52 protein-coding genes and 1 tRNA gene (1 of these 53 running past the window's edge) are annotated in these 56,712 nt (G+C 64.5%); 33 read left to right on the top strand and 20 right to left on the bottom strand.

The window, feature by feature from the left end; genetic code table 11:
• Window positions 1-18: 18 nt before the first annotated feature.
• Both AruPA_RS09690 and AruPA_RS09685 read right to left on the bottom strand, forming a co-directional pair.
• Window positions 19-1,305, bottom strand: a complete 1,287-nt coding sequence (locus tag AruPA_RS09690) for an AmpG family muropeptide MFS transporter (protein WP_265636466.1) — start codon at window positions 1,303-1,305, stop codon at window positions 19-21.
• Between the two features lie 57 nt (window positions 1,306-1,362).
• Window positions 1,363-1,989 carry a transglycosylase SLT domain-containing protein gene (locus AruPA_RS09685; protein ID WP_265636465.1) on the bottom strand — a complete coding sequence of 209 codons (627 nt, stop codon included), beginning with the start codon at window positions 1,987-1,989 and terminating at the stop codon, window positions 1,363-1,365.
• Window positions 1,990-2,143: 154 nt separating this feature from the next.
• On the opposite strand from AruPA_RS09685, the gene AruPA_RS09680 reads away from it, so the two are divergent.
• Complete coding sequence (locus AruPA_RS09680) at window positions 2,144-2,998, top strand: hypothetical protein (protein ID WP_265636464.1); 855 nt, start codon at window positions 2,144-2,146, stop codon at window positions 2,996-2,998.
• A gap of 144 nt (window positions 2,999-3,142) precedes the next feature.
• Window positions 3,143-4,972 (top strand): translational GTPase TypA, encoded by a 1,830-nt coding sequence (gene typA / locus AruPA_RS09675; protein ID WP_265636463.1) that lies wholly within the window; start codon window positions 3,143-3,145, stop codon window positions 4,970-4,972.
• Window positions 4,973-5,177: 205 nt separating this feature from the next.
• Here the strand turns inward: typA and AruPA_RS09670 are convergent, their stop codons facing one another.
• The 3 genes from AruPA_RS09670 to AruPA_RS09660 form a co-directional block, all read right to left on the bottom strand.
• Window positions 5,178-6,359: a mechanosensitive ion channel family protein gene (locus AruPA_RS09670; protein WP_265636462.1), complete on the bottom strand. Its 1,182-nt coding sequence runs from the start codon at window positions 6,357-6,359 to the stop codon at window positions 5,178-5,180.
• 146 nt (window positions 6,360-6,505) lie between these two features.
• On the bottom strand, window positions 6,506-7,267 hold the full coding sequence (locus AruPA_RS09665; protein WP_265636461.1) for an arginyltransferase: 762 nt from the start codon (window positions 7,265-7,267) through the stop codon (window positions 6,506-6,508).
• Between the two features lie 34 nt (window positions 7,268-7,301).
• Window positions 7,302-7,796: an RDD family protein gene (locus tag AruPA_RS09660; RefSeq protein WP_265636460.1), complete on the bottom strand. Its 495-nt coding sequence runs from the start codon at window positions 7,794-7,796 to the stop codon at window positions 7,302-7,304.
• A gap of 253 nt (window positions 7,797-8,049) precedes the next feature.
• Between AruPA_RS09660 and AruPA_RS09655 the strand changes: the two genes are divergently transcribed.
• From AruPA_RS09655 to AruPA_RS09640, 4 genes are all read left to right on the top strand, one after another.
• On the top strand, window positions 8,050-8,982 hold the full coding sequence (locus AruPA_RS09655) for a ribose-phosphate pyrophosphokinase (protein ID WP_265636459.1): 933 nt from the start codon (window positions 8,050-8,052) through the stop codon (window positions 8,980-8,982).
• Window positions 8,983-9,003: 21 nt separating this feature from the next.
• Window positions 9,004-9,621: a glutathione S-transferase family protein gene (locus AruPA_RS09650; RefSeq protein WP_265636458.1), complete on the top strand. Its 618-nt coding sequence runs from the start codon at window positions 9,004-9,006 to the stop codon at window positions 9,619-9,621.
• Window positions 9,621-10,175, top strand: coding sequence for a histidine phosphatase family protein (locus AruPA_RS09645; protein WP_265636457.1), 555 nt, complete (start codon window positions 9,621-9,623; stop codon window positions 10,173-10,175). Before AruPA_RS09650 ends, AruPA_RS09645 begins: the two co-directional genes overlap by 1 nt.
• A 111-nt stretch (window positions 10,176-10,286) precedes the next feature.
• Window positions 10,287-11,450, top strand: a complete 1,164-nt coding sequence (locus AruPA_RS09640) for an iron-containing alcohol dehydrogenase (protein ID WP_265636491.1) — start codon at window positions 10,287-10,289, stop codon at window positions 11,448-11,450.
• A 12-nt stretch (window positions 11,451-11,462) separates the two neighbouring features.
• Here AruPA_RS09640 and AruPA_RS09635 read toward each other — a convergent pair whose 3' ends face one another.
• From AruPA_RS09635 to secB, 7 genes are all read right to left on the bottom strand, one after another.
• A complete protein-coding gene (locus AruPA_RS09635) occupies window positions 11,463-11,723 on the bottom strand; it encodes a hypothetical protein (protein ID WP_265636456.1) in 261 nt (86 codons plus the stop codon).
• Complete coding sequence (locus tag AruPA_RS09630) at window positions 11,720-11,929, bottom strand: hypothetical protein (protein WP_029312296.1); 210 nt, start codon at window positions 11,927-11,929, stop codon at window positions 11,720-11,722. The genes AruPA_RS09635 and AruPA_RS09630 overlap by 4 nt, the downstream gene beginning before the upstream one ends.
• A gap of 75 nt (window positions 11,930-12,004) precedes the next feature.
• Entirely contained in the window at window positions 12,005-12,766 is a 762-nt protein-coding gene (locus tag AruPA_RS09625; protein ID WP_265636455.1) for an NAD(P)-dependent oxidoreductase, read from the bottom strand.
• Window positions 12,767-12,776: 10 nt separating this feature from the next.
• A complete protein-coding gene (locus AruPA_RS09620) occupies window positions 12,777-14,105 on the bottom strand; it encodes a TldD/PmbA family protein (protein ID WP_265636454.1) in 1,329 nt (442 codons plus the stop codon).
• Window positions 14,102-15,367: a pitrilysin family protein gene (locus tag AruPA_RS09615; protein WP_265636453.1), complete on the bottom strand. Its 1,266-nt coding sequence runs from the start codon at window positions 15,365-15,367 to the stop codon at window positions 14,102-14,104. Before AruPA_RS09615 ends, AruPA_RS09620 begins: the two co-directional genes overlap by 4 nt.
• The gene (thrC, locus tag AruPA_RS09610) at window positions 15,364-16,767 is read right to left on the bottom strand and encodes a threonine synthase (RefSeq protein ID WP_265636452.1); all 1,404 of its coding nucleotides are present in this window, start codon (window positions 16,765-16,767) and stop codon (window positions 15,364-15,366) included. The genes AruPA_RS09615 and thrC overlap by 4 nt, the downstream gene beginning before the upstream one ends.
• Before the next feature lie 231 nt (window positions 16,768-16,998).
• The gene (gene secB / locus AruPA_RS09605; RefSeq protein ID WP_265636451.1) at window positions 16,999-17,499 is read right to left on the bottom strand and encodes a protein-export chaperone SecB; all 501 of its coding nucleotides are present in this window, start codon (window positions 17,497-17,499) and stop codon (window positions 16,999-17,001) included.
• A 93-nt stretch (window positions 17,500-17,592) separates the two neighbouring features.
• Here secB and argC point away from each other — a divergent pair, with 93 nt between their 5' ends.
• The 3 genes from argC (at window position 17,593) to AruPA_RS09590 (ending at window position 20,651) form a co-directional block, all read left to right on the top strand.
• Window positions 17,593-18,543 (top strand): N-acetyl-gamma-glutamyl-phosphate reductase, encoded by a 951-nt coding sequence (argC, locus tag AruPA_RS09600; RefSeq protein WP_265636450.1) that lies wholly within the window; start codon window positions 17,593-17,595, stop codon window positions 18,541-18,543.
• A gap of 53 nt (window positions 18,544-18,596) precedes the next feature.
• Window positions 18,597-19,130: an RNA 2',3'-cyclic phosphodiesterase gene (thpR, locus tag AruPA_RS09595; protein ID WP_265636449.1), complete on the top strand. Its 534-nt coding sequence runs from the start codon at window positions 18,597-18,599 to the stop codon at window positions 19,128-19,130.
• Window positions 19,131-19,220: 90 nt separating this feature from the next.
• On the top strand, window positions 19,221-20,651 hold the full coding sequence (locus AruPA_RS09590) for an FMN-binding glutamate synthase family protein (protein WP_265636448.1): 1,431 nt from the start codon (window positions 19,221-19,223) through the stop codon (window positions 20,649-20,651).
• Window positions 20,652-20,742: 91 nt separating this feature from the next.
• Here AruPA_RS09590 and AruPA_RS09585 read toward each other — a convergent pair whose 3' ends face one another.
• Window positions 20,743-21,567 carry a slipin family protein gene (locus AruPA_RS09585; protein ID WP_265636447.1) on the bottom strand — a complete coding sequence of 275 codons (825 nt, stop codon included), beginning with the start codon at window positions 21,565-21,567 and terminating at the stop codon, window positions 20,743-20,745.
• A 95-nt stretch (window positions 21,568-21,662) separates the two neighbouring features.
• Window positions 21,663-21,736 (bottom strand) — tRNA-Cys (locus AruPA_RS09580).
• Window positions 21,737-21,896: 160 nt separating this feature from the next.
• On the opposite strand from AruPA_RS09580, the gene AruPA_RS09575 reads away from it, so the two are divergent.
• The 6 genes from AruPA_RS09575 (at window position 21,897) to AruPA_RS09550 (ending at window position 30,454) form a co-directional block, all read left to right on the top strand.
• Window positions 21,897-22,559 carry a protein-L-isoaspartate O-methyltransferase gene (locus tag AruPA_RS09575; RefSeq protein WP_265636446.1) on the top strand — a complete coding sequence of 221 codons (663 nt, stop codon included), beginning with the start codon at window positions 21,897-21,899 and terminating at the stop codon, window positions 22,557-22,559.
• A 103-nt stretch (window positions 22,560-22,662) separates the two neighbouring features.
• On the top strand, window positions 22,663-24,135 hold the full coding sequence (locus AruPA_RS09570; protein WP_265636445.1) for a TolC family outer membrane protein: 1,473 nt from the start codon (window positions 22,663-22,665) through the stop codon (window positions 24,133-24,135).
• 26 nt (window positions 24,136-24,161) lie between these two features.
• The gene (locus tag AruPA_RS09565; protein ID WP_265636444.1) at window positions 24,162-24,761 is read left to right on the top strand and encodes a DUF2497 domain-containing protein; all 600 of its coding nucleotides are present in this window, start codon (window positions 24,162-24,164) and stop codon (window positions 24,759-24,761) included.
• A 44-nt stretch (window positions 24,762-24,805) separates the two neighbouring features.
• A complete protein-coding gene (locus tag AruPA_RS09560; RefSeq protein ID WP_265636443.1) occupies window positions 24,806-27,481 on the top strand; it encodes a valine--tRNA ligase in 2,676 nt (891 codons plus the stop codon).
• A gap of 61 nt (window positions 27,482-27,542) precedes the next feature.
• Complete coding sequence (locus AruPA_RS09555) at window positions 27,543-29,375, top strand: AMP-binding protein (RefSeq protein ID WP_265636442.1); 1,833 nt, start codon at window positions 27,543-27,545, stop codon at window positions 29,373-29,375.
• 410 nt (window positions 29,376-29,785) lie between these two features.
• A complete protein-coding gene (locus AruPA_RS09550) occupies window positions 29,786-30,454 on the top strand; it encodes a glutathione S-transferase family protein (RefSeq protein WP_265636441.1) in 669 nt (222 codons plus the stop codon).
• A gap of 160 nt (window positions 30,455-30,614) precedes the next feature.
• Here AruPA_RS09550 and AruPA_RS09545 read toward each other — a convergent pair whose 3' ends face one another.
• From AruPA_RS09545 to AruPA_RS09535, 3 genes are read right to left on the bottom strand one after another with little or no spacing between them, the layout of a single operon-like run.
• The gene (locus AruPA_RS09545) at window positions 30,615-31,622 is read right to left on the bottom strand and encodes a substrate-binding domain-containing protein (RefSeq protein WP_265636440.1); all 1,008 of its coding nucleotides are present in this window, start codon (window positions 31,620-31,622) and stop codon (window positions 30,615-30,617) included.
• Window positions 31,623-31,651: 29 nt separating this feature from the next.
• The gene (locus AruPA_RS09540) at window positions 31,652-32,677 is read right to left on the bottom strand and encodes an ABC transporter permease (RefSeq protein WP_265636439.1); all 1,026 of its coding nucleotides are present in this window, start codon (window positions 32,675-32,677) and stop codon (window positions 31,652-31,654) included.
• On the bottom strand, window positions 32,674-33,468 hold the full coding sequence (locus AruPA_RS09535) for an ATP-binding cassette domain-containing protein (RefSeq protein WP_265636438.1): 795 nt from the start codon (window positions 33,466-33,468) through the stop codon (window positions 32,674-32,676). Before AruPA_RS09535 ends, AruPA_RS09540 begins: the two co-directional genes overlap by 4 nt.
• 280 nt (window positions 33,469-33,748) lie before the next feature.
• Between AruPA_RS09535 and AruPA_RS09530 the strand changes: the two genes are divergently transcribed.
• The 3 genes from AruPA_RS09530 to AruPA_RS09520 all read left to right on the top strand — a co-directional run bounded on the left by AruPA_RS09530 (window position 33,749) and on the right by AruPA_RS09520 (window position 36,616).
• Window positions 33,749-35,488 (top strand): c-type cytochrome, encoded by a 1,740-nt coding sequence (locus AruPA_RS09530; RefSeq protein ID WP_265636437.1) that lies wholly within the window; start codon window positions 33,749-33,751, stop codon window positions 35,486-35,488.
• 11 nt (window positions 35,489-35,499) lie between these two features.
• Window positions 35,500-35,796 (top strand): high-potential iron-sulfur protein, encoded by a 297-nt coding sequence (locus tag AruPA_RS09525; protein ID WP_265636436.1) that lies wholly within the window; start codon window positions 35,500-35,502, stop codon window positions 35,794-35,796.
• A 127-nt stretch (window positions 35,797-35,923) separates the two neighbouring features.
• Window positions 35,924-36,616: a YoaK family protein gene (locus tag AruPA_RS09520; RefSeq protein WP_322784395.1), complete on the top strand. Its 693-nt coding sequence runs from the start codon at window positions 35,924-35,926 to the stop codon at window positions 36,614-36,616.
• Window positions 36,617-36,646: 30 nt separating this feature from the next.
• Here AruPA_RS09520 and AruPA_RS09515 read toward each other — a convergent pair whose 3' ends face one another.
• Complete coding sequence (locus AruPA_RS09515) at window positions 36,647-37,513, bottom strand: NUDIX hydrolase family protein (RefSeq protein ID WP_265636434.1); 867 nt, start codon at window positions 37,511-37,513, stop codon at window positions 36,647-36,649.
• Between the two features lie 34 nt (window positions 37,514-37,547).
• On the opposite strand from AruPA_RS09515, the gene AruPA_RS09510 reads away from it, so the two are divergent.
• The 10 genes from AruPA_RS09510 (at window position 37,548) to AruPA_RS09465 (ending at window position 49,046) form a co-directional block, all read left to right on the top strand.
• On the top strand, window positions 37,548-39,410 hold the full coding sequence (locus AruPA_RS09510) for an ABC transporter ATP-binding protein/permease (RefSeq protein WP_265636433.1): 1,863 nt from the start codon (window positions 37,548-37,550) through the stop codon (window positions 39,408-39,410).
• An 86-nt stretch (window positions 39,411-39,496) separates the two neighbouring features.
• The gene (locus AruPA_RS09505; protein ID WP_265636490.1) at window positions 39,497-39,736 is read left to right on the top strand and encodes a hypothetical protein; all 240 of its coding nucleotides are present in this window, start codon (window positions 39,497-39,499) and stop codon (window positions 39,734-39,736) included.
• A gap of 229 nt (window positions 39,737-39,965) precedes the next feature.
• Window positions 39,966-41,075 carry a sugar ABC transporter substrate-binding protein gene (locus AruPA_RS09500; RefSeq protein WP_265636432.1) on the top strand — a complete coding sequence of 370 codons (1,110 nt, stop codon included), beginning with the start codon at window positions 39,966-39,968 and terminating at the stop codon, window positions 41,073-41,075.
• Window positions 41,076-41,139: 64 nt separating this feature from the next.
• Window positions 41,140-41,949 (top strand): ATP-binding cassette domain-containing protein, encoded by an 810-nt coding sequence (locus AruPA_RS09495; RefSeq protein ID WP_265636431.1) that lies wholly within the window; start codon window positions 41,140-41,142, stop codon window positions 41,947-41,949.
• Window positions 41,946-43,142, top strand: coding sequence for a sugar ABC transporter permease (locus AruPA_RS09490; protein WP_265636430.1), 1,197 nt, complete (start codon window positions 41,946-41,948; stop codon window positions 43,140-43,142). The genes AruPA_RS09495 and AruPA_RS09490 overlap by 4 nt, the downstream gene beginning before the upstream one ends.
• Window positions 43,143-43,366: 224 nt before the next feature.
• Window positions 43,367-45,676 carry a xanthine dehydrogenase family protein molybdopterin-binding subunit gene (locus tag AruPA_RS09485; RefSeq protein ID WP_265636429.1) on the top strand — a complete coding sequence of 770 codons (2,310 nt, stop codon included), beginning with the start codon at window positions 43,367-43,369 and terminating at the stop codon, window positions 45,674-45,676.
• Window positions 45,673-46,095: a DUF1489 family protein gene (locus AruPA_RS09480; RefSeq protein ID WP_265636428.1), complete on the top strand. Its 423-nt coding sequence runs from the start codon at window positions 45,673-45,675 to the stop codon at window positions 46,093-46,095. Before AruPA_RS09485 ends, AruPA_RS09480 begins: the two co-directional genes overlap by 4 nt.
• A gap of 10 nt (window positions 46,096-46,105) precedes the next feature.
• Entirely contained in the window at window positions 46,106-46,936 is an 831-nt protein-coding gene (locus AruPA_RS09475) for a S49 family peptidase (protein WP_265636427.1), read from the top strand.
• A 12-nt stretch (window positions 46,937-46,948) separates the two neighbouring features.
• A complete protein-coding gene (locus AruPA_RS09470) occupies window positions 46,949-47,416 on the top strand; it encodes an N-acetyltransferase (protein ID WP_265636426.1) in 468 nt (155 codons plus the stop codon).
• An 88-nt stretch (window positions 47,417-47,504) separates the two neighbouring features.
• Window positions 47,505-49,046: a protease pro-enzyme activation domain-containing protein gene (locus AruPA_RS09465; protein WP_265636425.1), complete on the top strand. Its 1,542-nt coding sequence runs from the start codon at window positions 47,505-47,507 to the stop codon at window positions 49,044-49,046.
• Window positions 49,047-49,097: 51 nt separating this feature from the next.
• On the opposite strand, the gene cydC is transcribed toward AruPA_RS09465, so the two are convergent.
• Window positions 49,098-50,735 (bottom strand): thiol reductant ABC exporter subunit CydC, encoded by a 1,638-nt coding sequence (cydC, locus tag AruPA_RS09460; protein WP_265636424.1) that lies wholly within the window; start codon window positions 50,733-50,735, stop codon window positions 49,098-49,100.
• On the bottom strand, window positions 50,735-52,420 hold the full coding sequence (cydD, locus tag AruPA_RS09455) for a thiol reductant ABC exporter subunit CydD (RefSeq protein WP_265636423.1): 1,686 nt from the start codon (window positions 52,418-52,420) through the stop codon (window positions 50,735-50,737). The genes cydC and cydD overlap by 1 nt, the downstream gene beginning before the upstream one ends.
• Window positions 52,421-52,676: 256 nt before the next feature.
• Between cydD and panC the strand changes: the two genes are divergently transcribed.
• From panC to AruPA_RS09430, 5 genes are all read left to right on the top strand, one after another.
• Window positions 52,677-53,513, top strand: a complete 837-nt coding sequence (panC, locus tag AruPA_RS09450) for a pantoate--beta-alanine ligase (RefSeq protein ID WP_265636422.1) — start codon at window positions 52,677-52,679, stop codon at window positions 53,511-53,513.
• A 134-nt stretch (window positions 53,514-53,647) separates the two neighbouring features.
• Complete coding sequence (locus AruPA_RS09445) at window positions 53,648-54,568, top strand: EAL domain-containing protein (RefSeq protein WP_265636421.1); 921 nt, start codon at window positions 53,648-53,650, stop codon at window positions 54,566-54,568.
• A 198-nt stretch (window positions 54,569-54,766) separates the two neighbouring features.
• Window positions 54,767-55,060, top strand: a complete 294-nt coding sequence (locus tag AruPA_RS09440; RefSeq protein ID WP_265636420.1) for a DUF3253 domain-containing protein — start codon at window positions 54,767-54,769, stop codon at window positions 55,058-55,060.
• Complete coding sequence (locus AruPA_RS09435; protein WP_265636419.1) at window positions 55,057-55,548, top strand: DUF1499 domain-containing protein; 492 nt, start codon at window positions 55,057-55,059, stop codon at window positions 55,546-55,548. Before AruPA_RS09440 ends, AruPA_RS09435 begins: the two co-directional genes overlap by 4 nt.
• Window positions 55,545-56,712, top strand: partial view of an ABC transporter ATP-binding protein/permease gene (locus tag AruPA_RS09430; protein ID WP_265636418.1) — the 5' portion only. Its footprint extends 611 nt past the window's final position; only the first 1,168 of its 1,779 coding nucleotides appear in the window; its start codon is at window positions 55,545-55,547; the stop codon falls past the right edge of the window. Before AruPA_RS09435 ends, AruPA_RS09430 begins: the two co-directional genes overlap by 4 nt.

Below are 56,712 nucleotides of genomic sequence, written 5' to 3'. Positions count from 1 at the left end.
GGGGGCGGTTTGAGGAATTCAGGGTGGTTGTGATCCGCTGCGCCGGGCGATCGGCGCAGGCTTGCGGCTCATGGTGTGGCCGGGCGGATAGTGGCGCAGAATCACCAGCAGCGCCAGGATCGCGGGCAGGGCTGAGACGATGGTGAATTCGTAGAATCTGATCCAGCCGAGCGCCTGGGCGAGCACGCCGGACAGGCCGCCGACCGTGCGCAGGGCGACGGCGGCGACCGAGGACAGCAGAGCGTATTGGGTTGCGGTGTAGTGCTTGTCGCACAGGCCGGAGAGATAGGTGATGAACGCGGCGTCCGAGATGCCTTGGGCGAAGGATTCCACCACGCTGACCGCCAGCAGGATGTGCGGCAGGTGCGGGTAGAGGCCGAGGACGGGGTACAGGCCGAGGGCGAGGGTCTGGAACAGCAGGGCGGCCATCAGCGCGGTGCCGACGCCGGCGCGGGCGACCAGCACGCCGCCGAGGGCGGTGCCGGCGAGCACCGCGACCAGGGCGGCCGGGCCGGTGGCGAGGGCGATGATCGCGCGGTTGAAGCCGAGATGGGTGTAATAGGGGGCGAGCATCACGCCGGCGAGGGCTTCGCCGAGGTAGAACAGCACGACGAAGGCGAGGATGACGGCGGCGCCGCGGCGCGACCAGAATTCGGCGAGCGGGGCGATGACGGCATCGCGGAAGCGCGCCGCGATCGACCCGGTATCGACGGTTTCGGGGGGGGGTGGTTCGGGGCAGAGCAGGGTGGTGGCGGCGCCGATCAGTTGCAGGGGGACCAGCAGCAGGATGGCGGCGTGCCAGCCGAGCGTGACCGACAGGGCGATGACGCCGGAGCCTGAGATCAGCATCGCGCCGCGATAGCCCCAGACATAGCCGGCGGTGGCGGCCCCCTGCAGGGTGAGCGGGAAGAACTCGATCCGCCAGGCATCGATCATGATGTCCTGGCTGGCCGAGAGGAAGGCGACGAGGCCGCCGAGGATCAGGGTGAGGGCGAGGTGGTGCGCCGGATGGGTGAGCGCGAGGCCGCCAATGGTGGCGGCGAGGCAGAGCTGGATCGGCAGGAGCCAGCCGCGCCGGCGGCCCAGCGTGCGGAACGGCGGCGGCGGGCGGATCTGGTCGAGCGCGGGGGCCCAGAGGAATTTCAATGAATAGGCGATGCCGAGATTGGTGGTGAAGCCGATCGCCGCGAGCGGCAGATGCGCGCGCGCGAGCCAGAGCCGCAGCGTGAAGCCGGACAGCGCCAGAGGCAGGCCGGAGGAGAAGCCGAGGGCGGTGATCAGGGCGATGGGCAGGATGCGCTTCATGCCGCCATTTGCCAGGGTGGGCCGTTGCCGCGTCAAGCACGCGATGGCCGCAGGGGGTTATGGCGTGATGATGAGCGGCAGGTGGCCGTGGGGTGGCGCGAGGTGGATGACGTGGCCGCCGGGGTGTGGTGCGCGCGGTGCGGCGGCTGTCGCGGCGATGCCGTGCCAGGCGGCGCTGACCAGGGCCGCGTAGGGCAGGCCGCGGGCCGGGGTGGCCGAGTGATAGGCGGCGGTCGCGGCGCGCCATGAGCCGAGGTTGGCGTGCAGGCGGGCGAGGAATGCGGCGGCGTAGGCGGCGTTGGCGGCGGGTGTGAAGGCCGTCGCGAGGTTGGGGAAGGCATCGGGGTGGTCTTCGAGGTCGATCTGGAAACAACCGACGTCGATCGATTTCGCGCCGCCGGCCTCAGCGATGCGGACGAAGTCAGCGGCATCGGCGGCGGTGGCGAACCAATGACCCTGGCCATCGGCATCGACCGTGTCGGGCCAGGCGGCTTTGGCGCCGCCCGGCCCGGTGCGGCGGCCGGATTCGACCACGCCGATCGCGGCGAGCAGGCCGGGCGGCAGGTTGTACCGGCTGGAGGCGATGGCCGCGGCGACGCGGCATCCGCCACCGGCGTGGGCGGTGCCGCCGGCGAGGAGGATCAGACCCAGGATCGCAACGGCGCGGCGGAGGGCCGTGGTCATTTCTGACTCCGGTTTAATCGCGCGGTCAATTCTGCGCGGTTGTTCAGCGGCGACATTATCCCCACATCGTTACGGCACACTTAACCGTCGGGGTCTGATCTCGACATAAAACAGCCGTCACGCACGCCGACGTGATCGCAGGAAGGATGTTACGATGCGTACAATTCTTATGGCAGGTTCCGCACTGATGCTTATGAGTGGCATTGCGCTCGCGCAGAACGCTCCGGCCAGCACGACCGGCGGGCAGCCGGCCTCCGCAGGGATGAACTCGACCGGGGTGACCGGCAAGGAATCCGGTACGTCGTCGGGTAACATGGCCGCGACCTCGGGTGGCATGGCGGCGCCGGATGCGGCCGGGACCGCGAAATCGACCACCGGCATGCAGACGATGCCGAAGCAGCGCCGCAGCACGATGTCCAAAGCGATGGGCCATAACACGATGGGCCATTCGACCGGCATGATGCATCACAGCGCGATGATGGATCACGGCATGGCGGGCGGCGGCATGATGCCGGAGAACGGCTCGGCCGGGCAGTATATGCATATGGCCCAGCAGGCGGTGATGTCGCACAACAAGATGCGCGCGAACGATGCGTTGGGTCGCGCCGAGACCGACCTGCTGACCAATTCCTATGTGCAGGGTTCGGTCAATGGCCCGATCAGCACGCCGGCGATCTCGGCGATCCGCGACGCGCGCAAGGACGTGCGCGATGGTGATTACCATGGCGCATCGATGATGATCCACAAGGCGATGATGGACATGCACGGTGGCATGACGAACAAGGGCGACATGGGCTCGACGATGGGTGCGGCGGGTTCGATGTCGAACACCGGCATGAGCAACGGTTCGATGAATGACGGGTCGATGAACAATGGTGCCATGAGCCATGGCGCAATGGGCAATGGGGCGATGGGCAGCAATGCGCAGACAGGCCCCGGCAGCGTGCAGGGCAAGAAGGACAGCACCATGCACAATCAGATGACCCATTCGACCAATTCATCGATGTAACGACACCTGCGGCTGAAAACCGGCGGAAAGGGGCGGCGATGAGCCGTCCCTTTTTTGCATATGCGAAGATCGCTCGTCCGATATGCTCGCTTTTGCGGTGCAAAACGTGTAGGAGGAGCCCGTTGAACCCCGAAAGACGATAATATGACCCAGAATATGCTGCGCAATGTCGCCATCATCGCGCACGTCGACCATGGCAAAACCACGCTGGTGGACCAGTTGTTGAAGCAGTCCGGCTCGTTCGGCGCGCATCAGCATGTCGCCGAGCGCGCGCTCGACCGGAACGATCTCGAGCGGGAGCGCGGCATCACCATTTTGGCGAAATGCACCGCCGTGCAGTGGGGTGATGTGCGGTTGAACATCGTCGACACGCCGGGTCACGCGGATTTCGGTGGTGAGGTCGAGCGGATTCTGAACATGGTCGATGGCGTGGTCGTGCTGGTCGATGCCGCCGAGGGCGTGCTGCCGCAGACCAAATTCGTGGTCGGCAAGGCGCTGGCGCGCGGGTTGAAGCCGATCGTGGTGGTCAACAAGATCGACCGGCCGGATGCGCGTGCCGATGAGGTTCATAACGAGGTGTTCGACCTGTTCGCCGCACTCGGCGCGAATGACGAGCAGCTGGATTTTCCGATGCTGTACGCCTCGGGGCGGCAGGGTTGGGCGACGGTGGATCTGGATGGGCCGCGCGAGTCGCTCAAGCCGCTGTTTGATCTGATCGTGAGCCATGTGCCGGCGCCGAACCTGCCGGAGGATGCGCCGTTCGCGATGGTCGTGACGATTCTGGAGAGCGATAATTTCCTGGGTCGCGTGCTGACCGGGCGCGTCGAGCAAGGGCGCGCGACCGTCAATATGCCGGTGCGGGTGATCAGTTTCGATGGCCGCAGCGTGGAAACCGGGCGGCTGACCAAGCTGCTGGCGTTCCGCGGGCTCGAGCGGGTGCCGGTGGATGAGGTTTCGGCCGGCGACATCATCGCGGTGGCCGGGCTCAAGGAAGCGACCGTGCCGGATACGATCGGGGGGATGGAAATCACCGCGGCGCTGCCGGCGACGCCGATCGATCCGCCGACGCTGTCGATGACGTTCCGCATCAACGATGGTCCGCTGGCCGGGCGCGAAGGCAAGAAAGTGACATCGCGCCAGATTCGCGAGCGGCTGTTTCGCGAGGCGGAAGGCAATGTCGCGATCAAGGTGACGGATTCCAACGAGACCGAGGCGTTCGAGGTTGCCGGGCGCGGCGAATTGCAGTTGGGCGTGCTGATCGAGCAGATGCGCCGCGAAGGGTTCGAACTCACCATCGGTCGTCCCCGCGTGCTGACGCGCGAGAATGAGGCGGGCGAGCGCGAGGAGCCGATGGAGGAAGTGCTGATCGATGTCGATGAGCCCTATGCGGGCGTCGTGGTCGAGAAGATGTCGCGCCGCAAGGGCGAGTTGCAGGACATCCGCCCCTCCGGCGGTGGCAAGCAGCGGCTGACGTTTCGGATTCCGAGCCGGGGTTTGATCGGGTATCATGGCGAGTTCCTGACCGATACGCGCGGCTCGGGCGTGATGAACCGCCATTTCGTCGGCTATGGTCCGTGGAAGGGCACGCTGGAAGGACGGCGCAACGGTGCGCTGATTTCCAATTCCGATGGCGAGAGCGTGCAATATTCGTTGTTCGCGCTCCAGGATCGCGGGACCTTGTTCATCGGCGCCGGCGAGAAGGTGTATCTGGGGATGATCCTGGGCGAGCATTCGCGCGAGAACGACCTTGATATCAACCCGATCCGTGAGAAGAAGCTGACCAACATCCGCGCCGCCGGCAAGGACGAGGCGCTGCTGCTGATCCCGCCGCGCCGCCTCAATCTCGAACAGGCGATCGCGTATATCGAGGACGACGAGCTGGTCGAGGTGACGCCGAGCGCGATCCGGCTGCGCAAGCGGCATCTGGACCCGCATTCGCGCAAGAAGGCCGATCGGGCGTTCGACGCGGCCTGATCGGCTCCGGTGCGGCCAGCGTCGGCCGCACCTGTCCGACCGCGCGGCGCCTGTTCAAATGTCCCCGCCCGGACGTTGCACGCCCTTTCTGATATCAGAACGATATATACAGGTCAGCGGTCCTCCCCTGTATTCATCCGTAAAGACGCAAATAAATAAAAGTTTTTTGCTTCTTTTTTTCAAAAAAGAAGCCCCTCCTTGTCTTTCACGCATCCTGATGCGCCCGTTCGGTAACCGGATCGTGGATCGCATCGGGCATCGGCTGGCCTTCGAGTTCGAGGCGTTGTTTCGGCAGGGCGCCGGGGTAGGTGGCTTGCAGGTAGTCGATCATTTTTTCGCGGACGTAGCAGCGCAGGTCCCAGGCTTCGCCGGAGTTGCGGGCCGAGACCAGGGCGCGCAGTTCGATGGTGGTGGCGAGGGCGTGGGTAACCTGCAGGACGACGACCTTGCCGCTCCAGAGCGGCGTGGAGTGGACGATTTCGTCGAGTTTCTTGCGCAGCGCATCGACCGGGACGGTGTAGTCGACATTCCAGTGAACGGTGCCGATCAGTTCGGAGGAATCGCGCGTCCAGTTCTGGAAGGGCTGTTCGAGCAGCCAGGCGAGCGGCACGATCATGCGTTGCCAGTTCCAGATGCGGACGACGACGTAGGTGCTGGTGATTTCCTCGATCCAGCCCCATTGGCCGTTGATGACGACGGCGTCTTCGACGCGGAGCGGCTGGGTGATGGCGATCTGGATGCCGGCGATCAGGTTGGAGAGCACCGGCCGTGCGGCGAGGCCGACGACGAGGCCGGCGGCGCCGGCCGAGGCGAGCAGCGACACGCCGTATTGGCGGACGGCGGGAAACACCATCAGGGCGGTGGCGATGGTGATCATGAGGATGAGGACGTGGCTGGCGCGGCGCAGCACCTGCCATTGGGTGACGTGCTTGCGCGCCATGACATCCGCCTGGATGTTGTCCGGGCGGAGCGACAGTTTATGAACGGTGAAGGTATCGACCGCGATCATCAGGCTCCAGCCGAGCAGGACGATGAAGGCGGCGCTGAGGACGTGCAGCACCCGCGACAGGGTGGACGCCGCCATCGGCGCTTCGGGCAGGACGGTGCCGAGCAGCACGACCGCGAGCACCAGGAACAGGATGCGTCTGGTGCGTTTGACCAGAATGGCGAGGACCGGCCGCCGCTTGAGCAGCCGTTCGGGCACGGCGTGGACCAGGATGAAGTGGATGACGCCGGCCAGCAGCAGGGCGGCGGCGATCAGGATGAGCGTGATCAGCGCATGCGGCAGGCCGTGCATGGCGCTGGTCGCGTTGATCGCGGCGTGCGAGATCGGGTTGGACGGGGCGTGGGTCTGGGGTGGGGCGGCGGTTGTCGCGGTCTGGGCCATGAAGCCTCCTCTGGCGTGGGCCGCATCGATCATGGTGCGGTGCAGCACATTCGGTTGCTGGTTGCCAGTTAGAACCCGGCGGCGCGGATGCAAGGCTTATCGCGCGGCCGGCGGAGATCGGCGCGGTGGAACCGGCGGCGTGACGATCAAGCCGACGTGATCGGGGTGCGTTCGATGGCGGTGTGCTGCGGGTCGAACATGGTTTCACGGTCGACCCAGGCGCCGCCGGCGAGCACCTGGGTGCGGCGGAACCTGGCCTTATAAGCCATTTTCGGGCTTTCGGGGACCCAATAGCCGAGATAGACATAGGGCAGGCCGAGCTCGCGGGCGCGCTCGACCAGCCAGAGGATGGACTGGGTGCCGAGCGAGCGGCGGGCGAGGTCGGGCGCGAAGAAAGAGTAGACCGCGGAGAGACCATCGCCCAGGCGGTCGGTCAGGCAGGCGCCGATCAGCCGGTCTGACGCGTCGCGGTATTCGACCAGCCAGGTTTCGATCGGCGTGTCTTCGACCATGGCGCGGTAGTCGTAGAAGCTCATCGAGGCCATGTCGCCCTCGCCGTGGCGGGCATGCTGGTAGCGCTGGAACAGCAGGAATTGCTCGGAGGTGGCGCGCGGGGGCATTTCGTAGGCGCGAATCCCGGTGTTGAGGGCGGCGATGCGGCGCTGGGTGCGGCTGGGGGTGAATTCGGCGACGACGATGCGGATGGGGATGCACGAGCGGCAGCCGTGGCAGACCGGGGCGTAGGCGATGTTGTGGCTGCGGCGAAAGCCGCCGCGCGAGAGGCGGTCATGCAACGCTTCCGCGCCGGTGCCGCCCAGCTCGGTGACGACCTTGCGTTCGGTGCGGCCGGGCAGATAGGGGCAGGGCAGCGGTGCCGTGGCGTAGAAGAATTGCGGCGAGCGGGACATGGGCGGGCCTGGTTTCATGCGGTGCGGGGTTGACTCACGCGGCGGGGGCCCGGTTGAGGGCGGCGGCGTGGACCAGGGTGAGGCCGGACAGCAGATCGTGCAGGGCGCGGTGGCGGCGGGTGATCAGCACCAGGAGAAACGGGATCATGCTGAGGGCGAAGCACAGGTAGAGCAGGACGGTCCAGGTGATGGCCTGCGCAAGGCTGGGCCGTGCAGGCATGGGCAGACCCAGTGTGTCGTCCTGGCGCAGGGTGAGGCCGAGCAGGCGCTGGCCGGGGGTGGCGGCGGTGCGGGTGCGCAGCCAGGCGACGTAATAGAGGGCGGGCATCAGCGGCATCAGGTGAAACAGCAGGAAACCCAGGTCGAGGGTGAGGATGCCGAGCACGGTGATCACCCAGACGAGCATGGCGCCAAAGATGGCGATCAGGATGAGGTCGATGACGAAGGCGATGATCCGGCGTGGCCAGACATCGCGGGTGAGCCATGCATCGAGCATGAGGTCCGGGCGGAGCGACAGGCTTTGACTCATGGCGGAGAGAGTATGGTCCGGTCCGGGAGAACGCAATGGCGAATTACAGGGCTCGGGCGATGGTTGTGCCGGCACGGCGCCGGGGATTGGGGTGCTCCGGGCAGAGTTTTGTGCAGGAAAGAGACAATTCGCTTTTTTGGGTCTCGACCGGCGCGGCGGCCGCGCAATGGACAGCCCGCCAAGCGATTGCTAAACGCCCGGTCTCGCCCCGTATCGAGCGCGAGCGCGCGCAGCAGCCCCTGGAACCTCCTTGATGAAGATTGTCGCCTGCAATTCGAATCCGCCGCTCGCCGAGGCGGTGGCCGCCGCGCTCGATCTGCCGCTGGCGAAGGCGCTGATCCGCCGGTTTGCCGATATGGAGATCCATGTCGAGATTCTCGAGAACGTCCGCGGTGAGGATGTGTTCGTGATCCAGTCGACCGCGTTTCCGGCCAATGACAATCTGATGGAATTGCTGATCACGCTCGATGCGCTGCGGCGCAGCTCGGCGCGGCGGATCACCGCGGTCATTCCGTACTTCGGCTATGCGCGGCAGGACCGGCGGACCAGCCCGCGCACGCCGATTTCGGCGAAGCTGGTGGCGAACCTGATTACCGAGGCGGGGGCGAACCGGGTGCTCACGATCGATCTGCATGCGGGGCAGATTCAGGGGTTTTTCGATATTCCGGTGGATAATCTGTATGGCGCGCCGCTGTTCGCGCGGGACATCAAGGAGCGGTTCGCCGGGCGCGACATCATGATGGTCTCGCCGGATGTGGGCGGTGTGGCGCGCGCGCGGGCGATTGCGAGCCGGTTGAACTGCGACCTTGCGATTATCGACAAGCGCCGCGAGCGGGCGGGTGTTTCCGAGGTTATGAACGTGATCGGCGATGTCGAGGGGCGCAACTGCATCCTGATCGATGATATCGTCGATTCCGGCGGCACGTTCTGTAATGCGGCCGAAGCGTTGCTGTTGCATGGCGCGACCTCGGCCTCGGCCTATGTGACGCATGGGGTGCTTTCGGGGCGGGCGCTCGATCGGATCGAGGCGAGTCCGATCGAGACGCTGACGATTACCGACAGTATCCGGCTTGACACATCGCGCGCCTGCCCGGCGAATTTGCGGGTGTTGAGCATCGCGCCGCTGCTGGCGACCGCGATGCGGAATATTTCCGAGGAGACCTCGGTCAGTTCACTGTTCGACTGAAAGTGCGGGAGGGAGATCGTGATGAAGCTTTATTACGCGCCGGGCGCGTGTTCGCTGGGCATTCATGTCATTCTCGAGGAGATCGGCGTGCCGCATACCGGGCAGCTGGTCAATCTGCGCGAGGGGATGCAGTATCAGCCGGCGTTCAAGGCGGTCAATCCGAAGTCGAAAGTGCCGGTGCTGGAGCTGGATGATGGCACCGCCCTGACCGAGTGGATCGCGATTGCCGGGTATCTGGCGGCGATGTTTCCCGAAGCGGGGCTGGAGCCGGCGGATCGGCTCGAGCGGGCGCGGGCGATGTCCTATATCAGCTATATCAACGGGACCATGCATACGCAGGGGTTTACGCGGATCTTCCGCCCCGAGCGATTCAGCCCGAACCCCGAGGAGAAAGAGGCGGTACGGGCCGAGGGAAGGCGGATTTTCAGCGAGGGGTTCGATCTGATGGAGCAGGCGCTCGGTGAGCGGGAATGGCTGCTGGGCTCGTATTCGATTGCCGATGCGGCGCTGTTCTATGTGTCGTTCTGGGCGGAAGGGCGTAACACGGTGCCGCTGCCGCCGGGGATTGCGGCGCATTACGCGCGGATGAAGGCGCGGCCGGCGGTGGTGCGGGCGATGACGCAGGAAGGCCTGATCTGATGGCGCTGCCGCGCGTGGCGTTCTGGTTTCTGCGCCATGGGCAGACCGATTACAATGCGCGCGGGGTCTCGCAGGGGGCGGTCGATATTCCGTTGAACGAGACCGGCCTTGCGCAGGCGCATCGCGCGGCGCCGCTGCTGGCCGGGCGCGGCATCACCGCGATCGTGGCATCGCCTATGCAGCGCGCGCGGGTGACGGCCGAAATTGTCAACGAAACGTTGAAGCTGCCGCTCAGCCTGGAGGCGGATTTGCGCGAGGTGGTGTTCGGCGGGATGGAAGGCCAGCCGTTGCATCCGTGGTTCGCGCACTGGCTGGATGGCACGGCGACTCCCGCGGGGGCGGAAAGTTTTGCCGATATCACGGTGCGGGCGGGGCTGGTGCTGGGGCGTGTGCTGAGCGCTACACCGGGGCCGTTGCTGATCGTATCGCATGGCGCGTTTTTCCGGGCCGTGCGGGGGTTGATGGGGCTGGCGTTGGACGTGCCGACCACGAATGCGACGCCGATTTTGTGCGAGCCGGTGGGGCAGGGCTGGCGGGCGACGGCGCTGGCGTGAGGGCGCTGCTGGGGGTGAGAAACCGGTGAATTGTGTATGGAATGCGCGCTGTTCATTGATTATTAACCCTTTCGCGTCATTATGCTTGGCAGGAAACCAGGACGGCCGATGATGGACATGAGTTTTTTTGCGCCGCGCTATATGGATATCGGTGCGGGTGCTGCGTCGCGGATTGCGGTGATGCTGGGCCGGCTGGGGTTGAACCGGCCGTTGATCGTGACCGATCCGATGATGGTGAAGCTTGGGCTGATCGCCCGGGTGACCGAACCGCTCGATCGGGCGGGGATGGTTTATACCGTGTTCAGCGAGACCGTGCCGGAGCCGGTGGACCGGGTGATCGAGGCGGGCGTGCGGTTTGCGGCGGACCTGGATATCGACTGCATCGTGGCCTTCGGTGGCGGATCGCCGATCGATACCGCCAAGGCGATCAATATTCTGCTCGCCGCACCCGAGGGCACAAGGATGCGGACGTTCAAGGTGCCGGTGGTGGCCGATACGGCGGCGTTGCCCCTGATCGCGGTGCCGACCACGGCGGGAACGGGTTCGGAGGCGACGCGGTTCACCGTGATCACCGATACCGAAACGGATGAGAAAATGCTGATCGGCGGGTTGGGGGCGCTGCCGCTCGCGGCCATTGTCGATTTCGAATTGTCGATGAGCGTGCCGGCGCGGACTACGGCGGATACCGGCATCGATGCGTTCACCCATGCGCTGGAGGCATTCGTGTCGCGCCGGGCCAATCCGGTTTCGGATAGTTATGCGCGGGCTGCCCTGGGATTGATCGGGGCGAATCTACGTGCGGTGTATCATGAGCCGGACAACGTTGCCGCGCGCGAGGCGATGATGCTGGGGGCGACGCTGGCGGGGTTGGCGTTCTCCAATGCCTCGGTGGCGCTCGTGCATGGCATGTCGCGGCCGATCGGCGCGCATTTTCATGTACCGCACGGGCTGTCCAACGCGATGCTGCTGCCGGCGGTGACGCGGTATTCGCTGCATGCGGCGCTGCCGCGCTATGCCGAGGCGGCGCGGATCGCGGGGTTTGCGGAGCCCGAGGATGCGGACCAGCTGGCGGGCGCCAAGCTGGTCGATGAACTGGATACGATCAATTTCGACCTTGGCGTGCCGACGCCGGAAGCCTTCGGGATCAGGCGGGACGATTGGTATGGCCGGCGCGCGGTGATGGCGGATCAGGCGTTGGCGTCGGGCAGCCCGGCGAATAATCCCGCGGTGCCGGATGCCGCGGCGATCATCGGGTTGTACGAGGCGATTTACTGACGCCTGGCCGGTTCAGCGGCGGAGCAGATAGCCGATGACGCCGCCGGCGATGGCGCTGATGATCGATTGCGCCCAACGCTTGTCGGACGCTGTGGTGGTTGCGGCGAGCAGGACATCCAGCGAATAGGCGACCACGATGACCAGGAGGATGATCGCCAGGGTGAAGACGATCAGATCCTTGACGAGACGGACCCGGCGTTCGCCATCGGTTTCCTTGCGCCCGATCGTTGCCTGAACATCGGGTGGTAGATTGTTGAGATCGATCAGGCTCAAAGGCCGATGATTTCGGTCTTGATCTCCCGGGTTGCCGGATCGAACAGGCCGACATGCAGACCGCGATCGCGCTGCGCTTCGACCGCGGCGATGTACATCGCCAGTGCCTTGCGGATCAGTGAGGATTTGGTTTCGGGGTCGGTCGCCACGGCATCGACCCGGCGGTTCAGTTCATCCGATAAGACGAGATTGAAACGTGCGGACATGGTGGGCTCCTTGGGGATGATGCGTCATATATGCGTCTTTAATGCGCATTGGGCAAGATGAATCGGGGCTTCGTTTCATCGGGCGGCGGCGAAGGCACCGCCCTGGTGGTCCCAGCCTGCGTCCGGCGCAGCGGCGATTTCGGCCGCGAAATCTTCGGCGTTCTGGATCGGGCGGTAGCCGAGTTCGGCGGCTTCGGCGTTGTCCCACCAGCTGCGGGTGTTGGCCGAGACGCCCCACACCGGGCGGTAATCGCTGATCGGCGCGGTGAGGCTCTGCATCACCAGATGTTCGAGGTCTTCGTGGCCGAGCCAGGTGGACAGGTGGCGCGTTTCGGTCGGCCGGGGCAGGGCGCTGCCGATGCGCAATGCAACGCCTTCGATGCCGTATTTGTCCCAATAGAGCCGGCCCATACCCTCACCCCAGAGTTTCGACAGGCCGTACAACCCATCCGGCCGGTAAGGGTCGGACAGGCCGAGCCGGTGGCCGACCTTGTACATGCCGATGGTGTGGTTGGAACTGGCGAACACGATGCGCTGCAGGGCGTGCCGGCGCGCGCCGTCATACAGCGCATGCAGGGCGACCAGATTGTTCTCGATGATCTCGGGCAGCGGCCGTTCGACGCTGGTGCCGGCGAGATGCAGGACCGCGGTAGCCCCATGCAGGGCCCGATCGACGACGGCGGGGTCGCGCAGGTCGCCGATCACGGTGGTTTCGCGCGGATCGAGCGGCGTGATCGGCGCGATATCCACCGCGCGGAGCGGGATGCCGCGTGCCAGCAGCCGGGGGCGGAGGACGAGGCCGAGCTGGCCGCCGGCGCCGGTCAGGACGAGGGACATGGGCGCCCGGTCAGCCGCCCGCCATGGTCATGCCTTCGACGCGCAGGGTCGGCGCATCGGTGCCGCGCTTGAATTCGAGGTCGTTGGCGGGGGTGAGGTGCATGAACATCTCCCGCAGATTGCCGGCGATGGTGATCTCGGCGACCGGTTCGGCGATCTTTCCGTCGCGGATCATGAAGCCGGCAGCGCCGCGCGAATAATCGCCGGTGATGCCGTTCACGCCCATGCCGATGAGTTCGATGACATAAAGGCCGAGCTTGATGTCGGATATCAGGGCCTCGGCGGACAGCGTGCCGGGCTCGATGTAGAGGTTGCTGGCGGCCGGGCTGGGCGGGCCGGAGGTGCCGCGCGCGGCGTGGCCGGTGGTTTTCAGGCCAAGCTGAGCGGCGCTGCGGGAATCGAGCAGCCAGGTGGTGAGGATGCCGTCCTCGATCAGGGCGCGGCGCTCGACGCGCTGGCCTTCACCGTCGAACGCGCGCGAGCGCATACCGCGGACGCGTTTGGGATCGTCGATGATTGAAATGCCGGGTGCGAAGACCGGCTTGCCCATCGCATCCTTGAGGAAACTGGTGCCGCGCGCGATGCCGGAGCCGTTGATGGCGCCGGTGAAATGGCCGAGCAGGCTGCCGGCGACGCGGGGATGATAGACCACCGGCAGCTTTGCGGTGACCGGCCGGCCGGGGTTGAGGCGGCTGACGGCGCGTTCGGCGGCGGCGCGCCCCAGCGCCGCGGGGTCCGACAGGTCAGAGCCGTGGACCGCGGACGAGGATTCGTAATCGCGCTGCATGCCGATGCCTTCACCCGCGATCGGCGAGACCGAGACGCCGTGGCCGGAGCGGCTGTAGGCGCCGGCAAAGCCGCGCGAGGTGGCGAGGGCGATGTGGCTGCGTGACCAGGAGGCGCCGGCGCCTTCGGAATTGGTGATGCCGGGGAAGGCGAGGGCGGCTTCCTCGGCGGCGGCGGCGCGGGCCATCAGCGTGTCGACCGTGGGTTCCACGGCGTCGTCCATGTCGAGCGCCGCGGCGTCTTCGGGGGGTGGGGCGTCGGGGATGTCGGCGAACTGGTCTTCGGGGACGACCTTGGCCATGGCCACGGCCTGTTCGGCCAGGCGGTCGAAACCGGCGGGATCGACCGCGCCGGATGAGACGATCGCGCTGCGCTTGCCAACGAACACGCGCAGTCCGATGTTGTTGGTCTCGGCGCGCTCGATCTCCTCGATCTTGCCCATGCGGCGGCCGACCGAGACCGAGGTGCCGGAGGCGAGCAGGGCATCGGCCTGATCAGCGCCGGCGCGCCTGGCGGCGGCGAGCAGGGCGCTCAGATGATCGAGCGCGTTCATGCTGCCAGCCTTTCCAGGATTTTCGGCATCTGCGGCACGCGGCCGATCGGGCCGATGGCGGCGAGGGTGGGTTTGGCGCGGAAGATTCGTGTGGCGACGCGGGTGATGTCGGCCGCGGTGACGCCGTCGATCCTGGCGATGGTTTCGGCGATCGGCACGACGCGGCCGAACACCTGCCACTGCCGGGCGAGTTGTTCGCAGCGGCTGCCGGTGGATTCGAGCGACATCAGCATGCCGGCCTTGACCTGCGCGCGGGCGCGGCGAAGCTCGGCTTCGGTGATGTTGTCCTGCACCTTGGCGAGTTCGCCGAGCGTGACCGGCACGAGCTCGGCCGCTTCGGCCTCGCCGGTGCCGGCGTAGATGCCGAACAGCCCGGCATCGTTGTTGGGCAGGGCGAAGGAGTAGATCGAATACACGAGGCCGCGCTTTTCACGGATTTCCTGGAACAGGCGCGAGGACATCCCGCCGCCGAGCAGGGTGGAGAGCAGCATGGCGGCGTGGAAATCGGGGTCGCTGTAGCCGACCGCGGGAAAGCCGAGCACGATATGCGCCTGATCGAGATCGCGGACTTCGCGGTACTCGCCGCCGCCATAGATGCCGGGGATCGGCGGGGTCTGGGTCGCGTTCGGCAGGTCGGCGAAATGCTCGCTGACCAGATCGACCACGCGCTGGTGATCGAGCTTGCCGGAGGCCGAGACAACGATGTTTTTGGGCGTGTAGTGGGCGCGCATGTAGCGCTGGAGCACATCTGGCGAGAGGGATTTGATGATGCTCTCGGTGCCCAGCGTGGGCCAGCCCATCGGCTGACCGGGGTAGGCGGCCTGTTGGAAATGGTCGAACACGATGTCGTCCGGCGTGTCGTTCGCCTGGCCGATTTCCTGCAGGATGACGCCGCGCTCGCGCTCGAATTCGCCGGCATCGAAGGTGGAATGGCAGAGGATGTCGCCGATGATGTCGATGCCGAGCGGCAGGTCGTCCTTCAGCATCTTGACGTAATAGGCGGTCTGCTCGCGCGAGGTGTAGGCGTTGATGTGGCCGCCGACATCCTCGACCGCTTCGGCGATTTCCACCGCGTTCCGCTTTTCGGTGCCCTTGAAGGCCATGTGCTCGAGAAAATGCGAGACACCGTTTTCAGGCGCGGTTTCGTGACGCGTGCCGACGGCGGCATAGGCGCCGAACGAGACCGTTTCCACCCGCTCCATCCGTTCGGTGATGATGGTGAGGCCGGAATCGAGATGGGTGATCTGAACACCGTCGGTCATGCATTGTTCCTGTGCGCGAAATTGCGAACCAGCGCTTGCACCTCGGCGAGGCGCTTGCTGGAGCGCTGAAAGACTTCATGACGATGATATAGGTCTTTCAGGGGTTCGGGGAGAGAGGGGCGGATGCCGATTGCGCGTTCCATCGCATCGGGGAATTTGGCGGGATGGGCGGTGGCGGCGGCGATGACCGGGATGCCGATCGGGCCGCAGGCGCGGGCGGCGGCGATGCCGATGGCGGTGTGCGGTTCGGCGATATAGCCGTAATCGCGCTTGATCCGGCGGATTTCCGCCAATGTTGCCGCATCGTCGAGCGAAAAGCCGGTGAATTCGCGGCGGACCGCGCGCCACACAGGCTCGGGCACGGTCATGCGGCCGGTGGTGCGGAAATCGGCCATGGTGTGTGCGGTTGCGCCGGCGTCGCGGTGCAGGAATTCGAACAATAGACGCTCGAAATTGGAGCTGACCTGGATATCCATCGAGGGCGAGAGGGTTTCGACCACGCCGGCCGTGCTCATGTCGTTGCCGGACAGGAAACGGGCCAGAATGTCGTTCGCGTTGCTGCCGACGATGAAGCGCGCGATCGGCACGCCCATCCGCTGCGCGGCCCAGGCGGCCAGGACATTGCCGAAATTGCCGGTCGGCACCGAAACCGCGACCGCGCGGTCCGGCGCGCCGAGGGCGAGGGCGGCGGCGACGAAATAGGGGATCTGCCCGGCGATGCGCGCCCAGTTGATCGAGTTCACCGCGGACAGCCGCATGTCGGTGCGGAACGGCGCATCGGCGAACATCGCCTTCACGAGATCCTGGCAATCGTCGAAATTGCCGCCGACCGCGATGTTCAGCACGTTGGGTGCGCGCACCGTCGTCATCTGGCGGCGCTGCACCTCGGACGTGCGGCCCTCGGGGTGCAAAATGGCGATGTCGACCCGCGAGCGGTCGCGGCACGCCTCGATCGCGGCGGAGCCGGTGTCCCCCGATGTCGCGCCCACGATCATCACCCGCTCGTCGCGCGCTTCCAGCACATGATCGAACAGGCGGCCGGCCACCTGCAAGGCCAGATCCTTGAACGCGAGCGTCGGGCCGTGGAACAGTTCGAGGGCGAACAGGCCGGGCTCCAACTGCACCAGCGGAACTACCGCTGCACGGTCGAACCCGCGATAGGCCGCCCGGCACATGCCCTGCAGATCATCGACCGAAACCGCGCCGCCACACACGAACGGCGCCATGACGCGTGCCGCGAGCTCCGCATACGGCAGGCCGCGCATCGCGCGCAGCTCGGCAGGCGAAAAGACCGGCCATTCATCGGGCACGAACAACCCGCCATCCTCGGCCAGGCCTGCGAGTAACACCCCGTCGAACGTCCGGGCCGGGGCCACCCCACGCGTCGAAATGTAACGCATCACTCGGTCCTTAATGCATGGTCGGTTAGCAAGGCCAGGGGCTCTGCCCCTGGACCCCGTTAAAGGCGGAGCCTTTAAAATCCATTAGTTTTAGGCAAGGGGAGGGCGACCCAGGCCAGATCGACTGAACCACCGAGGCAGCGCCCTCCCCTTGCCTAAAACTAGCGGGTTCTAAGGGCTAAGCCCTTAGCGGGGGTCCAGGGGGCAGAGCCCCCTGGCCTTCTTAACCGCTCAGGCATTCGCAACGGGTGCAGCGTCCATCTGTTCGCGGCGGGATTGCCAGAGGCCGACGAAATCGACCGGGCCGAGCATGACGGGGGGGAAGCCGCCGTCGCGCGTGACATCGGCGAGGATGTTGCGGGCGAAGGGGAACAGCAGGCGCGGGCATTCGACCAGGAGGACAGGTTCGACCTGGTTATCGGGGATGCCGGTAAGGGTGAAGATGCCGGAGTAGGACAGCTCGGCGATGAAGACTGTCATGTCCTTGCCGGGTTCGGCGCCGTTGGCGGATTCGGCGGGGGCGGGGATGGTGGCTTCCGCGCGGGTGGCGAGGGTGACTTCGTAGACGTTCTGGTCATCCTGGATGCGGCGGACCTGGACATCGAGGTTGATGTTCACCGAAGGGGGTTGGCGCAGGATGGTATAGATCGCCGGTGCGTTGGGGACTTCGAAGCTGAGGTCCTTGGTGTACTGGATATTGAGGGTGAGCGGCGGGGTCTGCGTTTCGGACATTGCGATCGGCTCCATCTGGACATATGCGATTCGGTTGGGCGCCCGCCTAGCACGGTGTTGATTTTGGTGCCAGCATGGGGGTGGAGAAAAGCCATGAGCAAGCGTGTTTTCATCGACGGCGAGGCCGGGACCACGGGGTTGCAGATTGTCGAGCGGCTGCGGCGCCTTGATGGCGTGGTGGTGCAGAGTCTGGATTTGCGCGCGCGCAAGGACAATGCGGCGCGCCGGGCGATGATGGCATCGGTCGATCTGGTGGTGTTGTGCCTGCCCGATGAGGCGGCGCGCGAGGCGGCGGACATGTTCGAGGGGCTGGGCAGCGCGGCGCCGCGGTTGCTGGATGCGAGTTCGGCGCATCGGGTTGCCCATGGGTGGGTATACGGGTTTGCCGAGCTGGTGCCGGGGCAGGCGGCCGCGATTGCGCAGGCGGCGCGGGTTTCGAATCCGGGGTGTTATGCGACCGGGGCGGTGGCGTTGTTGCGTCCGCTGGTCGATGCGGGGCTGGTGCCGGCGGATTATCCGCTGACGATCAATGCGGTGTCGGGGTATTCGGGTGGCGGCAAGGCGCTGATTGCGGACCATGAGCGCGATGGCGGGCCGGCGTTCGGGCTTTATGGTTTGTCGTTGAATCACAAGCATATCCCGGAAATCGAGCGCCATGGCGGTCTGACGCGGCGGCCGATTTTTGTGCCCTCGGTCGGGCATTTTCGCCAGGGGATGCTGGTTTCGGTGCCGCTGCATCTGGATGCGCTGCCGGGCCGCCCGACCGCGCGCGAGATCGGGTGTGCGCTGGTGGCGCATTATGAGGGGGAAGGGCAGGTGCGGGTGCGGATGACGCCGGCCGAGCAGCGGCTGGATGCCGCATGTGTGGCGGGATCGGACCTGATGGAGTTGTTCGTGTTCGAGAACGAGGCCGCGAGCCAGGCGGTGCTGGTGGCGCGGCTGGATAATCTGGGCAAGGGCGCGGCGGGGGCGGCGGTACAGAATATCGGGCTGATGTTGGGGCTTGGGGTGTCGGGCCGTGTGGCGGAGCGCGTGCCGGCCTGAGCTTGACCGGCGCGGTTGCCTCGGCAACATTCGGGGCGACTGGAGGGCAAATCATGCGTTTGTTCGTCGCCCTTGATCTGCCGTGGGAGGTCAAGCAGACCCTGGCGGGGTTTGCGTTCAACCTGCCGGGGGCGCGCTGGGTGCCGGCGCAGAACATGCATCTGACGCTGCGGTTCATCGGCGAGGCCAGGCGGCTGGAGGCCGAGGAGATCGATCATGCGCTGGCGGCGATCCGCGGGCGGGGATTTTCGCTGGTGCTGACCGGGGCAGGCTGGTTCGAGAAGGCAGGACGGGTTTCAGCGTTGTGGGTGGGGGTCGAGCGCAACGAGGCGCTGCTGCATCTGCAGGCGAAGATCGAGACCGCGCTGCGGCGCATCGGGCTGGTGGCGGAACGGCGCCGGTATACGCCGCATGTGACGCTGGCCCGGATGGACATGCCGATCGGGCCGCGATTTGCCGAATTCGTGCAAAGCCGGAATTTGTATCGCTCGCCACCGATCGCGGTGGAGCATATCACGCTGTTCAGTTCGCATCTGGGCGATGTGCATCCTGAATATACCGCGGAGGTCGAGTATTCGCTTGGTTAAGCGGTAAACTTCAGAGAATGTTAAGACTTTCGGCGTATCGGTGCGTTGTATCGCGTTCAAGCCGGTTGTCCTGAAAGTTCACTGATTTCAATGATGCTTGTTTTGCTGGTCGGTTTTGCGGGTCTGGCTGCCGTTGCGGCGATTTATATTCATGACCGGCGGCAGACGACGCATACGATTTTGCGAAATTTTCCGGTGATCGGCCATTTCCGGTATTTTGCCGAAACCTGGGGCGAGTATATGCGCCAGTATCAATATCTGCCGGACTGGGCGGAGCGGCCGTTCAACCGGCTCGAGCGGTCCTGGGTGTACCGCTCGGCCAAGGGCGTTTCGAACCTGGTGAATTTCGGCAGCGAGACGGTGCCGAGCTTTATTTTCCGCAACGCGCCGTTTCCCGTGCTCGATGAGGAAAAGCGGCACTATGGCGGCAAGCTGATCGGGGTTACGGCGGGTCCGGGCGCGTGCCGGACGCCGTTTCTGGCGCGGCATTTTTTCAACATCAGCGGCATGAGTTACGGCGCACTGAGCCATGCGGCGGTGCTGGCGCTGTCGAAAGGCGCGCGGTTGGGCGGTATCTGGATGAGTACGGGTGAGGGCGGGCTGTCGGATTATCATCTCGCCGGCGGGGGTGATCTGATCATGCAGATCGGCACGGCGAAGTATGGGGTGCGTGATGGTGCGGGGGAACTGTCCGATGAGCGGCTGCGGGCGATCGCTGCGCATGAGCAGGTGCGGATGTTCGAGGTCAAGCTGGCGCAGGGGGCCAAGCCGGGCAAGGGCGGGATTTTGCCGGCGGGCAAGGTGACGGCGGAGATTGCGGCGATCAGGGGCATTCCGGAGGGTGAGGCGAGCATCAGCCCGAACCGGCATCGTGACATCGGCAATATTGCCGAGCTCGGTGCGTTCGTTGCGCGGGTGCGCGCGGTGACGGGCAAGCCGGTCGGGGTGAAATTCGTGGTGGGCGATGGCGCGTTCGTCGACGAGTGGTTTGCCGACTGCGTGGCGCATCCGGAGCACTGCCCGGATTTCGTGCAGGTCGATGGCGGGGAGGGTGGTACCGGGGCGGCGCCGGCGCCGCTGGCCGATTATGTGGGTCTGCCGATCACCCAGGCGCTGCCGCTGGTGGCGGCGGTGCGGGCGCGGCACGGGTTAAGCGAGCGGGTGCGGATTGTTGCATCGGGGAAGTTGGTCACGCCGGACAAGGTGGCCTGGGCTTTGTGCATGGGCGCCGATTTCGTGAGTTCGGCGCGCGGGTTCATGTTCAGTCTTGGGTGTATTCAGGCGATGAAATGTGGCTCGGGGCGATGCCCGACCGGGGTGACGGCGGTGGACCCGAAGCTGATCGCAGGGCTCGATCCGGCGGACAAGGCGGTGCGGGTGGCGAATTATGCGCGCCAGATCATCGAAGAGGTCGAGATGATCGCGCATTCCTGTGGTCTGACCGATGCGGCCTGTTTCGCGCCGCGGCATGTGACGGAGATCGAGCGCGGCGTCGGCGGTTTTCGTGCCCCAGCGACGTAGTCGCGATGACTTGATCCCGATCGGTTCCAAGTCGACTGCCAGTTCAAAAAATGGTCTTTGGTTGTTTTTTACAAAAAACTACGGCTTGAATTCAACTTTCTGTCGTCTTGATCACGCCGCTCATCGCATTGGCCAGGTCGGTCGGGATCAGGATCGTGGTGCCCTTATTTTTATTCATCTCGTAGATCAGGTTCATCTGCCGGATTTTCAGCGCGGCAGGGTTGGCGGCGTAGATGTCGCCGGCGCGGACGATTTGTTCGGCGATGGCGACTTCGGAGCTGGCCAGGGTGACGCGGGCCTGTTTTTCCTTTTCGGCCTGGGCGTTGCGGCTCATCGCGTCGTTCAGCTCGGCGGGGATGCGGACGTCGCGGATCTGCACGCCGATGCCGCCGATGCCCCAGTCCTGCGATTTATCGGCGATGACGGTGCGGATGCGCTGGTCCATCTGTTCGCGGTTGCCGAGGATTTCGGCGAGCGACATGCCGCTGATGGTCTCGCGCAGCGAGGTTTGCGCGACCTGGCTGATCATGGCGCGGTAGTCGAGCAGTTCGGTCGCGACGCGTTTCACGTCCTCGACCTTCCAGAACAGGATGGAGTCGACCGCGACGGAGACGCCATCGAGTGTTAGCGTGTTTTCCGCGCTGATGACGGTGCTTTGTTTGCGGGTATCGACGGCGACGTAGATGGTCTCGATCACCGGAATGATGAAGAAGGCGCCGGGGCCGCGGATGCCGGCGAAACGGCCGAGGCGCAGGACGACGGCGCGTTCCCATTCATTTGCCATGCGCAGTGACAGGGCGACGCCGGCGCCGATCAGGACAAGGACGACGCCGGGGACGAACAGGCGCAGCACGCCCGCGGCGAGGGCGCCGATGACGATGAGAATGATGGCGATGACGGCGGCGGATCGGTTCATTGCATGCGCCTGTCGGTGATTGGCGGCCCGGGGTGCGGGCGGCACGGCCTTGATGAATTATTCTTAAGAAATTTTTCGTCAATGGCATCGTGCGTTGGAGGTCCGGGCCGGAATCGAACCGGCATACGCGGATTTGCAGTCCGCTACATCACCACTCTGCCACCGGACCGGGCACGATCTGAGCTGGCTTATCGGGCCATCGGCGGCCAGCGGTCAAGACCGGTCGCGCGGAAGGCGGGTCGCGCGGGGCAGGAATGTTTTGCGAGAACGCGGACTCGCTTTATAGATAGAGACGCTCCCGCGTAGAGGCTTCCGGCTGAAGGACCCCGATGAAGGAAAAAGACCGCGATTTCCGCACCGCTCGTGCCTTGATGGTGGATTGTCAGGTCCGGCCGAACAACATCGTCGACGATCGGATCGTGACCGCGATGCGCACGCTACGCCGCGAACGGTTTGTGCCGCCCGCCCTGGTGGGACGCGCGTATAGCGACGCGGAATTGCCGCTGGGCGAGGGGCGGACCATGCCGTCGCCGTTGACCATCGGCCGGCTTGCGAGCTTTGCGGCGGTGCGGCCGGGTGAGCGGGTTCTGGTGATCGGCGCGAACACGGGCTACGGCGCGGCGGTGCTGGCGGCCTGCGGCGGGGCGGTGGTGGCGCTGGAATCGCGCGCGGATCTGCGCGCGATCGCGACGGCGGCACTCGCGACCGAGGCGCCCGAGGTACGCGTAGTGGCGGGGCGGTTGAGCGACGGGGCGCCGCAGCACGCCGCGTTCGATGTGATCGTGATCGAGGGGGCAATCGATGCGCTGCCGGTCGGGCTCGCCAGTCAGTTGACCCCCAAGGGCCGGGTGATCGCCATCGTGCGCCAGCGCGGCGTTGGCCGGATCGTGCGGGCGGAGGTCAGCGGCCGGGATTTTGTGCAGATCGTGCTGGCGGATTGCCAGGCTGGTGCGCTGCCGGGGTTCAGCCCCGAACCGGCATTTGCGTTTTGATGGAACGACCGACCAGATGCGGCCCTCGTGGCCGGCGTTTTCCGAGACTTGCATAAGGATGACCATGCGCCGTCGAATTACGACCCTTTGCGCGATTGTACCCATGAGCGTTCTGGCTTTGCAGCCGGTGGCGCGGGCGGCGCCGGACGGGCGGCCGGCGACGCTGACGCAGGCGCTGTCGGAAGCCTATGCTGATAATCCAACCTTGCAGGAGCAGCGGGCGAATCTGCGTGCGACGGACGAGACGGTGCCGGCGGCGCTGGCGGGCTGGCGCCCGACCGTTGAATTGCAAGGTACCGCGGGGCGGATCACCGGGGTCGAGACCGAGCAGTTGCCGGGCACCAATCCGCTGACCGGTGCGCCGACTCTCAGCCATTTGCGTCTGCCGCAGTCACGCAACGAGGAAATCGGCCAGCTGACCGTGACCGAGCAATTGTTCAGCGGCGGTGCGACGGTTGCGAAGACCCATGAGGCGAAGAACAACGTGTATGCCGCGCGGGCCCAACTGCTGTCGACCGAGCAGAGCGTGTTCACCAAAGTGGTGAACGCCTATGTCACGGTGATCACGGACCGTCAGCTGCTCGCGCTCGATATCAATAACCGCAGCGTGCTGGCGCAGCAATTGAAGGCGGTCAACGACCAGTTCAGCGTTGGCGAGATCACCGAGACCTCCGTGGCGCAGGCGAAGGCCTCGTTGGCCGGCGCGCAGGAGCAGGTCGAGGTGGCACGCGGCAATCTGAATATTGCCAATGAGACGTTCCGCCAGTTGGTTGGGGCGTATCCGGCCGCCGAACTGGTGCCGCCGCAGCCGTTGGCTCTGCCGGTAAAAGGTAAGGCCGATCTGGTACGCCAGGCGATGATCAATAATCCGGATGTGGTGGCGGCGCTGTTCACGCAGAGTGCCGATGTCGATGCGGTGGATGTTGCGATCGCGGCGCTCGCGCCGCAGCTTTCGGTGTCCGCTTCGGCGTTCAGCGAGCATAACCCGCTGGGGCCGAACAGTTCCTCGCGCGGCGGGCAGGTGCTCGCGAACCTGACGGTGCCGCTGTATCAGGGCGGATCGGAATATGCCGCGATCCGGCAGGCGCGGGACAAGGTGCAGTACGGCATCGCCGGCGTTGTGGATGCGCGGCGGACGGCGGTGCAATCGGCGACGCAGGCCTGGGAGGGGTTGATCGCCTCGAAGGCCGCGGTGCGCAGCACGCAGGAACAGATCAAATCCGACGCCATCGCGCTCGACGGCACCGAGCGGCAGGAAATCGTGGGCACGCGGGATACGCTCGATGTGTTGAATGCGCAACAATTACTGTTCAATGCGCAGACCACGCAGATCCAGAACATCGCCAACGTCGTCAACGAATCCTATGCGATTGCCGCGGCGATCGGGCGCCTGACCGCGACCGATCTGGCATTGCCGGTGCAGCATTACGATGATCTGAAATATTATGACCAGGTCAAGAATGCCTTGTTCGGCAATGGCAATGAGGCTTATGAACAGGCGGGCATCAGCCCCGACGGCACGCTGCTGCGCACGCCGGCGCCGGTGGCGCCGAAGCTGATCATGTCACCGAAATAGGCAAAACCAGTCAGGGGGATAAGGTCATGAGCATCTCGAACGAGCCGATCGGCGGGGAACCTTCGATGGATGAAATCCTGTCCTCGATCCGGCGGGTGTTGAAGGATGCCGAGACGGTGACGGTGCCGCCGGAGCATCAGGGCGACGCGGCGCCGCCCGATGCCGACTCGGTGATGGTGCTCGATTCCTCGATGATGGTGAGCGAGCCTTCGAACGGCGCCGCACGGGCGGCGCGGAGTGACACACCGGTGCATGAGGCGATCGCCCTGTCGCCCACGCTGTCGAGCGCGACGCCGGCCGGCACGGCGGCGACCGATGTTCCGTTCGAGCCGAACCGCGCGCGGGCGGCGGAGGCCACCGCGGCGGGTTCGGTCGAAGGGCCGCAGCCAATTTTGGGAGCACAGGCGGCCGAGGCGGCGGCAAGCCATATCGGCGCGCTGATGCGGAGTGTTGCGGCTGATCGGGGCCTGGCGGTGAGCCGGGGCGGCATCAGCATCGAGGATATCGTGCGCGAGGAGATGCGGCCGATGCTGAAATCCTGGCTCGATGCGCATCTGCCCAATCTGGTCGAGCGGGTGGTGCGCGCCGAGATCGAGCGGCTGGTCGGGCGGCCTGACGGTTTTTAGGCGCTCACCTTTGCGGGCGCGAGCGTTTCGCGCATAATCGGGCGATGCTGGACAAGAACTTCGACGCCGCCGCGTTCGAGACGCGGCTTTACGAGACCTGGGAACGCGCGGGCGCGTTTGCGGCCGACCCGGCGCGCAATGCCAGACCCTTCACCATCATGATCCCGCCGCCCAACGTGACCGGGCGGTTGCACGTGGGTCATGCGCTGACCATGACGCTGCAGGACGTGTTGATCCGGTTTCAGCGGATGAACGGGCGCGATGCGCTGTGGCAGCCCGGCACCGACCATGCCGGGATCGCGACCCAGTTGATGGTCGAGCGCGACTTGCAGGGTGAGGGCACGACCCGCAAGGAGATCGGGCGTGAGGCGTTTCTCGAGCGGGTCTGGCGGTGGAAAGAGGAGCAGGGTGGCGCGATCACGAGACAGTTGCGCCGGCTGGGTGCCTCGCCCGACTGGTCGCGCGAGCGCTTCACGATGGATGAGGGGCTGTCACGCGCGGTACGGACGATTTTCGTCCGCCTGTTCAACGACGGGCTGATCTACCGGGCGAAACGGCTGGTGAACTGGGACCCGGCGTTCGGTTCGGCGATATCCGACCTCGAAGTCGAGATGCGTGAGGTGAAGGGGTATTTGTGGCATCTGCGCTATCCGATCGAGGGGAGCGACGACGTGATCATCGTCGCGACGACCCGGCCGGAGACGATGCTGGGCGATACGGCGGTGGCGGTGCATCCGGGCGATGAGCGCTACGCGGCGCTGGTGGGGCGGACGGTGATCCAGCCGATCACCGGGCGGCGGATTCCGATCATCGCCGATGAATATTCCGACCCGGAAAAAGGCACCGGGGCGGTGAAGATCACGCCGGCGCATGATTTCAACGATTTCGCGGTGGGGCAGCGGCATGGGTTGGCGACGCCCTCGATCTTCGATCAGGCGGCGCGGGTGACGCTGGCGGAGGTGCGCGGCGATGCCGCACCGCAGGACCGGGAGTTTTTCGAGAGCCTGGAGGGGCTCGATCGGTTCGCGGCGCGGCTCGAGATCGTAGCACATCTCGATGCGATCGGCGCTTTGGAAAAGACCGAGCCGCATACCCATACCGTGCCGCAGGCGGAGCGGGGCGATACCATCATCGAGCCGTTGCTGACCGAGCAATGGTTCTGCAACGCCGAGGTATTGGCGAAGCCGGCGATTGCCGCGGTGGAGGACGGGCGCATCGCGTTCGTGCCCAAGCAGTGGGAGAACACGTATTTCGCCTGGATGCGGAATATCCAGCCCTGGTGCATTTCGCGGCAATTGTGGTGGGGGCACCGGATTCCGGCGTGGTATGGGCCGGAGGGGATGATTTTCGTGGCCGAATCCGAGGCGGAGGCCCGACGGGATGCCGAGGAGCATTTCGGCCATCCGGTCGATCTGCGCCAGGACGAGGATGTGCTGGATACCTGGTTCAGCTCGGCGCTATGGCCGTTTTCGACCCTGGGCTGGCCGGAGAATACGGCTGAGCTCGCGAAATACTATCCCGGGGACGTGCTGGTCACGGGGTTCGACATCATTTTCTTCTGGGTGGCCCGGATGGTGATGATGGGGCTGTACGTGATGGGCGACGTGCCGTTCCGCACCGTGATGATGAACGGGCTGGTACGCGACGAGCGCGGCCAGAAGATGAGCAAGACCAAGGGCAATGTGGTCGACCCGCTTACGTTGATCGAGGATTTCGGGGCGGATGCGCTGCGCTATACCGTGAGTGCGCAGAGCGGGGCGGGGCGCTCGATCAAGCTGGGGCCGACCATGGTGGCGGCGAACCGGAGTTTCATTACCAAGATCTGGAATGCGGCGCGGTTCTGCGAAATGAACGCGTGCCGGCCCGATGCCGCGTTTCAGCCGGCGTCGGCGCGGCTTGCGCTGTCGCGCTGGATTCTGGATGCGGCGAACCGGGCGGTGAGCGAGGCGACGGCGGCGCTGCAGGCGTATCGGGTCGCGGATTACGCGCTGATTTGTTACCGGTTCACCTGGGGCGATTTCTGCGACTGGTTTCTGGAGCTCGCCAAGCCGGGCCTCGCCGGTGATGATGCGGATGCGGTGGAGCGCCGCGCGGTGGCGGCACATGTGCTGGGGGTGCTGCTGCGGTTGCTGCATCCGATGATCCCGTTCGTGACCGAAGCGTTGTGGGATGAGTTGGGCTATGGCGCGGCGGGGTCGTTGATCCGCGCGCCGTGGCCCGAGCGTGAGCTGGTGAGCGAAGCGCCAGCGGCGCGGGACGAGGTTTCATGGGTGATCGCCGCGATTTCGGAAATCCGGGCGGTGCGCAGCGAGATGAACGTGCCGGCGGCGACGCGGATTCCGATCCTGATCCGGGATGCGTCGGCGGAGACCTTGGCGCGGGCCGGGCGGTGGCGTGAGGAGATCGCGCGGCTGGCCAGGATTTCCAGCCTGGAGGCGTTAGAGGGCGAGATGCCGCAGGGGGCGGCGCAGGCGATCCTGGCCGAGGCGACGCTGATTTTGCCGCTGGCGGACATCATCGATCTGGCGGCTGAGCGGAAACGCCTGGCGGCGACGCGGGCGAAGACGGCGAGCGATGCCGAGAAGATCGCGCGTAAGCTGGAGAATCAGGAGTTCGTGAGCAAGGCGCCGGAGGATATCATCGTGGAAAACCGCGACCGTCTGGACGCGGCGCATGCGGAGTTGGCGAGGTTGGACGCGGCATTGTCGAGAATCGGCTGAAAGTTTTTTGCTACTTTTTTTCAAAAAGTAGGCCTTCCTTAACCGTCCGAGAGCAAAATCAATGAGCGAGTTGTATTGGGCCGAAGCCGCCAAGGCGATCGACTGGATCGAGCCGTATGAGCAGGTGTTCGACGCCGCGCAGGGTCCGTTCGGGCGCTGGTTTGTCGGCGGGGTGCTGAATACGGCGGCGAATTGCCTGGATCGGCATGTCGAGGCCGGGGCGGGTGAGCGGGTCGCGCTGATCTGGGACAGCGCGATGGAAGGAAAGGTTGTGCATTACACCTATCGGGTGCTGCGCGACCGGGTGGCAAAGCTGGCGGGGGCGATGGCGGCACGCGGTGTCGTCAAAGGCGATCGCGTGGTGATCTATATGCCGATGGTGCCGGAAGCGGCGATCGCGATGCTCGCCTGCGCGCGGCTGGGGGCGGTGCATTCGGTCGTGTTCGGCGGGTTTGCCGCACCGGAACTGGCCGCACGGATCGATGCGGCGACACCGAAGCTGGTGATTGCCGCTTCTTGCGGGTTGGAACCGGGGCGGGTGGTTGCCTACAAGCCGATTCTGGATGCGGCTTTGGATATCGCCACGCACCGGCCGGACACCTGCCTGATTTTTCAGCGGGATGCCGCGCCCGCCATGATGGTGGCGGGGCGGGACGAGGATTTCAGCGCGGCGGAGGCGGCGGGGATGCCGCACGAGCCGGTGCCGGTGGCGGCGACCGATCCGCTGTATGTGCTTTATACATCGGGCACGACGGGCAAGCCCAAGGGGATCGTGCGGGATAACGGCGGGCATGCGGTCGCGCTGGTCAACTCGGTCCCGTTGATTTTTGATGTCCGGCCTGGCGAGGTCATGTGGACGGCCTCGGATGTGGGATGGGTGGTGGGGCATACGTATATCGTCTATGCGCCGCTGCTCGCGGGGGTCACGTCGGTCATGTATGAGGGCAAACCGGTCGGCACGCCGGATGCCGGGGCATTCTGGCGGGTTTGCGCGCAGCATCGGGTCAAGACCCTGTTCACCGCGCCGACCGCGCTGCGGGCGATCAAGCAGCAGGACCCGGATGGTGCATTGATCGCGGCTTATGATCTTTCGGCGCTCGAGGCGTTGTTTCTGGCCGGCGAGCGCTGCGATCCGCCGACGGCGCATTGGATCGCGGCGCTGCTTGACAGGCCGGTGATCGATAATTGGTGGCAGACCGAGACCGGCTGGCCGATCTCGGCGCGGTTCCGCCAGACCGGGTTGACCCCGTTCAAGGCGGGGTCGGGCGGGCGGGCGTGCCCGGGGTATGAGGTGCAGGCGCTGGACCCGGACGGCGCATTGATGCCGGCGGGCGAGGTGGGGGCGCTGGCGATCCGGCTGCCGTTGCCGCCCGGCTGCGCGCCGACGCTATGGAACGACGATGACGGATACCGGCGCGCGTATCTCGAGGCCTATCCGGGCTGGTATCGGACCGGGGATGCCGGGGCGGTGGACGCGGATGGTGATATCTGGGTGATGGGGCGGACCGATGACATCATCAATGTCGCGGGGCACCGTTTGTCGACCGGGGCGATGGAGGAAGTGTTGGCGGCGCACCCCGATGTCGCGGAATGCGCGGTGATCGGGCGGCACGACGCCGTGAAGGGCGAAATTCCATTCGGTCTGGTGGTGCTGAAGGCCGGCGTGACACGGGACGAGGCGGTGATTGCGGCGGAGCTGGTGGCGCTGGTGCGCGAGCGGATTGGACCGGTGGCGGCGTTTCGGCACGCGGTGGTGGTGCAAAGGTTGCCCAAGACGCGATCGGGCAAAATTTTGCGGGCGACGATGCGGCAGATGGCGAATGGGCAGACGCCGGTGGTGCCACCGACGATCGAAGACGCCAGCGTGTTGGAGTCGCTTGCCGGAAAGTTCTGAGGGTGAAAAATCACTGCCATTTGTGTCAAAACGGAGCGGCGTGGCGCCATCGCACGGAGGGGCGCCGGACCGGCGGCGGGTGGATACCAAACCTGTCGTGGCTGCCGCCCTACAGCTATAGCCTCAAACTCATCGAGCCACTCTTCGCCGAGTTCGAACGCAGGCTCCGGCAGGCCGTAGAGCGCATCAAGATGGCGATCTGGTAACGCTTGGGCTCGGTTCCGGAGCATTATGCTTCCAGCCTGACGTGATCAGGCTTCGGCTGCCCACCTGCTGCTGCGCGCGGCGCCGCGCGCCGTAATGAGCGGTACCATATACCAAGCAAAATATAATTTATTTCACGTACCTGCAGTGGGCCGGGGCGACGGTGGTCGCTTGCGTCCGGGTTTTGCGGTGCGGTATGGCGGGTCATGCGTATTTTATATCATTTGCCGCTGTCGCCCTATGCCCGCAAGGTCAGGCTGGTGCTTGCCGAAAAACGTCTGCCGTTCGAATTGCGGGTCGAAAAGACCTGGGAGCGGCGGCCTGAATATCTGGCGCTCAACCCGGCCGGCACGGTGCCGACGCTGACCGAAGACAACGGGCTGGTGATCCCGCATTCCAACACGATCTGCGAATATCTTGACGAGGCGTATCCCGATATCTCGCTGGTCGGGCGGACGCTGGGTGAGCGGGTCGAAATCCGCGCGGTGACCGCCTGGTTCGATGAGCGGTTTGCCGCCGAGGTGTCACGCAATCTGTTGTACGAAAAGACGATGAAACCAGTGGCGAAGCGGGGTGCCCCTGATGCCGCGCGCCTGCGCGAGGGATATGCGGCACTGCGCGGGCATCTCAGCTATATCGGCCATCTGGCGGAGACGCGGAAATACCTGGCCGGGGCCAATCTGTCGCTGGCCGATTTTGCCGCCGCCGCGCATCTGTCCGCGCTCGATTTCATCGGCGATGTCGATTGGGCGGGGGCGCCGGCGGCGAAGGAATGGTACGCGCGGATCAAATCCCGCCCCTCGTTTCGCGCGCTGCTGGCTGATCGGGTGTCGGGGTTCAACCCGCCGCCGCATTATGCCGATCTGGATTTCTGAGGGGGACGTGAAGAAGGCTTCTTTTTTGTAAAAAAGAAGCAAAAAACTTTTTGACTCTGGGGCAAGGGCGGCTTCATCGGCACAGGCCCAGATCAATAAAGTTTTTTTTGCTTCTTTTTTGTTCACAAAAAAGAAGACCTTTCTCTTTCCTTGTCTATGCTCAGTAAATCCCCTTCTTGATCAACGGCAGCATCTTCTCGACCATCGCGCCGTTGTCGGTCCCGGCTGCGGTATTGGTATTCATGCCTTCGAGGCCGAATTTCTTGGTCAGCACGCACTGCATGACGGGTAGGAAACCCTGCAGGTATAGTTGCTGGTTGAGGGTGACGGTGATGTAGTTGCTCTTGAGCCCTGCGATGGTCGCGGGGGCAAGGTCGATGCCGCCGACCGTGATCTGGCCGGGTTTCTTGCCGGCTTCCTTCAGCGCCTGCGGGATGAACGAGGTCACCAGGCCTTGTTGCGTGCCGATTGCCTTGATGTTGGGATGGCGCTCGATGAAGGCGACCATGATCGGCACCGCGAGGGCGGGATCGGCGTTGACCTTATCGGAGATATTCAGCTCATATACTTTCAGTCCCGCCTTTTTGAGCCCATGCGCGAGGCCTTTGTCGGACAATCCGCGAATGCCTTCGGCGAATACGCCGTATTCGAGCGCAACATCGCCCTTTTTCAGATTGCCCGCCTTGATCATGGCCGCGGCGGTGGTCTCGCCGCCCTTGAACAGATAGGTGCCGGCATAGCCGAAGCCATTGGCGCGATAGAGGTCTTCGAGTTTGGGCAGCGGCACGTTACCGGCGGTGACCACGATGCCTTGCTTCTCGGCCTGGGCGACCAGCGGCATGAACGGCTTGTTGCCGGGATGGCCCATGATTTCGATGCAGTCCGGCTTGGCGGCGAGCGCCTGGCGGAACTGGGTGATCATGGTTTCGGGTTGCCAGTTGGAATATTGCTCGATCAGCTTGATGCCGAGTGCCTTGGCGGCATCCTTGGCGCCGATTTCGCGCGGCAGGGTGGACCCATCGCCCGGGCTGCCGCCCATCTGGAAATACATGGTCAGGCCGGCGCCGAGCTTGTCGCTGCTCGGGGCCGCGATCGCGGCGGTGGTCGCCAAGGCCAGCAGGGCGGAGACGGCAATGCCGCCGGTGAGGCCAGATTTCAGTCGTTTCATGGATGATTTCTCCCTATCGTGTTGATTTGTCAGGTTTTGGAAAACAGGCGGCGCTGCAACTGGCGGATCCGGGCCGGATCGTCGATGCCGATATGCAGCACCACCGCCGAGACGAAGACGAGGCCGACGATGACCTCGACCCAGAAGCCGGCAACGCCGGTTGCGACGATGCCGGCATCGAGCATGCCGATGATCAGGGCGCCGAAAAAACTGCCGACCACGGTTGCGGTGCCGCCGAACACCGACGTGCCGCCGATGAACACGGCGGCGAGGGCCGAGAGCAGCATGCCCTGACCCTGGGTTGGAAAATAGCTGAGGTTTTCCAACGTCAGCAGCACGGCCGCGAAGCCGCCGAGCGCGCCCATCAGCGTGAACAGCTTGATCCGCTCGCGTAGCGTGTTGATGCCGACGACGCGGGCGACCTCACGGCTATCGCCGATGAACAGGAGGTGTTCGCCGAAGCGATGGCGGTTGAGGATGAACCACACCACCACGGCGACGCCGAGCGCCCAGAAGGCCTCGCTCGGAATGCCGAGCACGGTGCCGGACAATATGCCGTTGATCGCGGTGCCGGCCAGGCGCTCCAATGTGTAGGACATGCCGCCGGACAGGACGGTTGCGATGCCGGACCAGAAGAACGAGGTGCCGATGGTAATGATGATCGAGGGAATCCCGATCACCGCGATCAGGAACCCGTTCACCACACCGATCAACGCGCCGCCGGCGATTGCGGCGAGCAGGCCGAGCCACGGTGCGTCATAGGTGCGGGTGACATAGGCGAACAAAAATCCCGAAAGCGCGATGACCGCGGGAAACGACAGGTCGATCTCGCCGGCGGCGATCACCAGCGTGAGGCCGAGCGAGAGGATCATCATCGGCGGGATGGTGACCAGGAAGGAATTGTAGATGGGCCAGTGGAGGAACACGGTCGGCGCGAAACCGACGAACAGGCCGATCAGCACAAAGAACACGATGATGATCGGCAGGCCTTCGAGCTTGACGGCCGTGCGCGGGTTGAGGGCGGGGGCGGGATGTTTCAGGGGTGTGTCGCTCATGCGGCGGCGCCGATCTTGGTTTTTTGCAGGTCGATCAGGAACAGGGTGAGGTCGGCGAGGCTCATGTCGGCCGGCCGGATATTTGCGACGATCCGGCCGCGATCGAGCACCACCAGCCGGTCGGCCAGCGCGTGCACATGGGCGAGATTATGCTCGATATAGATCGCGGCACGGCCGGAGGCTTTGATCCGGCGCACGAAATCGAGCACTTTCTGCACTTCCTTGATCGCAAGCGCGGTGGTGGGTTCGTCGAGGATGATCAGGTCGGCGTCGAAATGCATGGCCCGGCCGATCGCGATGCCCTGGCGCTCGCCGCCGGAGAGCTTGGCCACGGTGGAATCGGCATCGATCCCGACGCCGCGAAAGCCGAGTTGGCGTTGCAGGATTTCATTGGCGATGCGGCGCTGTTCGCGCACCTTGATGAAGCCGAACCGGTTGGTGATCTGACGGCCCACGAAGAAATTGCGCCAGAGCGGCTGTTTCTCGCCGAGCGATTTTTCCTGATAGACGGTTTCGAACCGCAGATCGTGCGCGCGCCGGACGGAGAAATTGGCCCAGTCCACCGGTTGATCGCGGATGAACAGACGGCCCGACGTCGGCGGGATGACGCCGGTGAGGGTTTTGATCAGCGTGGATTTGCCGGCCCCGTTGTCGCCGATCAGGCCGACGATTTCGTTGCGCCCGATCGCCAGATCGATGTCGGACAGGGCACGTACCTTGCCGAATGCGACCGAGAGTTTATCGGCACGGACGATATGCTCATAGGCGCGGCTTGACGTGGTTTCCGCCATTGTTTCCCCCGGAATGCACTGTGTCGACGTTCGATGTCGCGAATTTTTGTTTTTTATCGAGTGAAGACATCCGTAAGTCAATCGGTATTTGGTGGATCTGGGAGCGGGTTCTGTATTGTGGAAGAAAATTGGCGGTGCGCGTCATCACGTTATCGGCATGAGCATACGCCCGGGAAAGTATCGTTGGGGATGACGGTTGAAATCTGTGACCTGCCCCTCCTTTTTAATAGGTCTGGAGAGGTGGCCAATGTCGGTAAAGCGTAACAAAACGTTCAGATCTTTGCATGGAATTCTGCTGGCGGGCGTCGCGTCGGTCGCGCTCGTGCTTGGGGGCTTTGCGGTCGCGGGCCTGGTGCACGATGCGCATGCCGATGCGAAGGTAGCCGCGTCCAAGGGCGTAACCACCTGGCCTGACGCCGATACGACGGTTGCCGCCAAGCCAAAGGCCGGCAATGAGGGATGGGACATTCCCCAGCCGGTCACGATGCCGAGCGACCCGAAACAGGCGGCGTTGGTCAAGAAAGGTATGTTCCTCACCGTCGCGGGGGATTGCCTGCCCTGTCACAGCGTGGCCGGCGAACCTGCGTTGGCGGGTGGGCGCGCGGTCGGTACGCCGTTCGGCACGGTATTTTCGACCAATCTGACGTCGAGCAAGCGCTACGGCATCGGCGGCATGACTGACAAGCAGTTTTACGCAGCGGTGCACGACGGGATAGAGCCGGGCAGTTCGTTGGTGATCTTTCCGAAATACGAATACCCGGTGATGCCCTACACCGCCTATTCGAAGCTGACCTACTCCGACGTGATGGCGATCAAGGCGTATCTGGACAGCCTCGCGCCGGTGCGGATCAAGAACCGGCCGGACACGATGTTTTTCCCGACCGATCTACGCGCGGGCATGCTGGCGTGGCGCTTGCTGTTCTTTCATCCGCATCCGGTTCGCTATCAGGCGGGATGGAGCCAAAGTGTGCGGCATGGGGCTTATCTCGTGCAGGCGCTGGCACATTGTAATGCGTGCCACACGCCGCGGAATATCGCGATGGCATCGATCCATGCGCGGTATCTCGCGGGCGGGCATATCATTGATCAGGCCTGGTATGCGCCCAACATCACCAACTCCAAGCGCGATGGGCTAGGGTCTTGGAGCGACAATGCGGTTTTCACCTATCTGTACGATGATGGCGACATGAAGCAGGGCGCGCCGTTCGGCAAGATGAAATCGGTGGTCGATGACAGTCTGAGCCGGCTGCCGAAGGCGGACGTACAGGATATCGTGGCCTATCTGCGGACGGTGAAGCCGTTGAAGAGTCATTTCCCGTCCGTGGCCGAGACGTCGGTTTCCGTGGCGGCGGGCAAGACGTTGTATGACGATGAGTGCGCGCGTTGCCACATGAAGAACGGCGAGGGTGCCAGCGACAATATCCCGAACCTTGCGCATAATCAGGCGGTGTGGAACGGCAAGCCGATCGACCTGATCGGCATGATGCTGGGCGGGTTCGAGCCTTGGCACAAAAACCAGACCGCAATGCCGATGTTCGGCGCCACGCTGAGCGATGGGCAGATCGCCGATATCGCCGATTACGTTCGCACCGCCTGGGGCAATCGCGGCAAGCCGGATGCGACGGCGAATACCGTTGCGTCCCTGCGCCCGCAGGCGACGATCGAGGTTGATCTGAATACCGGCAGCACCCGTGCGAGCCTGAGCAAGGGGGGCAAGACCCGTACGTTCGACGATATTTCGGGGCGAGTTTGGGTGAATGGCAACCGCACCGATTGCCGGATGAAGGCGGATTTTTCGAACCAGTACGGCAAGAATCCGGTGTTGCTGGGCGGGGCCTGCGCCTCGCAGGGCAACGAGTTCATCGGGCGCGCGACGATCGACGGCAAGGTGACGCCGGTCCTGCTGGGGGTTCGTCAGGTGATCGAGAATGGCCATGTGGTCGGGCTCGATCTGAGCGGGGATCTCGGCGGTGGGCGGATGCTCGATGAACGTATCGCGCTCAAGACGACGAATTACTGAGGGAGATGATGATGACCAATCCGATCAAGCGGCGCACCATCATCAGCCTTGGCAGCATGGCAGCGGTTTGCGGCGGTGTTGCGACCGCGCGGGCGGCGGCCCGGCCGAGTGCGGCGCAATTGCAGACGATGGTGCCGAGTGTCTCGAAGGCTGCGGTCGGTTATCGCGATATTCCGTGGCACGGCGAGGTTTGTGGCGCATGCGTCTGGTTCAAACCGCCTGATGCCGGGAGCACGGTCAGCCACTGTCATCTGGTTGCCGGCCCGATCAGCGCGGGCGGATGGTGTCAGGCGTGGATGAAACACTAGCCAACGGGCGCCTGGTTCCGCCTGCCGGTTCGACAGGGTTTGCAGCAGCCGCCGTGCTGGCAGACGAATGACGGGCGGCCACCGCTTTGACGCCGCGCCCTTCGCTCCGGTCTGACGGTTGGCGACAATGAGCGCCGGTCGACCTGATGTTCGAGCCGGCGCGGCGGTTACGCTTATGTGTCTGACGTCAGGGGCAACGGACGTGCTCTCGTATCTGACCCTGGGACATGTTTTTACCTCGTCGATGACCGGTGTTACGGCCCTTTTGATCATCGCCCTGGCGGAGGCGAAACGTCCGACCGCGGTGCGCGCGGGCATCTCGATCGCGAGTTATCTGGCGGGTGGCGCGCTGGCGGCGCTGGTGCGGCCCCCGAAACATGCGCCCGACAGCGCGCGGCGCAGCGTGCGCCGCCTGCTGAGTGTCGAGGCGGTATTGCTTGCAACGTATTGTCTCATCGCGGCGAACGCCCCGCAGGGGGCGATGGGCGGTCTGCGCGATGTCCTGATCGTTCTGTCGGCGATGACCATGGGAATCCAGTCGGTCGCCGCGCGCCAGACCCATGAACGGGGAATTACCACCGTAGTGCTCAACACCACGATGACCGGCATCGTGGTCGCATTGACCGAACGCTGTTCGGGTCGGCGAACCCAGCCGCTTTCGGCCCATTTCGGCCTGAAACTCCTGGCGATCATGGGTTATGCCACGGGCGCGCTGGTGGTGGCGGGGACGTTGATGAACCACTGGTTCGCCGCCGATCTGGTACCGCTTGCCGCCACATGTGCGGCGCTTTCGCTCTATCTGCGTCCGTCCTGGGCGTGAGGTTGCCAAGCGGGCGGGGTCTTGGCCCCTTCAATTCGCCGCCAGCGCCCGGCGCAGCGCGCCGGTAGCATCGCCGATCACCCCGTGGCGCAGCAGAAAATCGATCAATACCAGATTGACGTTGAACTTCACGGCATCGCCGGTAGTCATGATTGCCGGCAAGGCGGTGGCCGGCATCAATAGGAACGCCTCGACCTCACCGTCGGCGGCGTGGGGCGTGAAATCGTCGGGCAGTTCGAGATCGTAGCAATAGAGTATGTCGCGCCGCAGACCCTCGGGGCGTTCCATGTCGTAGGCGATGCGCGCGGTTTCGGTCGCGCGGGCGGTGAGGGTGGCTGGCATCGCGGCTTCTTCGGCGGCTTCCTTGAGCAGGGTTTCAAACGGCGTCATGCCGGCGGAGACGCCACCGCCCACGATGTTGTCGAGTTTGCCGGGGTCCAGTTTTTTGGTCGCACTGCGCCGCGCGATCCAGAGATGGAGACCATCGGCGCGGCGGACATAGCCGTTGAGGTGCACGCCCTGGCCGATGATGCCGAAGGCTGGCAGGGCGCCGCGATCAAGCCGGGTGAGCACCGGGCTGTCCGGCGCGTGGCGCACATCGAAATCCTCGCCGCGGGTGCGATAGCCGAACTGGGTGGCAAGCGCGGCGGCGATCGGGTTGAGGCGATGGGCTGCGGCGGGATCGATCGTCGCGGTGGTGCCATCGATCGTCACAAGATCGCCCAAGGCGGTCGCGAGCGCGGGTGCGATGTAGCCGACCTGATCGGCGCCGATCATGAGCGCGAGGCGCTCGCCGGGCAGGATGGCGGTGCGGCATCGGGTGATCAGGGCGAGCAGGGCGGCGTCCGGCACCGATGCAAACCGGGCAGGGGGATGCTGATCCCCGCCGTTACCCATTTGCAATCTGGTGCCTGCATGCCATGTCGTGCAGATGGCCCATACCGTTGATATTGCCAAGAGCGACAGTTCCTGGACGACCGTGAAATCCCTGTTGCCGTATCTGTGGCCGAAGGGCGAGCCCGGCCTGCGGGTGCGGGTGGTGCTGGCGGCGACGGCACTGATTCTCGCGAAAATCGCGACGGTGATCGTGCCGATCATTTATTCCCATGCGGTCAACGCCCTGTCGCCCAAGGCTGGGCCGCTGATGGTGCCGGCCGCGCTGATCGTGGCCTATGGGTTGGTGCGCATGGCATCCGCCGGATTCAACGAATTGCGCGATGCCTTGTTTGCCGCCGTGCAGCAGCGCGCGGCGCGCTCGGTCGGGCGGGAGACGTTCGAGCATCTGCACGCGCTGTCGATGCGGTATCACCTGGATCGGCAGACGGGCGGCCTGTCGCGGGTGATTCTGCGTGGAACGACGGGCATACAGAACGTGCTGCGGCTGACGACGTTCAATGTGATCCCGACGCTGTTCGAACTGTTTCTGACGATGGGGATTTTATGGACGCTGTTCGACTGGCGCTACGCCGCGGTGACGCTGGTGGCGGTGGGTGGCTATATGGCGTTTACGTTTTCGTTCACGGCGTGGCGGATCAAGTTTCGCCGCCAGATGAACGAGACCGACAATGCGGCGCAGACCAAGGCGATCGACAGCCTGCTGAATTTCGAGACGGTGAAATATTTCGGCAACGAGCAGCACGAGGCGAAACGGTTCGACGAGAGCCTGGCGGCGTATGAAACGGCGGCGGTCAAATCGCAGGTTTCGCTCAATGCGTTGAACCTGGGCCAGGCGATCATCATCGCGGCCGGGTTGGCGGTGATGATGCTGATGGCGGCGCAGGGCATCGTGGCCGGCAAGCTCAACATCGGGCAGTTCGTGCTGGTCAACACCTATCTGATCCAGTTGTATCAGCCGCTGAATTTTCTGGGCGTGGTGTATCGCGAGGTCAAGCAGGGGCTGATCGACATGGAGCAGATGTTCGCGTTGCTGCGCACGCCCCAGGAGATCACCGATCGGGCCGATGCAAAAACCATCGCGCCGCAGGGGGCCGCCGTATCGGTCGAATTCCGTGATGTCCGGTTCGGCTATAGTCCGGACCGCGAGATTTTGCATGGCGTGTCGTTCCACGCCGCACCGGGGCAGAAGATTGCCCTGGTCGGGCCGACCGGATCGGGCAAATCGACCACCTCGCGGTTGTTGTTCCGCTTCTATGACGTGACCGAAGGGGCCGTTCTGGTCGACGGGATCGATGTGCGTGATCTGGCGCAGCAGTCGTTGCGCGCGGCCATCGGGGTGGTGCCGCAGGATACCGTGCTGTTCAACGATTCGATCCGCTACAACATTGCCTACGGCAGGCCGGGAGCGACCCAGGCGGAGGTGGAGCAGGCGGCAAAATTCGCCCAGATCCATGAGTTCGTGATGTCGCTGCCGCAGGGCTACGACACGCGGGTGGGTGAGCGGGGCCTGAAATTGTCGGGTGGGGAGAAGCAGCGGGTCGCGATTGCGCGCACCATGTTGAAGAACCCGCGGATTCTGGTGCTCGACGAAGCGACCAGCGCGCTCGATACCGCGACCGAACAGGAAATCGGCGCCTCGCTGCGCCAGGTGGCGCGTGACCGGACGACGCTGGTGATCGCCCATCGCCTGTCCACGGTGATCGATGCGGATGAGATCCTGGTATTGCGCGACGGTGAGATCGCGGAGCGCGGCACGCATGCAGCGCTGCTGGCCATGGATGGCGTTTATGCCACGATGTGGGTGGCGCAGTCGGAACTGGCTGAGGCGCTGGACACGGAGGCCGCGCTTGCCACCGGTCCGAGCATTCGGGAGCTGGCGGCGAATTCCGCCGAATAAACCGCGTCAAGCGCTTTATTTCAACGCTGCCGACCATTAGGTCATCTGTCGAGACTTTTACATCTGGAGCGCCCGACGTGACGGACATGGACGATTTTGCGACCGAGGAACAGATCATGCAGGCCGGATCGATGATCGACCGGCTGGTGAAACACATGATCGACCAGAAGCTGCCGCCGATCGCGGTCGCATCGGCCTTGTTGGGAGGGGCGCTCAATGTGTTGAGTGCGTCCCTGCCGGATGAAGCGATCCTGCGGATCTTGCACAACGCGGTGGAAAGCGTGGAGTCCGGCGAGTTGCGCGACATCGATGAAACCCGGCAATGAGGCGCGTGGGTGGCAGGGCGGCCGCACCGCCTTTCCGATAAGCGACGCAGAACCTCATGGCCGGTGCGTCAGGCCGCATCCTGTGCCGGGCCGATGCCCTTCGTCGTTGCTTATTACTTGACAATAACCCCGGATTAACGATAACCACCGATTTACTACAAGGGTCAAATTAATTTGGTGCGCTGCGAAACCGGCGCACGGCCATTCGTGTCAAACCAGAGGAAACACCATGAAAATCAGCTTCAGGACGTTTATCGCAGGCAGTGCGCTCGCCGTCGCGGCGTTCGGCATCCAGGCGGCCCATGCGGATGCCATCAGCAAACCCAAGGCGGTAAAAATCAGCAGCAAGAAAACGACGATCGCGTTTCTGCTGCCGGAAAATTCGTCGCCGCGGTATGAGCAGGTCGATCGGCCGTGGTTCATCAAGATGGCGAAAGCGGCCGATCCCAACGCCAAGCTGATCGTCAGCAACGCCAATTCGAGCCCGGATACCCAGCTCAACCAGGCCCAGTCGGCGATTTCGAACGGTGCCAACGTGCTCGTGGTCGATCCGGTGGATGGCAAGGCGGGTGCGGCAATCGTGAACTATGCTGCGCGCAACCACGTCAAGGTGATTTCCTATGACCGGCTGATCCAGGATTCCAAGCCGGATTACTATGTCTCGTTCGACAATGTGAAGGTCGGTGAGCTGCAGGGCAAGTACATTGCCGCGCACACCAAGGCCGGCGGCCAGGTGATGATGATCAACGGCGCGCCGACCGATCCCAACGCGTTCGATTTTCGTAACGGTGCGATGAAGGTGCTTGGCCCGCTGTTCAAGTCGGGCAAACTGCATCTGGCCTATTCGGTGATGACGCCGGATTGGAGCCCGCAGAACGCGTTCGAGGAAAGCCAGCAGGCGCTGACCCGGCTGCACAACAAGGTCAACGCCGTCCTTGCCGCCAATGACGGCACGGCTTCCGGCGCGATTCGCGCGTTGCAGGCGGTCGGGCTCGCCGGCAAGGTGCCGGTGACCGGGCAGGATGCGACCAATGGTGGCCTGACCTTCATTCTGGAAGGTCTGCAGTCGATGACCGTGTTCAAATACGTGCCGGCCGAAGCGGCTGCGGCGGCCGAGCTTGCGGTGGCGGTGGCAACCGACGCCAAGCCGCCCGCCGGCCTGCTGAACGGCAAGACCAACAACAAGATGATCAACGTGCCTTCGGTCCTGCTCACGCCGGTGGTGGTGACCAAGGCGAATGTTGCCGACACGGTGATCAAATCGGGCTATACCACCTGGAAGGCGATCTGCGTCGGCCCCGCGGCCGATGGCAAGATCTGCAAGGCAAACGGCCAGTAATCGGCCGGGTCAGCGACGGCGGGCGCCTGACGCGCCCGCCGCATGCCCTCGGGAGGGATCGAGTATGAGCGCGGTTATCAACCCAGTTGCAACCGGCATGCCTTTGTTGACGGTGCGGGGCTTGCAGAAACGTTATGGCGCCGTGGTTGCATTGCGTGACGTTAGCTTTTCGGTCTCGCGTGGCGAGGTGACGGCACTGCTTGGCGACAACGGGGCCGGCAAATCGACCACGATCAAGGCGATCGCCGGGGTTGCCCCGATCGATGAGGGCGAGATTTTGCTCGAAGGCAAGCCGGTGTCGATCCGCCACCCGTCCGAGGCGAACGCGCTGGGGATTCAGACCGTCTATCAGGATCTGGCGCTGTGCGATAACCTCGGTATCTGCGCCAATCTGTATCTCGGCCGGGAACTGGTTTCCAAGCCCACCCCGTTCGGCCCGCATGTGCTGCGCGATGTCGATATGGAGGCCGAGGCACGCAAGGTGCTGAAGACCCTGCGGATCAACCTGCCAGCGCTCGATACGCCGGTCGCTTCGCTGTCCGGCGGGCAGCGCCAGGCGGTCGCGATCGCGCGCGCCGTGCTGTGGGATTCCAAGCTGGTGATCATGGATGAGCCGACGGCGGCACTCGGAGTCGCGCAGACCGCCGAAGTGTTGAGGCTGGTGCGCGATCTGGCCGGGCAGGGCTATGGCGTCATTTTGATCACACATAACATGCAGAACGTGTTCCAGGTTGCCGACAATATCGCGGTGCTGCGCCTGGGCGCGACCGTGATGGAACGGCGCCGCGCCGATCTGACGCCGGAACAGGTGGTCGGCGCGATCACCGGCACGCTCGCGATTCCCGGAACCACCGCCGCTGGAGCCGTGGCATGAGCACGACGACGCAAACTGCCCCGCAATCGCCCTTCAAACGTTGGTTGTCCGGCGTTACCAATGCGTCCGACCTTGGCATGTTGCCGGTCATCGCGGCGCTGATCCTGATCTGGATCGTGTTCGAGGTCCTGAACGCGAATTTCCTGACGCCGCGTAATTTGTCGAACCTCGCGGCGCAGATCGTGGTGACCGGCACGCTGGCGCTCGCGGAAATCTATATCATCCTGCTCGGCATGATCGATCTGTCGATCGGCTGGAACTCGGTGCTTGCGGCGTCGATCTTTTCACTCAGCACGGTGTTTTTCCACCTGCCGGTTGTGGTCGGGCTGGTACTGGGCGTGGCGTGTGCCACCGGCATCGGGTTTCTGCAGGGCATGCTGGTCTCGCGCGTCGGTGTGCCGAGTTTTGTGGTCACGCTGGGTGGCGCGATGGTCGCCGAAGGTATCACGCTCGGTATTCTGACGCCGCATGGTGGTTCGGTGCCGCTGGCGGATGATCTGACGACGGCGATCGGCACGCTCAACCTCGATCCGGTATGGAGCTGGGCCGCCAGCATCGTGCTGTTCGGCACCTACGCGGCCCTGACGCTCAACAGCATCCGCAAGCGGGCGGCCGGCGGCAGCGAGGGTGGCTATGCCGCCGTGATGCGGCTGGTCGGCGTCGGCGTGATGCTGTTCGGGGCGGTATTCATGCTGAACGCCTACCGCGGCGTGCCGTTCCTGCTGATGATTTTTCTGATCGCGCTGTTCGCCTCGGCTTTCGTGACCAAATCGACCCAGTTCGGCCGGCATCTTTACGCGGTCGGCGGCAATGCCGAGGCGGCGCGCCGGGCGGGTATTTCGGTCAAGGGTATCCAGCTCGCGGTGTTCGTGATCGCGGGATTCCTGGTCGGTCTGGCGGGATATCTGGACGCGGCGCGTCTCGGCGTCGCTTCGGCCTCGGTCGGTAATGGCGACATCATGCTGAACGCGGTGGCGGCGGCGGTGATCGGCGGGACGTCGCTGTTCGGGGGGCGTGGCAGCGTGTACGGCGCGCTGTTCGGCGCTCTGGTGATCGAGAGCGTGAGCAACGGCATGAACCTGCTGGGTGCGGCGTCATCGGTACGGTTCATCGTCGAGGGCGGTATTCTGCTCGCGGCGATCACGATCGACACGGTGTTGCGGTTGAAGCGGATGCGCAGCGGCCGGGCTTGATCGTCTTCGCAGACGTTCCGTCGGACGCCTGCGCGCCGATCGCGCGGGATTTCGATCTGCGCGGAAATTCCTTACCGCTTCGGTCGTAATCGTCAGCAACTGGCTGAGTTACGACCGCGTCGGTCTATTGTATTTTTGCGACCGCGTCATATCCTGCAAGGAGCAGTGCTGCGCCATACCGCGCGGCAGCGATTCGAGCATCAACAAGAAACGGGGTCCTGATCATGGTAAAATTTGGCGTGGCGCAACCGGTCAAGCGGGTCGAGGATTCACGGCTGCTGCGCGGTGCAGGCCAGTACACCGACGATGTGCCGGCCGATGGCGCCTTGATCGTGCAGGTGGTCCGCTCGCCCCATGCGGCGGCGACGATCAAGGCGATCGACGTCGCGGCGGCACGCGCGATGCCCGGCGTGGTGGGGGTGTTCACCGGAGCCGATCTGGCGGCCGACGGCATTGGTGCGATTCCGTGCATGGTGCCGATCAAGAATCAGGATGGCTCGCCGCGCGCCCAGGCCGACCGGCCGGTGCTTGCCACTGGTGCGGTGCGCCATGTGGGTGAGGCGGTGGCCTTCGTGGTCGCGGAAACCGCGCAGGCGGCGCGCGATGCGGCCGAAGCGGTCGATATCACCTATGATATGAAGCCGTCGGTCACCAATCTGGCGACCGCGATGGATCCTGGTGTCGCACAGGTGTGGGACGATGCACCGCATAACCGGGTATTCGACTGGGCGGTTGGCGATGCCGCGGCGGTTGATGCGCTGTTCGCCAAGGCCGCGCATGTTACGAAGCTGCGGGTGGTGAACAACCGCATCGTGGTCAATTCGATGGAGCCGCGCGCTGCGCGGGCGAGCTTCGAGGACGGCCGCTGGACACTGACCACCAACACCCAGGGCGGCTGGATGGTGAAGGGCTGCCTCGCGCAGGCGGTGTTCAAGGTCGAACCGGACCGGTTCCGCGTGATCACGCCGGATGTCGGCGGCGGTTTCGGGATGAAACTGTTCGTCTACCCCGAGCATGTCATGGTCTGTTACGCTGCGCGTAAGCTTGGGCGCGCTGTGAAATGGAATTCTGAGCGCGGCGAGGCGTTCCTGTCGGACACGCATGGCCGCGACAACGTGGCGGAAGCCGAGCTGGCGCTCGATGCCGAGCACCGCTTCCTTGCGATGAGGGTGCGCAATATCGCCAATATGGGCGCGTATCTGTCGAATTTCGGCCCGTTCATTCCAACCATGGCGGGCACGAAGGTGCTGGCGGGGGTTTATGGGTTCCAGGCCATTCATGCGCAGGTGCTGGGCGTGTTCACCAACACCGTGCCGGTCGATGCCTATCGCGGCGCCGGGCGGCCGGAGAGCAATTATCTGGTCGAGCGGCTGATTGATGCGGCCGCGCGTGACCTCGGCGTGGATCGTGTCCAGCTGCGCCGGCTGAATTTCGTGCCGGCGAGTGCGATGCCTTACCGTTCGGCGATGAATCAGCCCTATGATTCGGGCGATTTCCATCAGGTGCTGGAGCGCGCGCTGGACATCATGGATTGGGAAGGGTTTGCGTCACGGCGGGCGAAGTCGCTCGCAGCCGGCAAGCGGCGTGGCATCGGCATGGCGTATTACCTCGAGGCGACCGGTGGCGCGCCGGAGGAGCGGGCGGAAATTCGCTTCACCCGCGATGGTTTTGTGGATGTGTTCGTCGGCACCCAGTCGACCGGGCAGGGGCATGAGACGGCCTATGTGCAACTGGTCGGCGACCGGCTCGGCATCGACCCGGACCGCATCCGCGTCCGCCAGGGCGACACCGACACGATCCCGCAAGGCGGCGGTACCGGCGGTGCGCGCAGCCTGTATTCGGAGGGTCAGGCGATCGCGCTGACGACCACCAGCATCATCGAAAAGGGCCGCAAGGCCGCCGCCGATCATCTGGAGGCCGCCACGGCCGATATCGTGTTCGAGGAGGGTAAGTTCACCATCGTCGGCACGGATCGGTCGATCGATATCGTCTCCCTCGCCGAAACGCTGCATGCCGAGGGCGGTAACCCGCTTGATACCGCCGAGATCGCCAAGATCGACAAGCACACCTTCCCGAACGGCTGCCATATTGCCGAAGTCGAGATCGATCCGGAGACCGGCGTTGTTTCGGTGGTGCGCTATCTGGTGTGCGACGACGTCGGCACGATCGTGAACCCGATGATCGTGCGCGGTCAGGTGCATGGCGGCGTGGCGCAGGGCATGGGCCAGGCGCTGCTCGAAAACACCGCCTACGATGACGAGACCGGCCAGCTGATTTCCGGCAGCATGATGGATTATGCACTGCCGCGTGCGGATGATCTGCCGGATATCGAGGTCGAATTCGTCGAAATTCCGTGCGCTTCGAATCCGCTGGGCGTGAAAGGCGCGGGTGAGGCCGGCGCGGTCGGTTCGCCGCCGGCGCTGATCAACGCGGTGCTCGACGCCCTGGCCGATGATGGTGTCCGCAGCATCGACATGCCGGCGACCCCGGAGCGCGTGTGGGAAGCGATGGCGCAGGCCCGCCGCGCCGCGTGATCCATCTGCTCAAGCTCGCGGTCGGCGTGAAGGATATCGGCCATCTGGCCGAGATCCAGCGCCGCCGCGCGCTGGCCGATCCGCCGCTGCGCCACCAGACCCGCAGTTTTCCCAAGCGCGCCGATGAACTGCGCGAAGGCGGTTCGATCTACTGGGTGATCACCGGTGCCATCCTGGTGCGCCAGCGCGTGCTCGACGTGATCGAGGATGTGTGGGACGACGGATTGCGTTGCGCCGGTCTGGTGCTCGACCCATCTCTGGTACGGGTCGCGGCGAGACCGATGCGGCCGTTTCAGGGGTGGCGGTATCTGACCCCGGAGGATGCACCGATGGATATTTCAGACGATCAGGCCCGGGTCAGCGACGATCTGCCGCCGGAATTGCAGCGCAGCCTGCGCGCCCTGGCGTTGCTGCCATGATGGACCTCGTATGATGGCGCTGGCCGATCTGCGCAAAAAACTGCCCGCGCGACTGCCGTGGTCGCCACGCGTTGTGCCCGTCGTCGGCATGTCCGGCATCATCGCCGCGCGTGAAGGGGCGATCAATCTCGACCGGTTTGCCGCACCGCTGACACGCGGGTTCGACCGGGCGAAAGCGGGCGAGAAGCTGCTGATCCTGGCGATCGAAAGCCCCGGTGGCTCGCCGGTGCAATCGGACCTGATCGGTCAGTTCATCCGCCGCAAGGCCGCTGAAACCGGTGTACGGGTGGTGGCGATCATCGGCGATGTCGGCGCTTCCGGCGGCTATTGGATCGCTTGCGCGGCGGATGAGATTCTTGCGAATAAAATGAGTATTGTCGGCTCGATCGGCGTGATCGGCGGAGGGTTCGGCGTTCATCAGTTGATCCGGCGCTACGGGATCGAGCGCCGGGTGGTGACCGCCGGCGAGAACAAGCTTCGCAACGATCCGTTTTCGCCGGAACGCGAGGAAGACGCGCTGTTCAATCGCGGTCTGGTCGATGACATTCACAATGCTTTCAAATCCTGGGTCCGCAGCCGGCGCGGCAGCGCGATCGAGGGGCATGAGGCGGATATTTTCGATGGTTCCTACATGCTTGGCGAGGTTGCCCGATCCCGCGGGCTGATCGATGGGTTTGGCGATGTGCGCAGTGTGATCAACGAGCGCGCCGGCGAGGCCGCGAAGCCGGAGTTCATCGGCCCGAAAAAGAAATTCAGTCTGATGCGCCTGCTCGGGCGCGACGCCGGTACCGCGTTGCTTAACGCGATCGAGGCGGAGACCATGCGTGCCCGCCTGCAATAACCGGCGCGGCCGATGAGTGAGACTGCCTCCAGATTGCAGGCGGCGCTGGCGGTACCCGGCGAGCATGCCACGGTGATTGACATGGCGCGGACATTTCACACCGAGGATGGCCATCCAATGGATGCGGCGGCTGAGGCCGCGATGCTGGCGAGCATCCATGGTCATACCGATGCCGCCCTGGCACCGACCTATGTGCTCCGGCTGAACGGCGCCACCGTGGGGTTTTTCGTGCTCTCGCTCGGCTATAGCCCGGAACACGGCGGGATGGATGCGTTCATCGACGATATTTATCTGCGTCCCGCGGTGCGCGGCCAAGGCCTCGGCCGCGAGGCGGTAGTATGCGCGCTGGCCGCAGCACGGGCACGTGGCGTGCGGGTGATGATGCTGGAAGTCGAGAAACATAATGACCGGGCCTATCAACTGTACGCCAGCGTGGGGTTCGTTGACACGGAACGGCGGCTCATGCGTCGTTACCTTTAAAAACATTAACTCTGATTTTACTAACGTTTTGCGCTTGCCCACCCACCATGGTCTGCGGCATGGTCGGGGCATCAATCAGGAGTGATCCATGGCCGACCTGCACTATCACGCCTTCCCCGAAAGCCACCACAGCGCGCCGAAACATGCCGAACGCCATGAGAAACTGGCCGAAGACGAGCGGGTGGAGGCGAGCATCTACGTCAAGCCGCATCCGGTCGCGACCGTGTTTACCTCGCATGCAGCCGTCCTGGCCGATCGGGCGAAACGCCACGATCCGGACATCGCCATCATCCGGCAATTCGCCGCCGATCACGGGCTTACCGTGATCGAGGCCGATGCCCGGCGCCGCCTGGTGCGGCTGGCCGGCACCGCGAAAGCGATGGGTGATGCCTTCAAGGTCGAACTGAACTGGTACAGCGGGGAGGGTGCGCGGTTTCGCGGCTACACCGGCGCCCTGCAGTTGCGCTCGGATATCGCCGGCATCGTTGAATCCGTGCTCGGGCTCGACACCAGGCCGGTGGCACAGCCGCGTCTGATCAAACCCGCGCAGGCGGCCGCAACCGCCTATCTGCCCAACCAGATCGGCGCGTTCTACGGCATTCCCACCAATGAAACCGGTGCGGGGCAGTGCATCGCCATCATCGAGCTCGGCGGCGGCTACCAGGAGAGCGACATTACCGCCTCGTTCAGTGCCATGGGGCTGACCCCGCCGACCGTGGTGGCCGTAAGTGTCGATGGCGCGAGCAACGCACCCACCACCGCCAACTCGGCGGATGGCGAGGTCGGGCTCGATATCCAGGTTGCCGGTGCCATCGCGCCGGGTGCGAAACTCGCAGTGTATTTCACGCCGAACACCGATGCCGGGTTTACCGATGCGGTGACCGCGGCCGCCACCGATACCACCAACGCCCCCTCGGTCATGTCGATCAGCTGGGGCGGGCCGGAATCGGGCTACTCGACCCAGGGCTTGAACACGCTGAATTCGGCGCTGCGCGACGCCGCGAGCGCGGGTGTCACTGTCACCGTCGCCTCGGGTGACAATCTTGCGACCGATGGCCAGACCGACGGTGCCGTGCATGTAGATTTTCCGGCATCGAGCCCCTATGTCGTCGGCTGCGGCGGTACCAGTATTACCGTGTCGGGGGGCGCGATCGTCGCCGAATCGGTCTGGAACAGCGGCACCAGCGGCGGAGGCGGCGGTATTTCGACCGTGTTTCCGGTCCCATCCTTCCAATCAAATGTGGTTCTGCCGGCCAATGTGAGCACCGGCGGCACCGGGCGCGGTGTGCCGGACGTCGCGGGTGACGCCGATCCCGCCACCGGCTATCAGGTGACGGTCGACGGTCAGACCTTCGCGGTGGGCGGCACCAGCGCCGTGGCACCGCTCTGGGCCGGCTATTTCGCGCTGATCAACCAGGCCCGTGGCAGCCGCCTGGGCTTCGTCAATCCGGCGCTCTACGCCCATGCGGCGGATTTCCGCGAAATTACCAGCGGCAACAACATCCCCAGCGGCACGTCGCTGGGATATGACGCCGGTCCTGGCTGGAACGCCTGCACCGGCCTCGGCGTGATGCGCGGTGCCGGCTTGTTTGCGGCGCTCAAAGCCGCCGCAACGTCGCCCGTCGTCTGACACCGGCGGGGTGGCGCGCCGTGCGTGCGCTACCCCTGCGCCGGGTTTGCCTCAACGCGTCGCCGCGGTCAGTCTGCCATTCTGCAGGCGAAACACCCGGTCGAGTTTCTCCACGCCGGTCAGGCGGTGGGTGATGAGCAGCAGGCTGCGACCGGCGAGGGTTTCGTTGATCGTGCTCATGAACGCCTGTTCGGTCTCGAGGTCGAGGCCGGCGCAAGGTTCGTCGAGGATCAGGATCGGAGCGGGGCTGAGGATGGCGCGGGCCAGCGCGAGCCGTCTGCCCTGGCCGCCGGAGAACTGACCACCGGCCTCGCCGACCCAGGCGTCGAGCTGGTCGGGTTGGGCGCGGACCGTATCGCCGATCCGCGCGGCATCGAGGGCCGCCCAGAGCATCGGCTCGTCGGCGTCGGGGCGGGCCAGCAGCAGATTGTTGCGGATGGTATCGGCGAACAGATGGGTCGCCTGCGACAGCCAGGTGATCCGGGCGTGGACATCCTGCGCGCGCAGGCGCGCGATATCGGTGCCACCGAGCCGGATTTCACCGGCTTCGGGCGCGGCGAGTTTCAGCGCCAGTGCGGCGAGGGTCGACTTGCCGGCGCCTGACGGGCCGAGCACCGCGATGCGCGCGCCGGCCGGGATTTGCAGCGAGAGGTCGTTGAATACCGCATTTCCATCGGCGGTCCAACGAAAACGGATATGATCGAAGGTGAGGCTGGTGGCGTTCGGCAGCACAGCCACGGTCGTGGGGTCGGCGACGCGCGGCGGGGTTTCGGCGGCGGCGATGACGCGCATCGCGGCCGCGGCGGCACGGCCGGCGATCACGCCGGCGCGCGGCATGCCGCCAACGGTTTCGAATGCCGCGATCAGAACGAAGGCGGCGATCACGATGGCGACCGGCTGGCTGCCATGGATCAGCAACACGATCAGCAGCGCGGTCTGGGTGGCGAAAAACGCTGCGGCCTGCATCGCACCGGACTGCGCGGCGAGGCTGCGTTCGGCGGCAAACAGGCGTGATTCCTGCGACTGGACATGCGCCAGCATCCGCCCTTCAGCACCGAATACCCTGATTTCGCGCAGGCCCGCCAGCGTATCGAGCGTTGCGGTGCGCAGGGCACCACCGGCTTCTGCTTCCGCGGCGGCGGATGCGCTGGCCTGTCGCATCGCGCGGATCGGCAGCACGACGGCGGCTGTCAGGAACAGGGCCAGCACGATGATGGCGGCCGCGATGTCTTCCCGGCCGATCGCGACCAGCAGGATCGGTACGATCACTGCGGCGCTCAAGGCGGGGATCAGGATGCGCAGAAAAATGCCATCGAGCGCTTCGACGTCGTTGACCAGCCGCGCCAGGACATCGCCGGCGTTGCGAAAGCCGAGCCCGCCGCCGCCGCTGCGGGCGAGGTTGCGGAAGAACCAGATGCGGAGCGCAGCGAGCGCACGGAATGTGCCGTCATGCGTGATCAACCGTTCCAGATAGCGCAGTACGACGCGTAGGATGCCGATAATCGCGAGGGAGACTGGGACCGCCAGCGCAAGTCCGATGGCGTCCGCCCCGATCAGCTCGCCGGCACCAGCCATCAGCGCGATACCCGCGGCGAGCGAGGCGAGTGCGGTGATCGTGCCCAGGATCAGCATCGGCCGCTGGGCGCGCCAGAGGCCGATGATCCGCAGGATCGGCGCGATGTTCGGCATCAGGCGACGCCTTCGAGCCGGCTGCCGCGCATGGCGCCGAGGTCGAGCTTGCGGCCTGCGAATTCGTGGGCGAAGGCGGCGTGGCTCGCAAGGATGACGGTGCGGCCGATCGCAAGGCGTTTCAGACTATCAAGCACGTCGCGTTCGGTTGCCGGGTCGAGCTGCGCGGTCGGCTCATCCAGCAGCAGGAGTTTGGCGTCTTTCAGAAATGCCCGGGCGATGGCGATGCGCTGGGCCTGACCGCCGGAAAGACCGTAGCCGCCATCTCCGATGCGGGTGGCGAGGCCGAGGGGTAGCATGTCTGAAAAATCGGCAACGCGGGCGAGGCGGACGGCCTCTCGCAGGTCGGCATCGCTCGCTTCGGGACGACCGAGCCTGATGTTGTCCTCGATCGATCCGGCGAACAGGAAGGGTTTCTGGCCGATGATCGCGGTCATCCGCGCGAGGGCGGCAGGCACCAGGCTCTCGATCGGTGCACCGTTGATGGTGATGCGACCGGTTTGCGGGCGCGCGAAGCCGAGGAGTAATTCCAGGATGGTGGATTTGCCCGAGCCGGAGGGACCGACCAGCATCATGGTTTCATTGGCCGGCAGGCGGAAGCTCAGCCCGTGCAGCACGGGGCCGCGCGCTTCATCCCACGTGAACGATACGTCCTCGAACGCGATGCTGACGCCGGTGGCCGGCACCGTGCGGATCGCGGCAGGTGCCGGCAGGCTGGGTTGAGCCCGCGGCAGCGCGACGATGTCTTCCGCGGCGCTCTGGGCGGTCATCCGGTCCTGATAGACCGCCGAAAACGCGCGGATCGGCGCGAAGAACTCGGGCACCAGCAGGATGCAAAACAGCGCCGTAGGGGCCAGAGCGATATCGCCGGTGAGCAGCGGTCCTGCGAACCGGACCGCGATCAGCACCAGTGCTGCGGCGGCCAGCAGGTCGATCATGGTGGAGTTGAGAAAAGCGACGCGCAGGATACGCATGGTGCGCTGGCGCAGTTCATCGGCGGCGACACCGAGGGCCTCGGCCTCGGCATCGGCGCGGCCGGCGAGGACGATGGTGGCGATGCCGCGAATACGGTCGAGAAAGCGGGTCTGCAGCCGCGTCATCGCGCTGAACTGTTTGCGCGCTGCAATGCCGGTGCTGCGACCCGTAATCGCCATGGCGACCGGCACGAGCAGCGCGATGACCAGCAGGATCAAACCGCTGGGCCAGTCGGCGATGAGGGCAGCGAGGATGATCAGGCCTGGGCCGAGGGTAGCGAGGCTGGTTGCGGGAATCCAGCGGCTGTAAAGCCCGTCGAGCGCTTCGATCCGGTCGATCACGATGCCGGCAAGCTCGCCCGAATGGCGGTTGCGCAGCGCGGCGGGGCCGAGTGTCATGAGCGTGTCGAGTGTGGCGCTGCGCAGGCGGCGGCGTGCCGCTATGCCGAGGCGACTGGCCTGATGTTCCTGCACCACGATCAGCAGGGTTCGGATGAGCGCGGCAAGCGCGAAGCCGATCGCCGGCAGGATTAGCGCGCCGGTCGCGGCGTGGGTGATGGCGGCGTCGAGCAGGCTGGCGGCACACAGGGTTTGCAGAATGGCGAGCAGAACGCCCAGCACCGCGAGGGCGATAGTCGGCATGGCTCGTCGTCGGCCGTCTCTGATTTCGTTTTGAATCCAGAGTTTCGCGGGTGAAGCGCTGCCTGCCATGGACCAGACATATAAAGAATATCCGAAAACTCCAACAGGGGCGTCCAGCGACGCCGAACATTGTGATGGCTGGCCAATAATCTGTGATCAGGTCACGAATCTAACGAAAACATTACAAGAATATAGCAGAACCATTCATATAAGCAGAGAACAAATCAAGAAAAACTTTGGGCGTGATGGACGGCGGCGGCGGATTGGCCCAGAAACCGCTCGATCGAACGCCACCGACCCGTCACACAGCCTCAACGGAGGACCCATGGAGATCGCCCGCACTCCGGCGCAGCTGCGCGCCGCACGCGCAGCCTTTGCCGCTGCCGGCCGGCCGCGCCTTGCGCTGGTGCCAACCATGGGGGCGCTGCATGAAGGCCATTTGTCGCTGATCCGCGTCGCACGGGCGCATGGAGACGTGGTGGCCGCCTCGATTTTCGTCAATCCAACTCAATTCGCCCCCGGTGAGGATTTTGCCCGCTATCCGCGTGATGAGGCCGCGGACTGTGCGATGTTGGCCGCGGCAGGGTGCGATCTGGTCTGGCTGCCGGATGTCACCACAATGTATCCGCCAGGCGATGCCACGATCATCGATGTCGCCGGGCCGGCGCTGCTGTGGGAGGGTGTGGCACGACCCGGGCATTTTCGGGGGGTGGCGACCGTGGTGGCGAAATTGTTCGGCCAGGTAAGGCCGGATGCCGCATGTTTTGGCGAAAAGGACTGGCAGCAGGTGCAGGTGATCCGCCGCATGGTCGATGATCTGGGGCTACCGGTCGCTGTCGTTGCGGCACCAACCTGGCGGGAGGCGAACGGCCTCGCGATGTCGTCGCGCAACCGCTATCTGGCGGCGGCCGAACGCGCGGCGGCGCCGGCTTTGTTTGCGGCCCTGACCGGCACGCGGGATGCCATATGCGCCGGGGCGCCGGTCCGGCAGTGTGTCGCGGCAGGCGAGGCGGCGCTGGTGGCCGCTGGTTTCACCGTGGATTATCTTGCCCTGGTCGATGCGCAGACACTGGAACCACTGAGCGATCGCGTGGGTGCGGCACGGCTGATTGCTGCGGCGCGGTTGGGGACAACTCGATTGCTCGACAATATCGCGGTCTGAAAATCGGCGCCTGTCGCGGCAGTCGTGATTTTGTTGAGATTTTTGAGGCGTCGCTAACGTGATTTTTACTTCCTTGCGGCATCATCATGCTCACGATGGTCCAGGTTAGGCCCGACCAAGATGGAGCAAAGTGCGTGAGCGTAATCGATTCAGGCGGTTATCAGGAGTCCGACGCAATTGTGGCGGAGACGTCCAGTACGACGACGGATCGGCGAACCCGCGCCTCGTTGCGGCGCCTGGTCGCGGGGGAACAACGCAAACGGGCGATGCGGCTGACGGAAGCACTGCGCGACGATGCGTTTTGCTTGCGGTTCCTGCCCCGTCAACGCCTGGCAGCAGCGGGCCCCGCAGCGGTCGGCATCGGCGTCGCCGAGTCGGATCGGATCGAGGGGGCCGAATTATGGCTGGGGCTGCCCAACCGCCGGCGTGGACTGGTCTCGGTCACGCCGCTGCTGCGCGATTTGGATCGGCCGGTGTTGCGCGAAGACATGCTGCGTTTCACGCTGGATGCTGCTGCGGCCGAGGTCGCGATCTGGCCGGCGCATTGGCGCATCGCGGTGCCGGTACCCAGCCGGATTCTCGTGGATGGCGGGGTGTGCGACATCGTGCTGGGGGCGCTTGTGCAGGCCGGGGTCGGTGCCGAGCGGATCGATTTGCAAATCGATGAATCGGAACTGGTTGAGGGGGGTATGGCGCTGCATCATGCCATCGGCGCGTTGCGCGAACAGGGGATCGGCGTCAGCCTCGAAGGTTTCGGCGCGATTTTCGGCAGCCTCGCTTTGTTGCCGCGCCTGCCGCTGACTGGGCTCAAGCTCGATCGGCGATTGGCCCATGCGACCATGCCGGGCGATGCCGCCGATGAAACCATCCTGATCCGGGCTGCGGTGGAAATCGCGCATCGTCAGGGCGTGCTCGTCACAATCGACGGCGTTGAGACCGCGGCGGAAACCGAGCGCATCCGTGGGCTTGGAGTCGATCTTGTACAGGGACCGTGGATTGGTCCCGCGATGCCGGCGGAAGCCATTCGGGCACGGGCGCGCGTTTCGGGTTTGTGAGCATGACGGCGAGTCGGTATGACAGGGTGAGCCCTCTGTTTTTGTGAACAAAAAGAAGCGACAAACACTGCAATAATTTGGGCCTACACCCGATCAAATGCCCGAGCCCTGACGTCAGGAAGGTTTTTGCCTCTTTTTTCAAAAAAGAAGTGCTCCCCTTCCTTGCCCGACCAGCCGATCCGCGCCAGACGACCATCGATGATGATCCCACCCGATGCTGCAGCGATCGCCGCGATCCTTGACCTCGTGACGGCCCGTGGTCCCTTGAAATCGATCTGCCCGACCGAGGCTGCCCGTGCTTTGGCCGGCTCGGCCCATGATCGATCGACCGACCCCGAGGCATGGCGACGGTTTCTGCCGCAGGTGCGCGCGGCTGCGGTGCATCTTGCGCAAACCGGTCAGATCGACATTTTGCGCAAGGGCAAGAAAATCGCGCCGGACGCGATGCATGGCGTCGTGCGGTTCCGGCTTGCGACGAATCAGGAGGAATGACGATGGGTGTTGGGCTGTTGCCGCTGCTGTTGAGCCTGGTGTTTCCCGCCTGCGGCAAGGTGGGGGCGCAGGGCGTCGCACCGCCCGGCGTGGTCGATTTCAGCCAGCTGATCCTGCCGAAGACGCCGAATAAATCGTTGGCGGCGCCGGCCGGGTTCACCCCGAGTCCGGATATCGTTACACCGCATTACAAAGTCTCGCCCGCCGCTTTGTTCACGGTGGTCGAGCAGATTGCCGCTGCAGAGCCGCGGGTGTTCGTGCTCGACACCCATCCCGGGCATCTGCAGGCGGCCTGGGTCGCCCGTTCGGCACGGGCGAACTTTCCGGATGTGATCGAGGCCGCGGTGCAACCTGGTAGCGGGGGTGGAAGTGAACTGATCCTGTATTCCCACTCGATTTATGGCCAGTCCGATTTCGGCGTGAATAAAGCACGGTTGAAATCCTGGCTCGGCGCCATTGCGGCGAAGGTGGCCGGCGCGCAACAATGACATTTCTCCGCAATATCGGCCGTGCGATGGCGGACGCCTGGCGTCTCGCCAAGCCTTATTTCAAATCCGAAGAGAAATTTGTCGCGTGGGGTCTCCTGATAGCCATTGTCGCGCTCAATCTGGGATCGGTCTATCTGAACGTCGTTTATTCCTACTGGTATAAGATATTCTACAACGCGCTACAGGCAAAGGACGAACCCGCTTTCTGGGGCTCGATCTTCACCTATCGGTTTATCAAGGGCTATCCCTGGTTCGTGCCGGGGTTTGCCGAGATCGCGGTGTTCAACATCCTGGTGGGGGTCTATGCATTTTATTTGCAGCAGATGCTCGAGATCCGCTGGCGGCGCTGGATCACCGACAATTTCGTAAAGGACTGGTTGACGGGGCGCGCGCATTACCAGATCAGCCTGATGGCCGAAGCGGGCAGCCCGCTTGACAACCCCGACCAGCGTATTGCGGATGATCTGCGCAGTTTCGTGTCGAACAACCTGTCGCTCGGCATCAGTTTCATCGCCAATATCGTCAATCTGTTCAGTTTCATCTTCGTGCTGTGGTACCTGGTGCCGCCGCTGCATATTTTTGGCACGGTGATCCCCGGCTACCTGGTATGGACAGCGATCGTGTATTCGCTGATCGGCACCTATCTGACGCATGTGATCGGCTGGAAACTGATCCCGCTGAGTTTTCAGCAGCAGCAGGTCGACGCCGACTTCCGCTTCAATCTGATCCGCGTGCGCGAAAATACCGAACAGATTGCGCTATACGGCGGCGAGGCTGAGGAAACCATCGGATTAAAGCAGCGGTTCCATGCAATCTATCTGAACTGGTGGATGATCATGAAGCGCACCAAGGCGCTGAATTTCTTCACCATCGGTTTCGGCCAGGTCGCGATCATCTTTCCCCTCCTGATTGCTGCACCGGGTTATTTCGCGGGTATTTTCACGCTGGGTTTGTTGCTTCAGATCAATAACATTTTCGGCAACGTCCAGGGTTCGTTCTCATGGTTCGTCGGGGCCTACCCGCAGATTGTGGGATGGCGCGCCACGGTACAGCGACTCGACGGGTTCGAGCGGGCGGTGGTTGCGGCGCATGTTCAACAGAATGCCAGCCCCGGCGGTGAACCGGGCACCATGCTGCGCGCCGATGATCTGGCGATTGATCTGC

This window comes from Acidiphilium sp. PA, from assembly GCF_026191915.1.
GTDB lineage: Bacteria > Pseudomonadota > Alphaproteobacteria > Acetobacterales > Acetobacteraceae > Acidiphilium.
This window is presented reverse-complemented; position numbering and strand designations above follow the sequence as displayed.

Excerpts from the sequence above, each read along its gene's own strand:
- AruPA_RS09690 (WP_265636466.1), bottom strand. The coding sequence starts at position 1,305 with ATGAAGCGCATCCTGCCCATCGCCCTGATCACCGCCCTCGGCTTCTCC.
- AruPA_RS09685 (WP_265636465.1), bottom strand. The coding sequence starts at position 1,989 with ATGACCACGGCCCTCCGCCGCGCCGTTGCGATCCTGGGTCTGATCCTC.
- AruPA_RS09680 (WP_265636464.1), top strand. The coding sequence starts at position 2,144 with ATGCGTACAATTCTTATGGCAGGTTCCGCACTGATGCTTATGAGTGGC.
- typA (WP_265636463.1), top strand. The coding sequence starts at position 3,143 with ATGACCCAGAATATGCTGCGCAATGTCGCCATCATCGCGCACGTCGAC.
- AruPA_RS09670 (WP_265636462.1), bottom strand. The coding sequence starts at position 6,359 with ATGGCCCAGACCGCGACAACCGCCGCCCCACCCCAGACCCACGCCCCG.
- AruPA_RS09665 (WP_265636461.1), bottom strand. The coding sequence starts at position 7,267 with ATGTCCCGCTCGCCGCAATTCTTCTACGCCACGGCACCGCTGCCCTGC.
- AruPA_RS09660 (WP_265636460.1), bottom strand. The coding sequence starts at position 7,796 with ATGAGTCAAAGCCTGTCGCTCCGCCCGGACCTCATGCTCGATGCATGG.
- AruPA_RS09655 (WP_265636459.1), top strand. The coding sequence starts at position 8,050 with ATGAAGATTGTCGCCTGCAATTCGAATCCGCCGCTCGCCGAGGCGGTG.
- AruPA_RS09650 (WP_265636458.1), top strand. The coding sequence starts at position 9,004 with ATGAAGCTTTATTACGCGCCGGGCGCGTGTTCGCTGGGCATTCATGTC.
- AruPA_RS09645 (WP_265636457.1), top strand. The coding sequence starts at position 9,621 with ATGGCGCTGCCGCGCGTGGCGTTCTGGTTTCTGCGCCATGGGCAGACC.
- AruPA_RS09640 (WP_265636491.1), top strand. The coding sequence starts at position 10,287 with ATGGACATGAGTTTTTTTGCGCCGCGCTATATGGATATCGGTGCGGGT.
- AruPA_RS09630 (WP_029312296.1), bottom strand. The coding sequence starts at position 11,929 with ATGTCCGCACGTTTCAATCTCGTCTTATCGGATGAACTGAACCGCCGG.
- AruPA_RS09625 (WP_265636455.1), bottom strand. The coding sequence starts at position 12,766 with ATGTCCCTCGTCCTGACCGGCGCCGGCGGCCAGCTCGGCCTCGTCCTC.
- AruPA_RS09620 (WP_265636454.1), bottom strand. The coding sequence starts at position 14,105 with ATGAACGCGCTCGATCATCTGAGCGCCCTGCTCGCCGCCGCCAGGCGC.
- AruPA_RS09615 (WP_265636453.1), bottom strand. The coding sequence starts at position 15,367 with ATGACCGACGGTGTTCAGATCACCCATCTCGATTCCGGCCTCACCATC.
- thrC (WP_265636452.1), bottom strand. The coding sequence starts at position 16,767 with ATGCGTTACATTTCGACGCGTGGGGTGGCCCCGGCCCGGACGTTCGAC.
- secB (WP_265636451.1), bottom strand. The coding sequence starts at position 17,499 with ATGTCCGAAACGCAGACCCCGCCGCTCACCCTCAATATCCAGTACACC.
- argC (WP_265636450.1), top strand. The coding sequence starts at position 17,593 with ATGAGCAAGCGTGTTTTCATCGACGGCGAGGCCGGGACCACGGGGTTG.
- thpR (WP_265636449.1), top strand. The coding sequence starts at position 18,597 with ATGCGTTTGTTCGTCGCCCTTGATCTGCCGTGGGAGGTCAAGCAGACC.
- AruPA_RS09590 (WP_265636448.1), top strand. The coding sequence starts at position 19,221 with ATGATGCTTGTTTTGCTGGTCGGTTTTGCGGGTCTGGCTGCCGTTGCG.
- AruPA_RS09585 (WP_265636447.1), bottom strand. The coding sequence starts at position 21,567 with ATGAACCGATCCGCCGCCGTCATCGCCATCATTCTCATCGTCATCGGC.
- AruPA_RS09575 (WP_265636446.1), top strand. The coding sequence starts at position 21,897 with ATGAAGGAAAAAGACCGCGATTTCCGCACCGCTCGTGCCTTGATGGTG.
- AruPA_RS09570 (WP_265636445.1), top strand. The coding sequence starts at position 22,663 with ATGAGCGTTCTGGCTTTGCAGCCGGTGGCGCGGGCGGCGCCGGACGGG.
- AruPA_RS09565 (WP_265636444.1), top strand. The coding sequence starts at position 24,162 with ATGAGCATCTCGAACGAGCCGATCGGCGGGGAACCTTCGATGGATGAA.
- AruPA_RS09560 (WP_265636443.1), top strand. The coding sequence starts at position 24,806 with ATGCTGGACAAGAACTTCGACGCCGCCGCGTTCGAGACGCGGCTTTAC.
- AruPA_RS09555 (WP_265636442.1), top strand. The coding sequence starts at position 27,543 with ATGAGCGAGTTGTATTGGGCCGAAGCCGCCAAGGCGATCGACTGGATC.
- AruPA_RS09550 (WP_265636441.1), top strand. The coding sequence starts at position 29,786 with ATGCGTATTTTATATCATTTGCCGCTGTCGCCCTATGCCCGCAAGGTC.
- AruPA_RS09545 (WP_265636440.1), bottom strand. The coding sequence starts at position 31,622 with ATGAAACGACTGAAATCTGGCCTCACCGGCGGCATTGCCGTCTCCGCC.
- AruPA_RS09540 (WP_265636439.1), bottom strand. The coding sequence starts at position 32,677 with ATGAGCGACACACCCCTGAAACATCCCGCCCCCGCCCTCAACCCGCGC.
- AruPA_RS09535 (WP_265636438.1), bottom strand. The coding sequence starts at position 33,468 with ATGGCGGAAACCACGTCAAGCCGCGCCTATGAGCATATCGTCCGTGCC.
- AruPA_RS09525 (WP_265636436.1), top strand. The coding sequence starts at position 35,500 with ATGACCAATCCGATCAAGCGGCGCACCATCATCAGCCTTGGCAGCATG.
- AruPA_RS09520 (WP_322784395.1), top strand. The coding sequence starts at position 35,924 with ATGAGCGCCGGTCGACCTGATGTTCGAGCCGGCGCGGCGGTTACGCTT.
- AruPA_RS09515 (WP_265636434.1), bottom strand. The coding sequence starts at position 37,513 with ATGGGTAACGGCGGGGATCAGCATCCCCCTGCCCGGTTTGCATCGGTG.
- AruPA_RS09510 (WP_265636433.1), top strand. The coding sequence starts at position 37,548 with ATGGCCCATACCGTTGATATTGCCAAGAGCGACAGTTCCTGGACGACC.
- AruPA_RS09505 (WP_265636490.1), top strand. The coding sequence starts at position 39,497 with ATGGACGATTTTGCGACCGAGGAACAGATCATGCAGGCCGGATCGATG.
- AruPA_RS09500 (WP_265636432.1), top strand. The coding sequence starts at position 39,966 with ATGAAAATCAGCTTCAGGACGTTTATCGCAGGCAGTGCGCTCGCCGTC.
- AruPA_RS09495 (WP_265636431.1), top strand. The coding sequence starts at position 41,140 with ATGAGCGCGGTTATCAACCCAGTTGCAACCGGCATGCCTTTGTTGACG.
- AruPA_RS09490 (WP_265636430.1), top strand. The coding sequence starts at position 41,946 with ATGAGCACGACGACGCAAACTGCCCCGCAATCGCCCTTCAAACGTTGG.
- AruPA_RS09485 (WP_265636429.1), top strand. The coding sequence starts at position 43,367 with ATGGTAAAATTTGGCGTGGCGCAACCGGTCAAGCGGGTCGAGGATTCA.
- AruPA_RS09475 (WP_265636427.1), top strand. The coding sequence starts at position 46,106 with ATGATGGCGCTGGCCGATCTGCGCAAAAAACTGCCCGCGCGACTGCCG.
- AruPA_RS09470 (WP_265636426.1), top strand. The coding sequence starts at position 46,949 with ATGAGTGAGACTGCCTCCAGATTGCAGGCGGCGCTGGCGGTACCCGGC.
- AruPA_RS09465 (WP_265636425.1), top strand. The coding sequence starts at position 47,505 with ATGGCCGACCTGCACTATCACGCCTTCCCCGAAAGCCACCACAGCGCG.
- cydC (WP_265636424.1), bottom strand. The coding sequence starts at position 50,735 with ATGCCGAACATCGCGCCGATCCTGCGGATCATCGGCCTCTGGCGCGCC.
- cydD (WP_265636423.1), bottom strand. The coding sequence starts at position 52,420 with ATGGCAGGCAGCGCTTCACCCGCGAAACTCTGGATTCAAAACGAAATC.
- panC (WP_265636422.1), top strand. The coding sequence starts at position 52,677 with ATGGAGATCGCCCGCACTCCGGCGCAGCTGCGCGCCGCACGCGCAGCC.
- AruPA_RS09440 (WP_265636420.1), top strand. The coding sequence starts at position 54,767 with ATGATGATCCCACCCGATGCTGCAGCGATCGCCGCGATCCTTGACCTC.
- AruPA_RS09435 (WP_265636419.1), top strand. The coding sequence starts at position 55,057 with ATGACGATGGGTGTTGGGCTGTTGCCGCTGCTGTTGAGCCTGGTGTTT.